The sequence below is a fragment of the Candidatus Hydrogenedentota bacterium genome, from assembly GCA_019695095.1.
Classification (GTDB): Bacteria; Hydrogenedentota; Hydrogenedentia; order Hydrogenedentales; family SLHB01; genus JAIBAQ01.
The window spans coordinates 1-41,333 of record JAIBAQ010000032.1 but is presented as its reverse complement, the minus strand read 5'-3'; the positions used below and the strand labels follow the sequence as shown (position 1 = coordinate 41,333).

Annotated in this window: 30 protein-coding genes and 1 tRNA gene; 14 read left to right on the top strand and 17 right to left on the bottom strand. The window is 57.7% G+C overall.

The window, feature by feature from the left end:
* Both K1Y02_07840 and K1Y02_07835 read right to left on the bottom strand, forming a co-directional pair.
* The coding region (locus K1Y02_07840) for a hypothetical protein (GenBank protein ID MBX7256259.1) at window positions 1–1,325 on the bottom strand (1,325 nt) is incomplete at its 3' end.
* Window positions 1,326–1,486: 161 nt separating this feature from the next.
* Window positions 1,487–3,853 (bottom strand): hypothetical protein, encoded by a 2,367-nt coding sequence (locus K1Y02_07835; GenBank protein ID MBX7256258.1) that lies wholly within the window; start codon window positions 3,851–3,853, stop codon window positions 1,487–1,489.
* A 228-nt stretch (window positions 3,854–4,081) separates the two neighbouring features.
* Here K1Y02_07835 and K1Y02_07830 point away from each other — a divergent pair, with 228 nt between their 5' ends.
* The 6 genes from K1Y02_07830 to K1Y02_07805 all read left to right on the top strand — a co-directional run bounded on the left by K1Y02_07830 (window position 4,082) and on the right by K1Y02_07805 (window position 11,814).
* On the top strand, window positions 4,082–5,017 hold the full coding sequence (locus tag K1Y02_07830) for a MoxR family ATPase (GenBank protein ID MBX7256257.1): 936 nt from the start codon (window positions 4,082–4,084) through the stop codon (window positions 5,015–5,017).
* Window positions 5,018–5,044: 27 nt separating this feature from the next.
* A complete protein-coding gene (locus tag K1Y02_07825; GenBank protein ID MBX7256256.1) occupies window positions 5,045–6,340 on the top strand; it encodes a DUF58 domain-containing protein in 1,296 nt (431 codons plus the stop codon).
* Window positions 6,337–8,367 carry a DUF3488 and transglutaminase-like domain-containing protein gene (locus K1Y02_07820; GenBank protein MBX7256255.1) on the top strand — a complete coding sequence of 677 codons (2,031 nt, stop codon included), beginning with the start codon at window positions 6,337–6,339 and terminating at the stop codon, window positions 8,365–8,367. Before K1Y02_07825 ends, K1Y02_07820 begins: the two co-directional genes overlap by 4 nt.
* Window positions 8,368–8,437: 70 nt before the next feature.
* On the top strand, window positions 8,438–9,154 hold the full coding sequence (locus K1Y02_07815; GenBank protein MBX7256254.1) for a glycosyltransferase family 2 protein: 717 nt from the start codon (window positions 8,438–8,440) through the stop codon (window positions 9,152–9,154).
* Window positions 9,155–9,156: 2 nt separating this feature from the next.
* Complete coding sequence (locus K1Y02_07810; protein MBX7256253.1) at window positions 9,157–9,858, top strand: lipid-A-disaccharide synthase N-terminal domain-containing protein; 702 nt, start codon at window positions 9,157–9,159, stop codon at window positions 9,856–9,858.
* Between the two features lie 3 nt (window positions 9,859–9,861).
* Window positions 9,862–11,814 carry a glycosyltransferase family 39 protein gene (locus tag K1Y02_07805; protein ID MBX7256252.1) on the top strand — a complete coding sequence of 651 codons (1,953 nt, stop codon included), beginning with the start codon at window positions 9,862–9,864 and terminating at the stop codon, window positions 11,812–11,814.
* On the opposite strand, the gene K1Y02_07800 is transcribed toward K1Y02_07805, so the two are convergent.
* The 14 genes from K1Y02_07800 to K1Y02_07735 form a co-directional block, all read right to left on the bottom strand.
* On the bottom strand, window positions 11,798–12,565 hold the full coding sequence (locus K1Y02_07800; protein ID MBX7256251.1) for a rod shape-determining protein: 768 nt from the start codon (window positions 12,563–12,565) through the stop codon (window positions 11,798–11,800). The genes K1Y02_07805 and K1Y02_07800 overlap by 17 nt on opposite strands.
* Complete coding sequence (locus K1Y02_07795; GenBank protein ID MBX7256250.1) at window positions 12,547–13,941, bottom strand: 2-hydroxyacyl-CoA dehydratase family protein; 1,395 nt, start codon at window positions 13,939–13,941, stop codon at window positions 12,547–12,549. The genes K1Y02_07800 and K1Y02_07795 overlap by 19 nt, the downstream gene beginning before the upstream one ends.
* The gene (locus K1Y02_07790; GenBank protein ID MBX7256249.1) at window positions 13,938–14,861 is read right to left on the bottom strand and encodes a 2-hydroxyacyl-CoA dehydratase family protein; all 924 of its coding nucleotides are present in this window, start codon (window positions 14,859–14,861) and stop codon (window positions 13,938–13,940) included. Before K1Y02_07790 ends, K1Y02_07795 begins: the two co-directional genes overlap by 4 nt.
* A 1-nt stretch (window position 14,862) precedes the next feature.
* Window positions 14,863–16,074: a 2-hydroxyacyl-CoA dehydratase family protein gene (locus K1Y02_07785; GenBank protein ID MBX7256248.1), complete on the bottom strand. Its 1,212-nt coding sequence runs from the start codon at window positions 16,072–16,074 to the stop codon at window positions 14,863–14,865.
* Between the two features lie 13 nt (window positions 16,075–16,087).
* Complete coding sequence (locus K1Y02_07780) at window positions 16,088–16,960, bottom strand: class I SAM-dependent methyltransferase (GenBank protein MBX7256247.1); 873 nt, start codon at window positions 16,958–16,960, stop codon at window positions 16,088–16,090.
* 156 nt (window positions 16,961–17,116) lie between these two features.
* The gene (locus K1Y02_07775) at window positions 17,117–18,436 is read right to left on the bottom strand and encodes a hypothetical protein (GenBank protein MBX7256246.1); all 1,320 of its coding nucleotides are present in this window, start codon (window positions 18,434–18,436) and stop codon (window positions 17,117–17,119) included.
* Window positions 18,437–18,667: 231 nt separating this feature from the next.
* Window positions 18,668–19,996: a hypothetical protein gene (locus K1Y02_07770; protein MBX7256245.1), complete on the bottom strand. Its 1,329-nt coding sequence runs from the start codon at window positions 19,994–19,996 to the stop codon at window positions 18,668–18,670.
* A gap of 532 nt (window positions 19,997–20,528) precedes the next feature.
* Complete coding sequence (locus K1Y02_07765; protein ID MBX7256244.1) at window positions 20,529–21,857, bottom strand: hypothetical protein; 1,329 nt, start codon at window positions 21,855–21,857, stop codon at window positions 20,529–20,531.
* Window positions 21,854–22,681, bottom strand: a complete 828-nt coding sequence (locus K1Y02_07760; GenBank protein ID MBX7256243.1) for a 4Fe-4S binding protein — start codon at window positions 22,679–22,681, stop codon at window positions 21,854–21,856. The genes K1Y02_07765 and K1Y02_07760 overlap by 4 nt, the downstream gene beginning before the upstream one ends.
* A gap of 45 nt (window positions 22,682–22,726) precedes the next feature.
* A complete protein-coding gene (locus tag K1Y02_07755) occupies window positions 22,727–22,987 on the bottom strand; it encodes a hypothetical protein (GenBank protein ID MBX7256242.1) in 261 nt (86 codons plus the stop codon).
* The gene (selB, locus tag K1Y02_07750) at window positions 22,984–25,017 is read right to left on the bottom strand and encodes a selenocysteine-specific translation elongation factor (GenBank protein ID MBX7256241.1); all 2,034 of its coding nucleotides are present in this window, start codon (window positions 25,015–25,017) and stop codon (window positions 22,984–22,986) included. Before selB ends, K1Y02_07755 begins: the two co-directional genes overlap by 4 nt.
* A 4-nt stretch (window positions 25,018–25,021) precedes the next feature.
* Window positions 25,022–26,662, bottom strand: a complete 1,641-nt coding sequence (selD, locus tag K1Y02_07745) for a selenide, water dikinase SelD (protein MBX7256240.1) — start codon at window positions 26,660–26,662, stop codon at window positions 25,022–25,024.
* A 25-nt stretch (window positions 26,663–26,687) separates the two neighbouring features.
* Window positions 26,688–28,082 carry an L-seryl-tRNA(Sec) selenium transferase gene (gene selA / locus K1Y02_07740; GenBank protein MBX7256239.1) on the bottom strand — a complete coding sequence of 465 codons (1,395 nt, stop codon included), beginning with the start codon at window positions 28,080–28,082 and terminating at the stop codon, window positions 26,688–26,690.
* A gap of 22 nt (window positions 28,083–28,104) precedes the next feature.
* Window positions 28,105–28,198: transfer RNA gene (locus K1Y02_07735), tRNA-Sec, on the bottom strand.
* A 744-nt stretch (window positions 28,199–28,942) separates the two neighbouring features.
* Between K1Y02_07735 and K1Y02_07730 the strand changes: the two genes are divergently transcribed.
* The 3 genes from K1Y02_07730 to der all read left to right on the top strand — a co-directional run bounded on the left by K1Y02_07730 (window position 28,943) and on the right by der (window position 33,437).
* Window positions 28,943–31,369, top strand: a complete 2,427-nt coding sequence (locus K1Y02_07730; GenBank protein ID MBX7256238.1) for a DNA internalization-related competence protein ComEC/Rec2 — start codon at window positions 28,943–28,945, stop codon at window positions 31,367–31,369.
* Window positions 31,370–31,533: 164 nt separating this feature from the next.
* Entirely contained in the window at window positions 31,534–32,091 is a 558-nt protein-coding gene (locus K1Y02_07725) for a CDP-alcohol phosphatidyltransferase family protein (protein ID MBX7256237.1), read from the top strand.
* The gene (gene der, locus K1Y02_07720; protein MBX7256236.1) at window positions 32,091–33,437 is read left to right on the top strand and encodes a ribosome biogenesis GTPase Der; all 1,347 of its coding nucleotides are present in this window, start codon (window positions 32,091–32,093) and stop codon (window positions 33,435–33,437) included. Before K1Y02_07725 ends, der begins: the two co-directional genes overlap by 1 nt.
* Window positions 33,438–33,492: 55 nt before the next feature.
* Here der and K1Y02_07715 read toward each other — a convergent pair whose 3' ends face one another.
* On the bottom strand, window positions 33,493–36,489 hold the full coding sequence (locus tag K1Y02_07715; protein MBX7256235.1) for a M4 family metallopeptidase: 2,997 nt from the start codon (window positions 36,487–36,489) through the stop codon (window positions 33,493–33,495).
* Between the two features lie 547 nt (window positions 36,490–37,036).
* On the opposite strand from K1Y02_07715, the gene rpmH reads away from it, so the two are divergent.
* The 5 genes from rpmH to K1Y02_07690 all read left to right on the top strand — a co-directional run bounded on the left by rpmH (window position 37,037) and on the right by K1Y02_07690 (window position 41,263).
* A complete protein-coding gene (rpmH, locus tag K1Y02_07710) occupies window positions 37,037–37,171 on the top strand; it encodes a 50S ribosomal protein L34 (GenBank protein ID MBX7256234.1) in 135 nt (44 codons plus the stop codon).
* Between the two features lie 21 nt (window positions 37,172–37,192).
* A complete protein-coding gene (gene rnpA, locus K1Y02_07705) occupies window positions 37,193–37,552 on the top strand; it encodes a ribonuclease P protein component (GenBank protein MBX7256233.1) in 360 nt (119 codons plus the stop codon).
* Complete coding sequence (gene yidD, locus K1Y02_07700; protein MBX7256232.1) at window positions 37,545–37,763, top strand: membrane protein insertion efficiency factor YidD; 219 nt, start codon at window positions 37,545–37,547, stop codon at window positions 37,761–37,763. The genes rnpA and yidD overlap by 8 nt, the downstream gene beginning before the upstream one ends.
* A 142-nt stretch (window positions 37,764–37,905) precedes the next feature.
* Window positions 37,906–39,786 (top strand): membrane protein insertase YidC, encoded by a 1,881-nt coding sequence (gene yidC / locus K1Y02_07695; GenBank protein MBX7256231.1) that lies wholly within the window; start codon window positions 37,906–37,908, stop codon window positions 39,784–39,786.
* Between the two features lie 109 nt (window positions 39,787–39,895).
* Window positions 39,896–41,263 (top strand): Jag N-terminal domain-containing protein, encoded by a 1,368-nt coding sequence (locus K1Y02_07690; protein MBX7256230.1) that lies wholly within the window; start codon window positions 39,896–39,898, stop codon window positions 41,261–41,263.
* Window positions 41,264–41,333 lie beyond the last annotated feature (70 nt).

Genomic DNA, 41,333 nt, shown 5'->3' with positions numbered 1-41,333 from the left:
TCCAGCAAACACGAATCGACGAGACACGCCATCGACAACGAATGATGAAATTCACAATACGCGGGAAGGCCCACGGGAATGTCTTTAGACACCATATTGGTGCTGCCCGCGCTACGGCAGCGCAGCCACACGCAACCCGTCGTGCCGAAATCCCAGTTCTGAATGAAGTTGTGGCGGCCCGCCAATCCCACGCAGTCGCGGGTCAACACCTCGTTACTCGTTCCCACCTGGAACAGATAGCCGTTTCCGCCGCCGCCTCGGTTCTGGGACCGCTCCAGATGACAGTCCTCAACGGTGACACGCTTGCTCTGCTCGACTAAGAGACCGTTACTCTGTAAATGATATCCGTCCGCATCGGGATGCGGCGAAGCAAAGCTGCCGATGTTCTTCATCCAGCAGTCTTTCACATTGAGCATCGAAATGGCGTCCACCTGATTCAGAGACCATGCCGTGTCCCAATCGACCGCATTGGCGACGGACAGCGACTCGATACCGCACTCCGAGAGATAGCCGGATTCCTCGCGCAAGCTGGCGCTATCGCGCATCTTGGCGGCATAGCGCAAGGGAACGTCGAACGTAACCTTGTCTGGCGTACCAGACGTATCCACGGCAACCACTGTCCGGCGGAAAATGGGCTTCCACTGCCCGACAAACACAACCCACGTGCCGGTCATGTTATGTTCCGCGATGAACTCATCCGTTATGACCCAGCCAAGGCTTACCTCGTCACCCACGTTCAGACTCGACGCGTCATTCACGTATACGTCGAAGGAGCGGCTTTCGGCGTCTTGTGCTAAGAGGATGTCTGTACCACGACTAACGTTCCCGTGAAATGAGATGTGCGCGTTGTAGGCCATCCCGTCGGTTTTTGTGAAATACAACTTCGTCTTGTCTTGTCCTTCGCCTTGAATGACGACACCCGGCGAGGTCACGGAAAGCACGCCGTCGCATCGATACAGACCTTCGGGCAGAAAGACAACGCCGCCGGCCACAGAAGCAGCAGCAATAGCGGATTGGATCGCCGCAGTTGTATCGCTGGCGCCGGTGTTGTCGGCTCCGTAACCGGTAACGGCATTGAACACCGCCCCCGGCGCGGGGTTGGGAGGATCGTCTTCTCCGTAATGGTATCCCGCATAGGAAAAGTCATGCAGGTAACGTCCCGCGTTGTCCTCGAAAGAAGGAGTCCAATTCACAGGATAAAGGACGCTGCGCCATGCGCCCGTGGAGGGAGGACAACCCACGGCAGCAATCAATACCCCTGCAGAAAGCAGAGATACCATGAGTCTCGAATTGCGGCACAGAACATCCCTGATTGCGTTTATCACGACTAGCCACTCCTGTGAGTTTAGACTCCGCGATACAGACAGCTTAACACACAGAGATTTGTGAGAGGAGAAAACAGAAAGACATGCCAACGAGGCCGCCTGCCAACGGGCAGCGTTGGCATTGGCACTGGTGGTCCAAACGGCAACCGTTCAGGACGATGTTATTTGGAGGGCGCTATTGTCCCGAAGTTTGTAGAGATCCACTCTTGCCACTGAGCAATGGCCGCTTGCTGCACGCGGACCGGCTTCAATGGATCGTACTCGAACTTCTGATGCGTTACGTACTCGAGCACGCGCACCGCCTCACGCCGCGCGGAAATATCCCGTCGGCCAAGGTTCTCCACGAGAGCATGGAGTACCAATGGCTTGTTCGCTTCCATAAACCTGGAGTAGGCCAACACGTCCTGGTCGCTGCTATCGAAGCCGTATGTCAGGCGTTTCTCCAAGACGGCGTCTGTCTCGGGGTCTTCCAGGTATCGCGCAGCCTCATAAAACGTAGTGGATGGGGTGACTTGATAGACTTGTGCAAGCTCAGGGTTCTCAAGTTCGCGACGTTCGGCAAATAATCGAACAAGTTCTTGGCCGGTTGCGTCTCCCAATGCACAAAGTGCCATGGAAACGGTTACTCTTGTGGACGTGTCCCCTTCTTCATAGATCTCACGCAGACGAGGAATCGCGTCACCGCCACCCGCTCGCGCCAACGCGAGAATCGCGCTTCTCTCAAGAGTTCCCACGCTGTCGTGCAAGGGGGGCTGCTTGTCGGCGCGTTCTGCCGCGTCGAAAGCGAGGCGGTATTTCTTAAGAAGGGATGCACGCGTGAAAGGCTCTATCATTCGCGCGGCTTTGGGATCGCCGAGCCAACCGAGAAATCGCAGCGCACCCGACTTCGCGGACGCCGCCTCCATGAGTGCGCGCAGATCACCTTCGGACAGTCTCCTCTTGATGATGTCGGTCGCCAGAGAACGCGCAAGGTCTCTCTCGCCGCAAGTATGAAGGGCTACCAGAGTGTTCTCGTGCACCGACGTTTCGGCTAGGCCACGCAATTGCGGCAGGAATGCAGGGTCAGGGACTCGCGCCGCCATCGTGCAGAATGCATCCGCCAGTCTATAGTGCACACCTTGAAGATGCGCCAAGGGAATCGCCGCGAGCTCGGGGACAAGGTCCTCATCTTCCATGGTCATTGACTCGAATACATGCGCTAACGCGTCGATTTGACCCCGCTTGTATAACCGAATGGACTCTCTCATCCCCTCGGCACGAGGCAATGCCAACGCGTACTGCTTCGCACTTTCCCTTGCAGAGGCAAGGGTCATCTCGCGCGACTCTTCCCGCTCAATTCCGAGTTGAAACGCAGTCGGTTCTGTGAACAGGCAGTCAAGATAGTCTTTGAACTCTGGGTTGCCTCGCAAAGCAAGGGTCTGCCACACACCCGCCAAAGCAAGGCTGTCATTAATGCCGAATTCGGCGGGACGATGCAGCATGTCAACCAAGAGCGAATCGATGTCTTGCCCTCTGAACTCGCCTATAGTGGTTATGATGCCGTAGTCTGAACGGAGGGGGCGTCGTTCGCCCATACTCTTTCCATCCGCCTCGAAATGCTCGTACTCCTTGTTAAGAAGTCCGGTGAGTTGGGCAACTCTCTCATCGCCACCGCAGGCACAGACCACACGGACAATTTGGCGACAGATGTCAGTATCGTCAAAGACACTCTTTGTGGAAGCGAAGTCGCGTTCGCAAAGGTCAATGAGCCGCTTGGTAGTCGAGGGAGTACCCACGCGCTGCAATAGACCAAGTGTGACTGGCAGAACAGATTTGATGTCGAGATATCGACGAAGCGCGGCTTCCTGTCCGTCTGCACATTGCTTCTCCAATCCCGAAATAAGCGTATCCGCAAGTCCGTTGCCCCCTGGTATTGCATCGAAAAGGAGTTGCGCCGCGGCGAACTCATGGAGGTCTCCCGACTGGAGCCGTGACATCCACGTCGCGATCACCGCCGAATCGAGCCCTGCCGGCGCATCCAGTCCTGACCTCACGGCTGTAACCAACTCCCACATGAGGTCTGAAGAGATGCTATCGCCAATTCGGTCCAGGCGACGGCACGTTCCCGTAGCTGGATCAAGACGAATCCAGCCACCGACGCCTCCACTCCAGAATACTCCGAACGTACCATCCGAATGCCGCTTCAAGGCCGCAATATAGTCGCCTTGTCCGACGCCGCCCGTGCCGCCCGGATAATCGCGTGGGCACGCCCAGCGGACAGTAACGTCTGACGGCTCCATCTCGGGATCAGAGTCGATTACATGAAATAGAGCCGTGATCTCGAGGTCGCCCTGCCGTCCATTCTCCGGCTTCACCTCGCCTGTAAGCACTTTCGACTGCACCGACACAAGTTGCCCGCGCACCCAAAAATCCGTTTGCTCGGAAACAAGATCCAACGGCGCATCAACCGGTACTGTTGGCAACGCAGATGGGGTCAGGAGAACGGTCAACAGCATGAACGGCATATACAGGCGCTTGGACAGGACCACGGCAGAAGTCTCCGATTCAGATGCCGATGAAGTTACATGCGCGTACCCGGTTGGATAGTAGCGCATCTGTGTGAAATCGGCAATTACTGAAGAACGCTGCAGTTCCGTTGAGTCATTGGTCTCAGGCGCACGCGCATACCTTTGTGCTACCCCTGAGCGGCTGCTATGATGCCCGCACGATTTGCGCTAAAGTTCGTACCGGAAAGGGGACATCGATCGGGTATGGCAATGGAGCAGTATCAACCGAAATTGCGCGGTCTGAAGGACAACCTGGGAAAAGTGATCCTAGGAAAACCCGATGCGATTGACGTTCTGGTGACAACGCTGGTCGCGGGCGGCTCCGTCTTGATCGAAGATGTGCCGGGTGTGGGCAAAACGACGCTGGCGAAAGCGCTGGCAAAGTCGGTTGGAGTCGCATTTAGCCGCATTCAATTCACCCCAGACTTGCTGCCCGCGGACATTCTCGGCTCATCCATCTACAACCCCGTCACCGGTGAGTTCGCATTTCATCCGGGACCGATCTTCTGCAACGTGCTGCTCACCGATGAGATCAACCGCGCTTCGCCGCGCACACAGTCCGCGCTGCTGGAGGCCATGAGCGAAATGCAGGCGACGATCGAGGGGCATCTTCGTCCGCTGCCCGAGCCTTTTATGGTATTGGCAACGCAAAATCCGGTCGAGTTCCACGGCACCTATCCGTTGCCGGAAGCGCAGCTAGATCGCTTCCTCGTGCAATTGGATGTCGGTTATCCGGACGCGGACGCCGAGGTGAGCATTCTGAAGTCGCAGGCGCTGGCGCATCCGCTGGACACTTTGCAGCAGGTACTGACGGGCGACGAAGTCATCGAGATGCAGAAGGCGGCGCGGGCCGTGCACGTTGAAGATAGTGTCTCACGTTACATTGTGGACATCGTGGCAAAGACACGCCGCGACGCGTCGTTGAAACTGGGAGTCAGTCCGCGCGGGTCGTTGATGCTCTTTCGCGCCAGCCAGTCGGCGGCGTTCTGCGCGGGACGCGACTACGTGATGCCAGACGATGTGCAGCGGTTGGCTCCGCACGTCTTGCCGCACCGGTTGGTGTTGACGCCCAAAGCGAAGTACGGCGGTCTGTCGAAACGCGATGTGATCGCGCGTTGCATGGAGGAAACGGCGGTTCCCACGTAACGGCCCGGTCATACGAGATTCCAGCACATGAAACAGAGTCTTCTGGGCACACTGACGCGGTTCGCGGAGTACTTGTGGCGCTTCAAGCTGACGCCATGTGGAAAGACGTTGGTGCTGGGCGGTGTTGTGCTGGGGTCGTTCGCGAGCACGTCGATCGACATCCCGTTGTTTCACCTCCTCTTCGCCCTGTTCTTCCTGGGATTGCTGGCGTTGTGCGCTGGCGCCGTCTATCGCCCTCGTCTTCGAATAACGGGCGCCTTTCCCAAGACCGCTACCACGGCCCACGAAGTAGCGGGAACATTCACTGTATCCAATACTTCGCCTCTTCCCTGCTTTGACGTCGGAGTCGACTACTTCGACTTGCCCGACCACGTAATGATCGCAAGACAAGCGGAGGTTGTCCGCGAGATACCCGCGCGGGATTCGTGTTCATTCACCATTTCATTGCGCGCCTCGCGCCGGGGCGTCTATGAAATGCCGCGCCTACGCGCGTTCACCATGTTTCCGTTCGGCATTTGCCGCGCGGGTTCGTCGTACGCGGAGGGCCGGCCCTTGCTCGTCCTGCCGGACTTTCATCCCATTTCGGCCCTCGATGTTCCGATTGGAGCGCGCTATCAACCTGGAGGCATCGCCCTGACTTCGAACGTGGGGGAATCGGCAGAGTACATCGGAAACCGCGAGTACCGCTATGGCGATCCCGTCCGGCACATCGATTTTAGGGCATGGGGACGCATCGCCCGGCCGGTGGTCAAGGAATTTCAAGAAGAGTATCTTTGCCGCGTCGCGCTAGTGCTCGACACCTTCCTGCCAGGGTCGGGCTACACCTTGGATGCGCTGATGCGGCGAGCAATCCAGTCGCTCGCAAACCGTCGGCATCCGAAACCGGACAATCCTCTCGAAGCCGCAATCAGCCTTACGGCGGCCATTGCGGACGTATTGGCGCGTGGAGAGCACGTTATTGATCTGTTCGCAGCCGGCCCGAGATTGCACGTATTCCGCGCAGGCCGCCATATCAGCCACCTCGACAATGTACTCGAAATCCTCGCGTGCGTGGAACCGTGCGCGGACAATCCATTCGATTCCCTCGTACCCTCGCTTAATGAGGAGTTGACTACCATCTCAACCGTAATCTGCGTGTTTCTCCATTGGGACGAAGCGCGCAGAGATCTACTTCGGGCAGCGGTGGAGAATGGATGCGGACTCAAGGTGATTCTGATCGAGGAAGACACCAATGCCGCACATGATGGCATCGAGGAGTGGTCCGAGGTTCTTGTTCGCCTGACGCCAAAAGCCATCTTCGATGGCGGAGTGGATACGCTGTGAACGCCCGGCGTATGGCCACACTGGCGCTGATCGCCGTTCAATGTGCGGCAATGGCCTCCTTGACTAAGTCCTATTCCTATCCTCTTGCGATGCTGGCGCTGGCGGTGCTCGCGCCCCTTACACCGAAGCGCCTCATTCCGGACGGACGCGCAACGGCATTTTTGTCCGTTGTCGTGGGGGCAATCCTGCTTACGTATGCACAACGCGCCGAGCAACAGGGCGGTTTTACGATGTGGTTTCCGACCTACGCGATGGCCGTCGCGTTTGGACGCTTCTTCCTGTTTCTTCAAATCATGATCGTCATACGCAATTCCCGGCAGACTCCCTCGCCCGTGATCGTTGCCTTGCTGCCGTTTCTGGCGATCCTTGTCATGACGTGCATCGGCAATGTCTCTTCCCTGAGTGTCCCCGTCGACATGTTTCGCCTCTTGTCGCTCTTCTTCGCGGTGCTGATTGCGGCATACTTCGCCTCTTCGCTGCGCGATTCCGCACAAGGCAAGACCCGCGCCCACGTGCTCCGTTGGGCTCTTAACATCGGATTCATGGGGGTTGCATTATCGGTCGCCATCTCGGTCAGTGCGGCGGTGCAACACTATGGAAACGAATTGGACCGCTTACTTGGAATCGCTGCTGGCTCGTCCATGCCTTCCACCACCGCATTCACGGCGCGCGCGCGATTGGACTCCATGACGAGGCTGCGAGGCTCCGGCGGGACGAAGATTGCGTTGCGCATCGTCTCTGACGACCCGCCCGGATACATGCGCGGCATCGCCTACGATACCTATGCCCCGCCGGAATGGCGCGTTACCGGAGAAGTGGATGCCCTAAGCCCGGCGACGTCTCCACCTGCCCGCCTAAAGGACTTCACATCGAGTGAACCGTGGTATTCGATTCGCGATGACGGATCGACAACATGGAAGCCTCAAGTCGTTTGGCGCGTTGGCAGACAGGAAGGCGCCCTGTTTGCCCCGCTCGACACCGCCTGGATGGCCACCCGCTCCACCGGTGTCGCAATGGACCCGCAAAGCATTGTCCGCGCCGAGACGATTCTTGCGGAATTCACAAATGCGCTGTCCGGAAAGCCCGATACGCGCCCGCTCTCGGTGGAGATGCGGGAATCGCTAACGAAGCTGCCCGACGATATCGATCCGCGCATAACTGCCTTGGCCCTGCAATTGACGCGAGACGCAAACAGCGACGGCGAGAAAATCGCCGCCGTGTTGCATTATTTTCACGACTACCGCTACTCGACCGACATTCGCATTCCCGCCGCGGACGATCCATTGGTGTATTTCTTAATGGAAAAGCCCCCCGCGCATTGCGAGTTCTTTGCGGCGGGAACAACCGTATTGCTGAGAGCCGCGGGGGTTCCTGCGCGCTATGTCGTCGGTTTCTTAGTCACCGAGCGCAATGCCCTTGGCGGCTATTGGTACGCGCGAAACCGAGACGCCCACGCGTGGTGCGAGGCATTCGACAGCGAGCACGGATGGACCACCGTCGATGCAACGCCGCCTTCGGGCCGCCCGTCCGTGGAAGCTGCCTCCCCCATGGCAAGTCTATGGGATGGCCTGAAGTTCTATGGAGGGCGAGTCCTCGCCGCAACCACGGATGCTCTGCAAAAGGCCATTGACCGCTTCCCGCAATATATGCAAGCTGCGGCGGCGCGCCTCGCATCACCGCGCTGGATAATCTCGCTTTTGGCCGTGGCGTTGGTCCTTGCGTCTGCAATCCTCCACCGAAGGAACAGGCGTCGCCGAATGGCGAGAGCGCGCGATGCATTCGCGGAATTCCACTGCCTACTTGGCATGATGGACCGTCGCGTTGCCAAGGCGGGCCTCCGGCGCGAAGCGCACGAGACGCTCGAACAGTTCTGCGCGCGAATTCTCAACTCCCCCACACCCGATACCGCAGCCATTGTCGCGTGGTACCGGGCCTATATGCGAGCACGGTACGGACCCGATCTCGCGGTCGATGGAGTAGAAACCTTGCGGCGCACGCTGCCCGCCGAAAGCCCTGCGCCGCAATAGAAAATGTCAAATTGGCTCGGCCTGACTCGGGACAGCTATAATAGCCCCCTTTGGCAAACGGGGGTATCCCATGCAAGTCTTGGTTTCGGTGGTCGTGCCGTTCTACAACGAGGAAGAGAACGTTGCGCCGCTGGTGAAGAAAATAGAGGCCGTATTCGCGAGATTGCCGGAATACGACTATGAATGCGTGTTCGTAAACGATGGAAGCAAGGACGGAACACGGAAGCAACTCGAAGAAGCGAATGCGCAGAATCCGCGTGTGCGGCCCATTCACTTGGTGCAAAACCGCGGCCAGTCGGCAGCGCTCGTGGCGGGTATGCGCCGTGCGCGCGGGGAGTACATCCTTACACTCGACGGCGATCTTCAGAACGATCCGTGTGACTTCCCGAAGTTTCTCGATCTGCTCAAAGAATTCGATTGCGTGTGCGGATATCGCGAAAAGCGGCAGGACACGTGGGTGCGCAAGATGTCGAGCAAGATTGCGAATGCCGTACGGCGCAAGATTATCGATGACGGTATTCGCGACGCGGGTTGCGGCAGCAAAGGTTTCCGCAAGGTATGCGTGGAGCACATCATCCCCTTTAACGGCGTGCACCGCTACTTCGCCGTAATGGTCCGTAACGGCGGGTTAACCATCGCCGAATCCCCGGTGACCCATCACCCACGCATCCACGGAGTATCGAAGTACGGAATCGGGAATCGTCTGTGGCGAGGCATTCATGACCTGATTGGAGTCCGCTGGCTGTCCATGCGATACGTGACATTCCGAGTGGAAGGTGAAGAGTAGCCATGGATTCTCAGCCGCTGACGTTGTCGTACGTGTTGTGGACCGCCCTGGGCGTGACCGGTGGATTGATCTTCTTCAGCCGCTTCTACCTGCAGTGGTGGGCTTCGGAACGCGCGGGGCGCAGCGTGATGCCGGTGTCGTTCTGGTATATGAGCAGCGTGGGCGCCATCATGCTGCTTTTATACGCCGTCCACGAGCAGTCGCCCGTTGGTGCGCTCAGTTTCAGTCTTAACAGCGTCATCTACTCCCGCAATCTTATTCACATTTGGCGGGAGAAAGGAACGCTGACCCGAACCAAAGGACTCGCGTTTCAAGGTGTCATTGGCCTCATCACGGTTGTGGCGTTGGTGCTTCTGGCCCTTATCTGGCGTCGCGAATACGAGATCACGCAGGCGGCATCGGGCAAAGAAGCCACCGAAACGTGGTTCTGGATCGCGATTGGCTCCGTGGGTGCCCTGCTATTTGGCAGCCGCTTCCTTATCCAATGGATTGCTACGGAGTTGAAACGCAAGAGCGTTGTGCCGCATATCTTCTGGCATATCTCCGTGGTCGCTACGTTACTTCAGTTCGCCTGTTACTGGCATCGCAGCGAATGGGTGTATGCTGTAGGGATGGTGACCAATCTCTTTGTTTACATACGGAACATCTACTTCAATCACCGGGGCAAACAAATGGGTGAGAGTGACGCGGAGATGGCTGAGTAAACCATGTCCTACCGGCACATTGTACTCATCGCGCTTCTAGCGTTTGGCGCGCTGCTCTTTGCAGCCAACCTCGGCGGATACGAACTGTGGCCGGCCGATGAGCCGCGTTTTGGCCAGGTGGCGCGCGAGGCTCTGCAGGACGGAAACTGGATCGTCCTGCATGTCAACGGCCAGCCCTACAAAGAGAAACCGCCGCTCTTCTTCTGGATGATCGCCGCGCTTTCCGCGCCCTTTGGCGACGTGACGGAGACGACTGCGCGCATTCCGTCCGTGCTGGGCGCTCTGACAACGTTGTTGTGTACGTTCCTGCTCGCCGAAAGGCTATACGGCCTGCGCACCGCACTGCTTGCCAGCATCGTGCTGATGACCTCGGCCCGGTTCTGGTGGCAGGCGCGCACAGCACAGATAGACATGGTCCTGACGGGATGCCTCGCAATTGCTTTATACGCATTCTGGATGTTCCATGAATCGAAGAAGCGATCCTGGCTCATTACCTTCTACGCGGCCATTGCTGCCGCCGTTTACGCAAAAGGCCCTCCTGGAATTGTCTTCCCTATTCTCCTAATCGTCTTTTTCTATTGGGGACGCAAAGCAGAGCGTAGGCAAGTTCGGCTGGGCATGGGACTTTTGTTTGTCGTGGTGGCTATCGCGTTGTGGTACATACCGGCACGCTTGATGGCAGCGCCCGAAGTTGCCAGCGCTGTCCAAGAGGGCATCGGCGCGAATCTGTTCCGCCAGACCATTGGGCGGTTCTTCCTCGGAGTGAGCAAAGCGGAGCCGTTTTGGTTCTATCTCGTGAACGTGCCCGCGGATCTGTTTCCGTGGACGCTGTTTCTCCCTTGGACTGTCTTTGCGATTTGGCAGCGGCGCAAGGAAGGCGATGGCATGCGCCTTCTTCTGTATTGGACCCTGCCCGCGCTCGTGTTCTTCACCATCAGCGCAGGCAAGCGCGCGATATACATTTTGCCGTTGGCGCCGGCCTTCGCAATCCTGCTAGCCACCACGATCATTCAATTGGCCGATCGCCAGAACCTTACCGCCTTGCGGCGAACCATCGGTTCGGTGTGGACTCTGCTGTTGCTCGTCTTCGCCATTGGGATCTTTGCCGCGCCGCATTACGCAGTCTCACATCCTGATATCGAGATCGAAACGGCGACATTGCAGCAAATCGTGCAAAGCGACGACTGGAAACGAATTGTTGCGCTTGCCGTTTGCGCCCTATTGTTTGGGGTCCATGCGCTCATTGCCACAATTCGAAAGCAAGGCCGCGCGGTTCATTTCGCGATGGCCGGGCACGTCGCAGGGCTCTATCTGGTCATGGCCGTGCTGCTCTTTCCTTTCATTAACACCTTCAAAGGGGCAGCCGAATTCTGTGCGCCGCTGCGCCAGCTCACCGACGCAGGCACAGAGTACCGGTTCTACTCCGTGCGATTTTCTTCGGAGGCCTACATCTTCTACACGAAGCATTTCCAGACGGATTTCCTCGTCGACGAGTGGCCAATTGAGCCACCGCCGGGTGTCGATGCGTTGGAGGGTTTGGAAGACACCAAGTATCTTGGGTCCATATTGCTGCGCGCGTTCGATAACGTTCCGGTCGCGGACTTGGCTCACGTAACCGATGCCGAAAAGTCTGCCCTTCAAGCGCGCCGCGACGAAGCTTTCGCATTCATGGCCGGGAAATCCAAGTACGCGGATCACTTCAAGATGGAATTGACGCGCATCACAGAAGAATTCGCCGCGCAATTCGAGACTGGTGGCCCTGCGTTCATGGTGGTACAAGAGAAAGACTGGAAGTGGCTGCTGTCCTTCGCGCCGCGCATGTGCGCATTCCCCCTGGTAGGCCGCGAGTCGGTAGGTAGCCGCTTCGTCCTGCTACTCGCCAACACCGCAGGCGCAAAGCTTCTCGAAGCACAAAAGCACCAACCCCCCGCCCCGTCCGCTACTGCAATGCGTTAAGCGCGGCGCCCAATGCGCCGGTCATTTGCGGTTCCGGAGCAACGATAACCGGCCGTTCCAAAGCCTCTTCCAGGGCATCTACCAATCCCGAAATCTGAGCGGCTCCTCCAGTGAAGACAACTGGGCCGTCTTTGACGCGGCCCATCATGCCGGCCACGCGCCGCGCCAGCGATTGCAACACGCCTGCGACGATGTCTTCGGAAGGTGTGCCGGTGGCAAGCAGGCCGACAATCTCCGTTTCCGCGAAGACGACACACATGCTGCTGATAGCAGCAGGCGACGCGCTTCGATTCGAGAGTTCGGCCAAGTGGTTCAGACTGACGTCCAGCCGCGACGCCACCATCTCCAAGAAGCGCCCGCTTCCCGCCGCGCAGCGGTCGTTCATGGAGAAGTCGTAGACGTTTCCGCGGTCGTCCAGATGAATCACTTTGCAGTCTTGTCCGCCGATATCAATGATGGTGCGCGCTTCGGGCATCACGTGGCGGACGCCGTGTGCATGACACGTAATCTCCGTGATGGTTCTGTCCGCGAAACTGACTATGTTTCGCCCATAGCCCGTTGCGACGACACCACGCAAATCGTCTCGGCTGCAACCCGCCTCGGCCAACAAACGCTCCAGCAAGTCGTTGGCCAGAGCATCCTGCTGCACACCCTGATCCAGCATGCCCGCTGCCAGAGATCGGCCTTCGGCACGGTCCCACAGGACCAGCTTCACGGCACGCGATCCCGCGTCTACGCCTGCGACAAGCATGAGTCTCTCTTCTCCAGGACCGTCTCGATGAGGGCCTCCAGTCTCGTTCGCAACGAGGGCAACAGAGAATCGCACACGGGAGGAACCTCAATTTCCACAACCGGCAACGCCAAACGATCTTGAACAATGGTCCGTATCGCGCGACCTTCATACGTGCAATGACTCGCGCCCGGAATTCGCGAGATGACCACGGCTTCCGCCTTCAGCCGCTCCGCTTCCTGACAAATCGCGAGGGCGCGATCTGCAGTGGTCCCAACCATGGGATCGGAAAGTGCCATTCGCGCCAACGCTTCCATGGGAGAAGTGTCTTGCGGGATTGGCTCTATGGCATGACCAAACATGAAGTCGGTGCCGCATAGCCGTCCTCCGCTCTCTTCCAGCACATTCAGTACGCGAAGGTCCGCTACGGGGTTCACCCAAAACACGCGAACCGCACCTTCAGGCAAGACTCCTTGCTTGGAAGCGGCGCGCGACTTTACCGTCGTAAGCAAGTCATCCAAGATCGATTCGGACTGTGCGGGGTCGGAACAAAAATGAATGGCTAACATCTCCGCAAGCATCACCTCAAGGGCCGGCAACGGGCAAGGATCTGCGGTGAAGGCAAGCTCGCGCAATTCCCGGAGCACCGCGCGAATGCGGTTAGCCTTGCGGATACTCTGCATCAAGGCTTCGTCATTGATGCTGTAGCCGGACAAATCGCTCAGGAGTTCGCGGATGCGTTCCAACTCCTTTATCACATACTGCATCAACCGCACGGGCGCGCGATGAGGCGCGGCCAATTCAACGGATTCTTCCCCGTTCAAAGGCCGGCGGCGGTGAGGCATTTCCCACCACACGATGGGGTACCCTAACCCTTCAAGGCGTTGCGCAATCGCGGAAAAATCGTCGCAGGTGGCTCCCACACTGCACACAAGCATATCCGGCAACGGGAAATGCGCGCGCGTGACGAATGCTCCCACCATCGCCCGAACCGGGCAGAAGGAATCTCCCAAGCCTAGCGAATCCGCGACAGGCAGAAGACCGGTGCTGTCCTCCATTATGCAGGGCGTCCACCATGCGCCGTCGGGATAAAACGCGACGAGATTTGGCGCGGCATATGCAATCAAGGGGATCGTGCCCAGGTCCTTCATGGTTCCCACGATCTTCTTGCCTGCTACGCGCGCCTCGTGAAGACGGTCTTCCTCGCCGAGAACCAAGTTCCATAGTCGCAACGCCGCGACGGAATTGTCGTACTGTAGCTTCGGCAGACGCGCATCGCCCTCGCGAAGGTGGCGGCTCAAGGGGACAAGCCCATCCGTATCCGGGGCGGACCCGGAACACGATTCAAACCGCGTTTCCCATTCGGCAAACGATATCTTTGCAGGAGGCACACTCATCGCAGGGTCTCCATAAACGCATGAATTCGCCCCTTTGCGCGCTCGCTGATATCAGGGCATTCGTCGTAGTCAAGCACAAGACATGGTATGTCCAATCGTTCCTTAAGCCGGTGGCTCTCCGCATGCCAGGGGTCGCACGACACATAGTGCCCAACGATTGCCCCGCAGATGCCCCGCGTCTTCACAACCTGCTCCACCCACGTGTATAGCGCGTCGTTCGGCCTGCGGAATGCCCCTGGAATCTGATCGAAGTACGCATCGACCATCGCCTCGATGGGGTCTTGTTCCGCGAGCACCTTGTCGATGGACAACGGGTACGTGCGTTCTACGCCCTCCCGCCCATCGACCTCGACGTGACCTCCCGCTTGGCGAATACACTCGACAAGCTCTTCATGCTCCCGCAAGTCAGGACTTCCCAAAAGAAGAATTGGAATCGAGTCTCCCCTGGATTCGGCGGAATTGAAATTGCCTCCGCGCGAGTACAATAGATCGTCGGCGCGTTGACCGCATGCGTTCGCCGCGGCGACGAACTCGTCTACCGATGGGCGGCGCCCTCCGAGTTCCACCAAGAAGTCGCCCAAGCGCCGCAATTCGTCGCGATAGATCGTGCGCGCAGTCTCAGTTCGCCACGTCGCGGGAACATTCATGAGAAAGACCGGCTTCGAGAGTTCGGTGGATAGGCGTTCCGCCATGCGGCGCATCTGATCGCACGTGGTCGCCATCACCACAGCCGCCGCTTCCTCCACTTGCATCATGGATTCTGCCAAGGAATGGCAAAAGTAGCAGACGCCTTGACCATCGAATGTGGTTCCGCGCGCGGCACGTGCCGTTACGCGGATGGGCGTGCAACCGTGTGCCGCGACCCACTCGCGAGGTATAAAGGGCGACACGTAGGCGATGGGGATGTTTGTCGTCGGCATATCAAACTCGCTGTTTACGTCCTTTGGCCGTTTCAAGCAGAGCTTCGACGCGCACTTGAATGCGCGCCGAGTCCGCCGGAGCATAATCGGTCTCGATACGAAGATACGGAATCTGAAGCTCCTCCTCCGCGAGACGTTTCACGTAGAAGGACTCAACATCATACGTTAAACACGCCTGCCAAATAAGCTCGACGACACAATCGGGCCGGTACTCGACCGCAAGGTTGCGCAAAAGATCCAGACGGTCCGTATTTCGCGACATGACGGAACACGGTAAATGGAAGTACTTGGTCGCGAGAGCGCGCATGAGATCCGGCGCGTCAATGTCGACGTCTTCATAGATCGGCTTCAGTCCCGTACAGCTCTCCGTACAAACGACAAGCCCCCCAGAGCCTTCGATTATGTCGAGCACACGTTCGGCCCCGAACGCCATTGGAACACCGGTCAGCAGTACACGCACCTTCTTCGCCGTTTTGGGGCACGCCTCACGTCCTTCCAGCATGGCCAAGGCCCGCTCGTATTGCCGGAGGTCCTCGGGGATTCCGGAAGTATTCGAGCGCAGTTGCGCGAGTTGCCTCCCCGTCAAAGGCGGCGCGTCGCGCTTCATCAACTGAGCCAGTCTTCGACGTAACGAACGCTCACGATTCATCGTGTGTATGGACTCGCGCAGTCTGGTCTCGTCAATCTCTATCTTGAATCTCCGCTCAAGCGCCTCCTTCAGGCAATACAGCTCGTTAACCCAGTATTCGAGGGCGTCTTTCCCATTTTGCTCATGTGGAAGTTGAACCACATGCATCGCTCTCGATTCGGCCATCAACTCATACATCTTCTTCTTGCCGTCGCAGGTTGTCTCCGCAACGATCAGGTCCGACATTTCGAGAAACGGATTCGACCGTTCCACATGGTAGCCGTATGCGGATTTGATCATGGGACAGAGATTCGCGGGCAGATGCCGTTCCGCCGCGGGAATCGTGGCCGCGGACCCCGCGCACAGGCACACCGGTATGGCGCCCGCCGCCATAATAAGTTCACGCGGGGTGAACTCGCACATCATCCCCACAATCGGCCGGCCTTGCGCGCGCTGGATTTGGGCGTAGGTCAGGCTGTGCGAAATCGTATTCGCAAACCACCCCAGGGGGTCGCCCGAATCCGCAACGGCCCCGTTATTGCTGCCGCAGGAAGGTTTCGTGGATACCGAATCACACGTGTTCACGATGCGCTCTCCCTTATCCGCCACTCTTGCGCGCGACGAATAGGCCTTGTGCTATCTTCCCCGCTTGCGCCAATTCGACGACAAACGCCATCTCGCCTTCGATGGCCCGCATGACCGTTTCATCGAAGCCAATTATCTTCAATGCATCCAGCCGAAACTGCGACGACAGAAGCGTCGAATACAGTTGCGCAAATGGGCCAAAGCGCCCTGTATCCGCCGCAATTTGCGGGATGCATCCGCTCGCCTCCAACGCCTCCAAATACGTCTCGCGGTCCCACAGCGACGGAAACTTCATGAAGGACAGGAATCGCTCCGATTCTTCTTGTGAAAGTCCCGCTTCTCCTTCAATCCAATCCGTGAATGCAACAACGCCGCCCGGCCTCACCAGTCGCGCCGCTTCGGCGACCAGCGCTTGCTTGTCCTCGACGTAACACCAGGCATCCTCCCCCCACACGAAATCGAACTTCCCCTCTTGCAGTCCGGTATCTGTCGCCAAGCCGGGGACGAAGTCAATCCTGTCTGCCAATCCTTCTGCCTCGCAACGGGACCGCCCAAGCGTCACAACGCGCTCGGTGGCATCGACGCCAGTCATGTGGTCAACGCCGCACACGCGACACAGAAACCGCATCCCCGCTCCGGTGCAGCAACAAAGGTCCACTCCATGCATTCCGGGTGCTATCCCAGCGTTTTGCGCAAGATCCAGAGATGATTCGAATCCACCGATGTGGATTTGTTCTCCCATCAGCAATTCCCACAACGTACCCTCGGCCCCGCCATAAACGGCCTGAACATCCTCCAAGCGAACTGCCGACAATGTCTTCACGCGCAAATCCTTTCCCTCGCGGACTTCGCCCCCGCACCAATCAAAAAGAGGCGACGCAAGCATCGCCCCTCCTCAACGAAACACTGTGATCTTGCGCGTCTACTTTTCGATAGGCTGCGCCTCGACCGAAGTCTTGAACGGGCCGATATCAACTGTGCACAAGGCACGATAGTCCGAATCGGGTTTGTAGCCACGCCATGTGGCCCTGCAACTAAATCCTCACCCATACTCAAATTGGCCCTGCGCAACGATCTGACCGTCGCTGGTCATGATTTTGTAGGTGGGAGACTTGGGGGGCCGGGTCCATTGCAGGGATGAAAGCGGATCCGTTGGGGTCTTGCCCCCGCAATATAAGCCAACGACCTCCTCTCCAGCAGCCCCTCTTAATTGGAAGTCAAACGATGCGCTTCCTTCCCAATCCAGGAATCCAGGTTCTCTGTAATACGCCAGCTTCATGCGCGGCTGAAAAGGATCGCAGGCTACCAGCGTAGTCTCCTTTCCTTCGACCACCCGGCTCGCAATTCCTTTGGCAGAGCCTCGCGCCTCGAGTCTCCAGTACTTCCCGGAGGCGTCTTTGCGCGCAACGCTGTACGAATAGACGCGATATTCTCCGGCGGGCAAGGCGATCGATGGCCCCGAGTCGATCACTGTAACGGCGCTTTTGGTGTCTGTTCGAGCGAGCACCAGGCGCACAACGCCTTGCGGAAGGTTGAGCTTTCCAAGACTCTCGGTGACCGGTATCAACGTCATCTTGTTCGCAACGCGATCCACCTGAACTTGAAAGAGGGTATCCTTAATTCCGAGATAGCCGCCCATCCCCACCTCGTCCCCGTACTCGACTTGACGGCCGGTGGTAATGAACATCGCGTCGCCGGAATTGAAGTAATAGTCCGCAACTCCATTTTGTGGCCGCGCCGCCGGGTCGTCAAAGCGGCCGTTGCAGTTTTGATCGCAAAGGCTTACGAGATAGTGTTCTCCTGCGTAATCGAACTCACCCGCGAGCAAGCAACTGGGCTGGACGTAAAAACTCAGCCGTTCCCAATTTCCATTTTGCTTTAGGCTCGTCGAAAAACCTGAAAAGCCGCAGCTTACATGAATCGAAAAGGCATACGGCACAAGTTGACCGTTCACCGGAAACGTGACATTGACTGCCGAGGTCGTACTCAGCCTGGCACTGCCAAACCACCAACTATAGTCGCCGGCCGTGGCAACTTCCGGGTCGTCTGTCAAGTCGCGGTTCGCATTTGCATCGAAGTAAAGGCGGGTATAGAAGGGATCTTTTGGCGACTTGTTGTCCAGAACGATTAGAAACTCCGTATCCGCCAGTTTCAGTAGTGCAAATGCGGGAACGCTGCTCTTCAGACTCGGCAGCTTCCACTCGCCGGCGGGCGGCTGTTTTGAAAGAACCACCTGCGACGGACTCCAAGACAACAAGGAGTCTATCCCATCCTTATACGCCTTAAACTGCAAAGGCGCCTCAATCGGCGCGGCATTCGCCCCCACCGCAAAAAGGAATACGAGTATCGAAAAGACTCTCATCGCACGTAATCCTGCTCAGGCCCCCTCGGTCGCCCGGACGCGGACTTGTCGCCTTCAAATGGGAGAGGGCAACGCCTGCGTTACCCTCTCCCCATTCAGACTCTCTCTTCTTCAGAACTCCAGTGGCTGAGCCTTTATCTTGGTATCGAAAGGTCCTGCCACAAACGTGCACAAAACGTTGTACTTCTCGTCTTTCTTGTAGCCACTCCATGTGGCCGAGCAACTGAATCCTCACCCATACTCGAACTGGCCTTGTTTGGCCACTTCGCCGTCCTGTTTGACAATCTTATAGGTGGGTTCTTTGGGGCGGGAACCGTCTTTTGCGGACATCGGCAGTTTGGTCTTGTTACCGCGAATACGGCTCAGGTCCGCCACCATCTCGTCGCCTTTACCGCGAATGACGAATGACAGGTTCACCTCGTTGCTTCCGCCGCGCATATTGCTTCGCGCCCATTCCGGCACTTCGACAATCGGACGGAAGGGCTCGCCCATTTCCAGCGCGACGTGCCCGCCCTTCTTCGCCGTGAATGCGTTGGCCTTTCTGGAACCCATTGCAATCAAGCGCCACAGATCGCCTTCCTTGTCTTCCCTGAGTATTTGGTAATACAGAAGTCGATAGTTGCCTTCAGGCACGGTCACCGTCTTTTCGGGACGAAACACCATGACGCCGTTCTTGAGTGAGTCTTCCAGCAACACCAGCCGCTCAAGTTTCTCCGGAAGCTTGACAGCGGAGAGGTTCTCCGTGATCGGCGTCAATACCATTTTCGATTCGGGGGTATTGATCTCGACTTTGAAAACCTTATCTCCCAGCACAAGCTTGTCGCCAAGGCTCATCTCATTGTAGTAATCGTTCTTCGCGTCGATGTTGATGTAGAAGCTGTCGCCTTGAGCATACAGACGATCGTCGCCTCTCATCTCGGCCGGCACTTCGGCAATGTCGTTGAACCGTCCGTTTGCGTTGCGATCGCCCAACTCAACTCCGTAGTGAACTCCATCCAGATCGAATTCGCCCGAGTACGAACAGTTTGTCCGCAGATAAACGGTGATGTTCTGCAGGTTCTCCGGCTTGGATAGGTCAACCGACGAATTGGGGAACCATGCATTGGCCTGCGGACGAAAACTGTACTTCACTTTCGCGCCGCCAAGAGTGAACTCGACATCAACCGCCTGCCTCATCTCAATAAAGGCATACTGATTGTTGTCAGCCCAATTGCATTTACCATCCACCACGGGATCGTCCGTGAGGTCCCGGTTGGCATTGGCGTCGAACAAAATGCGCGAGTAAAACTTGTCGTTCGCATTGGCGAAGTCCAGCACCATGAGGTACTTGCTGTCTCCGAACTCAACCAGTCCGTACAGCGGTACCTTGGCCACCAAGGGAGGTAATTTCCAGTCCCCCTCAGGCACGGTAGTCACCGTCCGAACATGCTGATTTCCATACGGTCGAAATTCACGCAAGTCCTGGGGATAGGCGGAATACCTCAGCGGGACTTCCAGCGCAAAGGCTGGCGCAACAAGCGCCACCCCCAAAACCAGCACCGCGAGTCGTGTATATCTCATACTGCGGCCCCCTGTCGTTTTCCGGCTATCGCGAGTCACTTCCAACCGATCCACCGTGTTAGAATCGAGTCGGAACTACACCGCGAATCGCCGATGCTTAAACTAGGTTCGATGGTTCCCCCCATGCAATGTGTTAACGTCTGAAAAACGATCAACAGAGACAGCATTAACCGCTCTCACATTGCACAGTCTGGTCGAGTAAACACCGGGCAGAGATGGGTTCCCCCTTGGAGACTCAGAACTCTCGCGCATCCGCATAGGCCGCCCCCTCAACGCGACTCTGCGCCTTCTACTACTTGCTCGCATAGTACCATAGCAATAGAATTCTGACAAGGCCATTGTATTCACATGCTCCAAATGGGCAACTCCGCAACTCATCGCATTCCCTCAACGAAAGCCGTTACCTAATGAACGTGATCTCCAGTGGTTGCGCCTTCACTTCTGTTTCGAACGGGCCCGCAACATAAGTGCAAAGGACCGTGTACTCTTCATTGATTTTGTAGCCAACCCATGTGGCTGAGCAACTGAATCCTCACCCATACTCGAATTGGCCTTGAGCCACCACTTCGCCATCTTTGCTGACTACCTTATACGTTGGCTCCTTGGGACGGTGGTTGATTGTGGTGGACATCGCGATTGCGGAACTGTTGCCGCGAATGCGAGACAGGTCCGTTACCATCTCGTTCCCTTTGCCGCATACTCCAAATGCCAAACGCGATTCAGGTTGCCCCGTGTAACTTGCGTCGCGCGATAGTATCCGTCCCTTCACAACGGGCCTGAATGGCTCTCCCATGGCGAGTACAGCCTCGGCGCCGGTCGTGGCGGTGACGGTTTGGTCGTAGGCGATGCCGTTCGCATTCAAGCGCCAGAGGTCACCCTCCTTGTCTTTGCGCAGAAGCTGATAGAACTGCAACCGATATTCACCCGCAGGCACGCGCAAGACCTTTCCGGGACGAAATGCCGCGATGCCGGTTGAACCGTTCGCGTCCAGAACAACCAGTCGCTCAACGCCTTCCGGGATCTTGATAGCGGAGAGATTCTCGGTTATTGGGGTCAGGATAAGTCTCAATCCGGCGGTATCGACTTGCACCTTAAAGAGCTTATCGCCCAAGGCAAGCTTGTCGGTGAGGTTCATCTCGTTGTAGTAGTCGTAACCGCCCTCGTCGCTGATGTGAATGCGGTCTCCTTCACAAATCAACCTATTTCCGCGCACGAGGTCAGGCGGAATTCTTGCCGTATCGCCAAAACGGCCGTTCATATTCCTATCATCAATCTCGATGCCGTAGCGCGTGCCGTCTATATCGAGAGCTGTCACGTACCAGTTTCGCGAGTATAAGTAGATCCTGATATCGTGGAGATTGCTCGAATCGCCTATGTCCGGAAACCTCGTTGAGAATCCCCCTTGGACCTCAAAGTCGAATTCGTAGTGAGTCTTGCCCTCACCGGTCAATACGTCCAGTTCGATACCTTGCCTGGATCTCATGCTGACGCGATGGCCATCTGACTCCCAATGGCATCGTCCCGTGACGACTGGGTCGTCGGTCAGATCGCGGTTAGCATTCGCATCGAAAAGAAAGCGCGTGTAGAACTGATCGCTCGGATTCGCGCAGTCCAAGACAATGAGGTGCTTCGCATCACCTAGCTTAGCCAATCCAAATAGTGGAATGCGGGCAACCATCGGCGGCAGCTTCCATTCGCCGGGAGGCGGAGTCTGGGAAACCGTAACACACTGCGTCCCGCTACGTCGCGCGTTCTCGAGACCCATGGGAGGGGAGAAGTATCTCAGAGGCACCTCAAGCGCAAGCACTTGAGCCATCGCTGCCATTGCCAGCACAAGCACTCGCACGTGGGGGATTCTCATGATTGGCCTTCCTCCGCGCGCGCCTGCGCCTCAAGCAACGGCATCGGGCAGGTGGTCTGACACTCGTAGCAAAACACGCATTCCGCCGTGCGGCTGGCAGAGACACCTTGCGCTACACGCAGTTGCGGCAACCCGTCTTGCGGACACGCATGGTTGCACTTCTGACATCCCGAGCAGTTCTGGGTCGGCACCTTAATCTTCCAGAACGACAACAGATTGAGCGGTGCAAGAATTGCCCCGATCGGGCAGATGACTTTGCAGAAGGACCGGCTGCTCAGCACTGCCGCGACAAGAACCACGACAAGGATGGCCAGCTTAACTATCGACGCCACGCTCAGCGTGGATACGCCACCGATTATGATGTTGGGAATGGTGACTTGAAGCGCCGAAGCCGGGCATACTCGGCAGAATGACAGCCACGTCTGCTCACCGAAAACGAACGGCAACGCGATCACGGTTAGCGCCAGTACGACGTATTTAAGTTTTGCCGTCCAGGCCGGGAGATGGAACTTCGGGCTGGGGATCTTGTACAGCAGGTCCTGCAGGAAGCCAAACGGACAGACCCACCCGCAGAGAAGCCTGCCCACGGTAACGCCGAGCAGCAGCACCATTCCCAGGGCAAGGAACGGAATCGTGTGAAAACCCGAGTAGTGAACAAAAACGCCCACCGGGCACGCGAACCACGCCAAAACGCACGAATGACAACTCAACACGGGGTTGCAGAGCCATTTGAACTCCGGCCCCCATGAACTGTGCAGAGCTATCAGCGATAGGACTTGTGTGACCCTTCGCTCAATGGTACGTACTCTCAGATTCTCAAGCATAGACGATTCCTGAGGCGGCGCCCATGGCCGCCAAGTGGATCATTGTCAAGTGGGGCAGGCGCGTTTGCCGCGCGACTCCGCCCGGTCATAGGTGCTGTACAGCTTCCCGTCTTTTCGGGTTACGCCGCCAAACGTGGAATCGATGACCATCTGCCAATCGGGCAGCTTCATGAAGGCAACCATGCCGAATTCTTCAACGGTCGGGTCGAACACCTGATGCGTGTGCACCGTCCCGAAAACGAGCAGAGCCAAGGCCAACACCACCACGGCCCACGCGGCTAACCGCTCTCTGGAAAAACGTTTCATGGTGTCAGCACGTTCCGCTGGTAGTTGGGCGCCAGCTTTCGGTCATTTCCCTGCCGAACCGTCACGTGGCGCGCATCGAAAAAGTCGAGAATAGAAAGCGCATACTTGCGCGACGAGTCGATGGCGTACTTGAAATCGGCGCTGTCAAGCACCCCCTTCTCTTGAATGATGCTGATAACTAACTCCTGCGCCTTCAGGCAGTGTTCTCTGCTCAGAACGACGTTCTTAGCCAGCCGGACGAGACGTCCGTCGTGGCAGAGAAACTCGAGAAGGCGCTCCGTTTGCGCCGGCGTGCCACCGGTCAACTCGGGTAATTCCTCGGGTCTGGGCGAATGAAACCCCTGTTCGCGATAGATTCCGAGAATCTTCCCTAATAATAGACGCTCATCTGCCCTGAGTGAGGACTCGGCCCCCTGAAGCACAATCTGGTTGCCACGGAATTCCGCGAGTTTGCGGTCCTCCAACTCGCGGCGAACCCGCTTCCAAAGCGCATCTGGCCAGTCGAGACTCTGCCGCAACGCGCTCAACGTCACGGTCATCGCCCCTTCTACGTCGCGCGCGTGATTCAGGCGCGCTACCACTTCGTCCAGGCTCTCTCGATAGGTTTGGCTATCGATGAAAGCGCCTTCACCCATCGCGGACACGCTCCCTTCCTTGACAAGCGCGTCGAGCGACCGTTCCACCATGGCGGGCGTCATGACTGTGGCGTGAGCCAAGGCATCCGCCGTGGCCCCGTGGCGAAACACGGTCTTCAGACGATGTTGAATCAGTCGCATTGCGAACGTCTCGTCTCCGGTGTCGAGCGCAAACAACGTCTTGGAATCTATCCCCAGAAAGGCCTCTTGGGTTCGCAGAATCTCCAAGGCGTGTTTTTTGGGCGGTCGGTGCGGCTCGTAAACAATGTCAAGAATGCGGCCACCTGCAATAGTCGCATGAGGAGATGCGCGTCGGAGAATAAAACGATCATAGGCGACGGCCGCTACGGGACGATTCAACTGAATGGTCGCCAACGCGGAAGCGGACGCCCCGAGTTCCGCATCCTCCAGCAGGTAGACTTTGCCCACCTCTTCCGCTGTGCCGATGTGGAACTTGATTGCCTCGGCGTTGCGTAAAGGCGGCGATACCTCCGAGACTGTCTGGATACGCACATGAAAGATGGCGGATTCCCGCAGGTAGCCGGGCAGCGAAACGATCTGTCCCCTCTCGAAGGCTTCCTTTCCAGGTTCCGCGATGTTCAACGCCAGGCATTGGGCGTACTCCGCCTCTCCGGTGCTGCGAAGAAAACGCTGCATTCCCCGGACTTTTCCAATGCGGTGACCCGGTACAATTTCCACGGCGTCGCCCACGGAGATTCGCCCGGCGATAGCGACGCCCGTCACAATGGCCCCGAATCCCGGTTGCAGGAAGCTCCGCTCGATGGGCATGCGAAACACGCCTTCGCGGCGCTGTTTCTGAAGGGAGCGAATAGCTTTCACGAGCACGTCGTAGAATTCGAAGAAACCGGCTCCGGTTTCCGACGATACGGGGCATATGGACGACCCGGCCAGAAACGTAGTCTGAAGATACGCCGCGATTTCCTCGACACGTTGCGCCACCATTTCCTCGGGTACAAGGTCGATCTTCGTAAGCGCGACAATCCCACGTCGCACGCCCAATAGTTCCATTATCTGCACGTGTTCGACGGTCTGCGGCATGATTCCGTCGTCCGCGGCAATCACGAGAACGCACAGATCGATTCCCGACACGCCCGCCACCATGTTGCGGATGAAACTCTCGTGACCCGGCACGTCCACAATGCCGACGCACTCGTTGCCGCCCAGGAAGCACGGGGCAAACCCCAGCTCGATGGTCATGCCCCGATCTTGTTCGGCTTTGAGCTTGTCGGTATTGCAGCCCGTCAGCAGCTTGACCAAACTCGTCTTCCCGTGGTCGACGTGCCCCGCCGTGCACACCATCATCACGACATCCGGATCCTGCTCTTTCGTGAGCAGGCCAGGCGGCCGGCGAACGGTGCTGGGTAACGGCGACACGCGTCTACTCCTTTCCCCCCCGGTTCTTTGCTCGTTGCGCAGCGAGCTCGTCGACGGCTTCCTTGTAGAACACCATCGCCGTGCATCCGCCGAACGCGATAGCGAGGTTGGCGGCCTCGTCGATCTCGGCCTGGGAGATGCCCATGGCCAACGCGCCCTTGAGGTGAATGGCCAGGCACGGCTTGCACTTGTGCGCAATCGAAAGAATGACGGCCATCAACTTCTTCGCACGCCGGTCAATACGCCCTGGCTCATTGGCCTTCTTCATGAAGTCCTGGAATACGGCTAGGACTTCGGCCTCGTTGGTCCCTTGCTCTTCGAAGAGATCGCCGCAGCACGACGTGCCGTCCTCAACCGAATCCGTCACGTGACTTTCCTCCGTAGTTGCCGTCTTGAGGGATGGCAATGCTCCCACAAAGTTGCTCAGTTGGGTGTTTGTTACGGCCACGCGTCCCTCGCCGTCTTCCGATGCTCGTATGCGGCCGATGACTGCCACGCCCTTGTGGCCGCGGGCATTCAAGTCCGCCACCAACTGCGCGGCCCTGTCTTCCGGTAAAGCGATCAACAATCCTCCCGACGTTTGCGGGTCGAACAGGATCGGCAGATTCTCAGGGTGCCCATCATCCGTTATCCGCATCCACGCCATCGCATAAGCACGGTTCCGATCGACGGCTCCAGGTAATATCTCTTCCCGCAAACACGCGGCCGCGATTCCGAAAACGGGAAGCCGCGTCATATCCACCTCGGCAACGACGCCGCTTCCGCGTGCCATCGAGACCAAGTGGCCCGCGAGACCGAATCCGGTGATGTCCGTGCACGCATGCGCCTGATACCGGCACATCAGTTCGGCGGCATCCTTGTTGAGGGTCGCCATCGCCATGCCTGCATCTGTTAACGCGTCCGGTTCACAACGCCCCAACTGGGCCGCATACGCCGCCAGCCCGGTACCCAGCGGTTTGGTCAATACGAGCACGTCGCCGGGCAACGCCCGATCGCGCGCAACGACCCGTTCGGTGTCGATCAGACCGGTAACTGCGAATCCGCACTTGATCTCGGGATCGTTAATGCTGTGCCCGCCGAGCAAGGCGCAGTTCGCCTCGGCCAGCTTGTCCATACCGCCACGCAACATCGCCTCCATGATGGACCCATCAAGTTCATCGATTGGGAATCCGACAATGGACAGGGCCGTCAGCGGTTGCCCTCCCATTGCATAGACGTCGCTCAACGAATTTGCCGCAGCGATCTGGCCGAACAAATAGGGATCGTCGACGCAAGGCGTGAATACGTCCACGGTTTGGACAAGCGAACGGTGTTCATCAAGGCGATACACCCCGGCGTCATCACCCGCTGCAGCACCCAGAAGTACGCGTGGGTCCGTCACCGAAGGAAGATTCTTGATAATCTGAAGGAGATCGGCTTGGCCGATCTTGGATGCGCACCCCGCCTTGCGCACATGCTTGGTCAGGGCAATGTTTTTCGGCTTATTGGCGGGCCGCTCGCCCGCGCAGTGACAGATATTCTGCTCCACGAGTTCCGGGCACGGACACGGTTGCTTGAGGTTGCACACACAGTGACCCAGCTTCTGCGAGCGAGACATAACGGTTTCGCGCCGGATAGGATCGACCGCTATCCCCTGTTCAGGCATCACCCTCCCCTTCTCTCAAGAATCGTCACGCGCTGAGCCGCTTGAGGGCCTCAAGCACGATGGCGGCCTCGCCTTCCAACAAGGTCCGCATATCGAATACGACCTTGTCGTCCGCGATACGGGCAATAATGGGCGGCTCGTTGCGCCGCAACAACGCACTCAATCGTTCGGCTGACATGCCACCGTCACGTACCGTCAACAGACAGGTCGGAATCGGAGTCGCCGGAAGCGATCCGCCCCCCATGGCACTCTCCCCTGCTTCCACCGAAACGGTGAACGAGGTCCCGGCGGCGTCCAACTGCTCCTTCAGTAAGACGGCGGCCGACTTCAATTCGTTGACCGGAGCCGCCAACATTCTGAGCGTGGGATTGTTCGCGACGAGCGTTTCGGGAGTAAGGAACAACCGCAGCGTGTGCTCCAGCGCCACGTCGGTCAGCTTGCACACGCGCAGCATTCGTGTCAGCGGGTGCTTGCGAATCCGCTGTACCAATGCCTTCTTGCCCACGATGATCCCGCATTGAGGACCCCCAATGAGCTTGTCTCCGCTGAAACACACAAGGTCGGCTCCTGCCGCCACGCTCTCTTGCACGGTAGGCTCGTGCGGCAAACCGAACTGAGTCAGATCGACGAGCGCACCGCACCCCAAGTCGTCTATGACAAGCGCCGGCGTCTTTTCCTTCAAACTAACCAACTCGCCTATGGAGACTTCCTTGGAGAATCCAACAATGCGGTAGTTGCTGGGATTGACCCGGAGAATCGCTCCCGTCTCTTCCGTTAGCGCGGCCTCGTAATCGCGTAGATGCGTTTTATTGGTCGTTCCCACTTCGACGAGGTGCGCTCCGCTCTGATGCACGCAGTCGGGCAGACGGTAGGAGCCGCCTATCTCGATAAGCTGCCCCCGGGATACGATTACGTCTTTGCCCGCGCACAATGAGGCCAGGATTAGCAGGGTCGCGGCGGCGTTATTGTTGACGAGAAGCGCGTCCTCCGCGCCGGTCAGCGCGCAAAGCAGCCGCTGGCACTCGTAATTGCGCTTGCCTCGCAAACCGGACGCGAGGTCAATCTGTATGTTGCAGCACCGGTCTTGCTGCCCAAGCGCCTGCGCGGCCTGACGCGGCAGCACGGCCCGGCCCAAGCCCGTGTGAAGGATGATTCCCGTCGCGTTGACGACCGGACGAAGACGGTCAAGAGAATCCTCTTCCAGGCGCAGGCGGGTCTGCTCAAGCACTACCTCGACGCCAGGAACGGCCTCGATTTTGTCAAGAGTGTTTCTATACCCATCGAGAACAGAACGGACCGCATCCAAGACGATTGGCCGGGAATACCGGGCGACATACGACTGGCATTCCGGTGTATCCAGCAGTTTAGAGACTGATGGGAGCCGTGTACGCGGATCGTTGGGAGCGTTCGTGTCGTTCATCGTGTCGCAGTGGGTTGAGAATTGGCGGAGGTGAATGGGAGTCGAACCCACCCATCGCCGTTAAGCGATACAACGGTTTTGAAGACCGCGGGAACCACCGGATCCCCCTCACCTCCAAATCGGCAAATCTGGAGCTTGGCCCCCCTTCTCCGTTTGAAGTATCGCACGACAAGGGGCGCATGTCAAAGCGTGACGAATTAGTAATGTGCTAATTGGGTGTGCTGCGATCAAAACGGCGTGTTGTCCCGAAAAGGGCGCGAGGGACAGGCATCGTAATGGGATGGGAAAGCGCAAGAAAAGGACGCAAATCGATTCGCTCGCGGGATGTAGCTCCTTTTTGCCGATCTCCCGGACACATGACCACCCTAGGGAGGAAATGCTTGACTTAATGGGCAAAATCCAGTAAAGTTCTAGCATTGGAATAGCGTATCGCCAGCGATCTATCCAGAATGTGCAACAAATGCCGTTTGTACTTGTATGGATAGCACGAGGTATCTGTAGGGGAATTTCTGTACAGCGATTCAGGGTAGGGATACTGCCCTTTCTTGACAAAGCCTTTTTGGGTAGCGTAGTATGGTGTTGCGTTGGAACCTGAGCATATGGCTCAGAGCAAGAAGGAGGAAAGCATGGACATCGTGTTGGATTTCTGGTATACCGTACTTCTGTGGATCATCCACCTTATCTTCGGGTTCACCACCCCGACCGTATAAGCTCCGTATTCGTACGGGCTTAGATCTAGTTTTTGAAGAAGAGCCCCTACTTGCCGTGGGCGAGCAGGTGCTCTTTTTCTTTTTCTCGTCCTCCTCGGATCACGGCCGACCCAATCGGCCCGGGATACCCTGCCATAACGGATTAATCGCGTGAACCGACCGGTGGCGGTCGCCGCTTCCTTCTTCCTCTTTGGGCTTCTGTTTGCCAGTTTCGCCCATGTCGTCCACGTCTGGTTGCCGTGCTTGGTTCTCTTCAGCGGGCTCACATGCTCCATTTTGGCGCAAAAACGGCGAGCATTGCGGCTGTTGACTGTTGCTCTGGTCTTCTCGGGTTCGGGCGGGTTCATCTGGGTCCTGCACCATGCCGACGGCCCTGGCGATCCGTTCAGTCGCATAGCCGAGACGTATCACGATGTCCCGGTGGAAATCGAGGGCCACGTACTTCAGGCGGGGCTGGTAAATCCCAAACATGAGTCCATAACCCTGATCGTCGCCGTTGACCGTTACCAGCTATCCGACGGCGTAGTGCGCCAGACAGAAGGCAACGTGCTTGTCCGCTGGATCCACCCGGACAAACAGCCCTACTGCGGTGAACGGGTGCGTGTCCGTGGCCAGCTCTCTGTCACCATCGCGCAGGTAAACCCCGGCATCGGCGGCGTGGAGACCTACTATCGGCTGCAAAACGTGCACAGCATGATCACCGCCGCTGATCTGGGAAGCGTGGAGCGAATTTCAGAAGCACCTCTCCTGTCACCAGCCTACTGGGCGTCGCGCTTGAGAGCAGCGCTCGCCACGCGCCTCGCAGCCGTGATGCCCAAGCAGATACTCCCCTTTGTCTACGCAGTCTGGTTAGGTGAACGCTCCAGTCTCTCGGAAGGCGAGTTCCAGTCCTACGTGGAATCGGGAACGGCGCATATTCTCTCGGTGTCGGGCGTCCACGTAAGCATCATCTTCCTGAGCGCCGATTTTGTGCTCGGACTGTTCATCCGGTCGCGAAGAACGCGGGCGACTCTCAGCGTCTTGATTGTTTTGCTGTATGCATTGATGACAGGCGCGAGTACACCCAGCGTGCGGGCAGCCTTGATGGTCTGTATCTACCTCGCCGCCGAATTCGTCGACCGGGACCCCGATACGCCAACCGCCCTGAGTATCGCCGCACTCGTATTCCTCGTATGGAATCCGGACCTCGTATTCGATGTCGGGTTTCAATTGTCGTTTCTTAGCCTTGCATCAATTCTTGTTTTCAGCGCACCGCTCCAGAACGGACTCGACGCCCTCCGTAGTCGAATTGTGCGCACCATCAGAAAAAAAAGAGTACCGGACGCTGAATCTCGCGCGTGGCAATTCCTTCGCGCGCCTGTTGCCACAACGCTATCGGTTCAGATACTGCCTGTGCCTATGGCCGTTCGAGCATTCCACGTGTTTTCCGTTTCAGCGCCGTTTTCGAATCTGTTGATAATTCCGCTGCTGACCGCCGTTCTGTGGTTATGCTTTGCAGCGTCCATCTTCTGCTGGTTTTCGCCGGCCCTCGCGCAAATCTTCGGCCACGCGGCAGGTCCCGCAATCATCTTGATTCAGCGTGTCGCGGATTGGTCGCGTGTCTCGTACGCAGTGACGACACCCACCCCCACGGCCGTTGCGTTGCTGTGGTCGGGCGCTTTTGCCTGGTTAACCGTGGGTAGCGCTCTCGGCGCATCGAGGAAGTGGTTTCGTGGAACGCTCGCTACCGGTCTACTTGTGTTGTCGCTGGTCTTCTGGAGGCCACTGTTTCCCGAGCCCGAGATTGTCTTCTTGGATGTGGGTCACGGCGATTCAGCCTTCCTATGCTTTCCCGGCGGAGGAACCGCACTGATTGACGCAGGAGACAAGGTCAAGAACGTCGACTACGGAAAGCGCATCGTCACTCCGTTTCTGTTGTCACGAGGACTCACGCACTTGGACCTCCTCTTCGTGAGCCACTCCGACAGCGACCATATCGGCGGAGCGCTGACCATCGTCGATCGATTCTCCGTGGGCGCCGTTATTCTCGGCCCGCATCCCTCCGATAATCCGATGGAACAAGACCTAATCGGGCGCTGCAACCGGCGAGGCATCCCGGTTCGGCGCACAACGCAAGGCGACACATGGAAACTCGGTTCCGGCACGTTTGACGTGTTGTATCCCTCCGCTGGGCAGGCGCCGGAAAAGGGTACTAATGAGAATAGTCTGGTGTTGCGTGTTCATTTCGGAAATCTGTCCATACTCTTCCCCGGAGACGTGGAAGATACCGCGGAATCCAAACTGGCGGATATCGATTGCCGCTGCGATATCCTCAAGGTTCCCCATCACGGTTCGGCCACCTCAAGTACTCCAGCCTTTCTAAATCGCGCCGCCCCAAAAGCGGCGGTTGTATCCACGGGTGGACGCCAGGGAAGTGAGCCGGTGGATGACACCGTCATGTTGCGTTACCGCGAGCGAGAGATTCCGGTTTGGCGCACGGACTACGAGGGAGCGATTCGCGTGCGGTATCGGCGGAATTCACTTGTCATAGAAGGGGAACGTGAGATTCGGGAGTACCCAATGCCTCGGACAAATTGAGTGGCAATGCCGATTGGCATTGCTTGTAAGAGCATGGGGTCGCTATACTTCTGCTCTGGTAGTAGCTAATTCCTTTCGTCATTTGCCGTAAAAATGGCGAGTTCCTGTGTCATCGCAGGGCATCGAAAGGAATGTAGTGTGTTCATTTCACAGAGAGCCTTGGCATGACTCTGGCAAATCGAATCACCATCGGAAGACTTGTCCTGATTCCGGTGTTCATCGTCCTCATCATGAGCTATACACGCGAAGAGCCGTTCTTCCGAATTGCCGCGCTCGTCACATTCATTGTCGCGGCTGTCAGCGACGGCATAGACGGCTTTGTGGCGCGCGCCTATAACCAAAAATCGAAGCTGGGGGCCGTACTCGATCCGCTGGCAGACAAACTGCTCGTGAATCTGGCTTTCGTATTTCTCGCCGTCAACGACCAGTTGCGCACGCCAATTCCAGCTTGGTTTCCCGTGGTCATCCTGAGTCGCGATGCGATCATCGTTATTGGCGCCTACCTCATCAACGAGTATTTCGGCCCCGTGCGCGTACGCCCGCAAATCAGCGGCAAACTAACGACAACCTTCCAGATGGCGCTGATCATTTCCGTATTGCTTGAACTGAATCCGCGCTTTGTTTGGGGATTTCTGATTGCTACCCTGGTCGTGTCTGTGTTTTCGTTTGTGGACTATTTACGAGCCGGCGTCAAGCAGGTCGGCAATGAGGACCAAGCCTGATGTCTCGCCGCGCGAAGTTGCCCCTTATCGCCATCTGTGGCCGCCCCAATGTCGGCAAATCCACCCTCTTTAACCGGCTGGTCGGGCGGCAACGCGCGATCGTGCATTTGGAAGAGGGCGTCACGCGGGATCGAACCTACGCCACGGCGGACTGGGATGGGAGAAAAGTCCGAGTAGTCGATACCGGTGGCATCGTCGAAAACCCCACCGATCCAATCACGCACCGAATCCAGGAGCAAGTCCGTGTCGCCTTCGAAGAAGCGAGCGTGGTGGTTTTCGTTGTAGATGGTCAACAGGAACTAACCCGGGTTGACTATGAAGTTCGCGACGAGTTGCTCAAGCTCGGAAAGCCCGTCGTGCTGGCCGTTAACAAGCTGGACAACCATAGACTGCAGCAGCAACGGACGGACTTCTACGAATTGGGACTGGGAGAACCGTATGCTATTTCGTCCTCCCACAACCTGGGTATCGAAGACCTCACGGACGCCATTGTCGCGCACCTACCCGAATGCGCGCCCGCGGAAGAAGAATCGGAAACCGAGCCCGCCATAACTCGGGTGGCCGTCGTCGGCAAGCCCAATGTCGGCAAGTCCTCGTTCGTTAACGCAATCCTCAACGAAGAGCGAAGCATCGTTGATTCGACTCCGGGTACGACGCGCGACGCTATCGACATCGACTTCCGCTGGAAAGACAAAGACTATCTGCTTATCGATACCGCGGGCATGCGCCGCAGGTCGGGGATTAAGAAGGAAGTCGAACTCTTCAGCGTGTCGCGCAGCCTGCGCGCCGTGCGAAGGGCCGACGTCTGCCTCGTAATGATCGATGCTACCGACGGAATCAGCGAACAAGACAAACGCATCGTCAACTACGTCAAGGAACAAGGCCGAGGCATGGTCCTGGTTTGGACCAAGTGGGACCTCGTAGAAAACAAAGAACAGCGTTTCAAGGCGCTCGCCGAAGAAATCGATCTCAAAGCCCCGTTTTTGCGGTACGTGCCGTACGTCACCATCTCGAATATGTCGCGACAGCGGTTGTTCACAACCTTCGAGTTCATCGACCGCGTCGCGGCAGAAACTGAGAAGCGAGTTTCGACCAGCGCGCTCAACGCCTTTCTCGACGAACTGCGCGCCACCCAGCCGCCTTCAACACACAAGGGTGGAACGCCCAAGATCAAATACGCGACTCAGGCAAGCGTCAAACCCACGACCTTCGTGTTCTTTGTCAACAAGAAGAGCCTGTTCCACTTCAGCTATCTGCGTTTCATCGAGAACCGCATTCGAGAGAAATTCGGTTTTGAAGGCGTGCCCGTGACAGTCGAGTTACGCGAAAGCGCCCCCAAAGAATAGCGAAAGGGGACGCCCTCGGGGGCATCCCCTGCTATACCTGCCGTGAGCGGGTCTCTTATACCTCGCGTCGCCGACGGACGTGGACACGAATCGTCAGCACCCCCGTAACCAGCAATGCCAAAGCCAGCCCTGCGTACGGCAAAGGCACGTCCGGCACGTCATTGGCATTGTACGGATCGGTATTAAAAGCCACTTCGACAAAATCGTCAATTCCATCGCCATCCGAATCGGTGTCTATGTAATTCGGTATGGAGTCCCCGTCGACATCTGCTGGCGCGAGGCTCTCATCTTCGTCGGACAGACCGTCTCCATCCGAATCCAGATCCAGGTAGTTGGGAGTACCGTCGTGATCGGTGTCGGTGGCCGACTCGACCGAGTCATTGATGCCATCCCCATCCGAGTCCGAATCCTCAAAGTTGCCGATTGAATCGTTGTCCGAATCGCCGTTGCCTTCAATGTAATCAGGAATGCCATCGGAGTCATGGTCCACGCTGCAGCCAGCGCTATCGGTCATGTCCGTTTCTTCGAATGTATAAGCATCCCAATCTCCGCTCGACAGACCGACCACTCCGAAAATCGCGTCGACACCCAGATACGTGAACCGGATCTTCCCATCGAAGAACATCTCGATCTGGAAAGTCGTATAGCCTCCCATCCAAAAATCGGGCACCCACAAGTAGGTCACCACAAGGCGATCGGCCATCTGCCGGTAGCCAACATTGCCGTAGAGGTCGGGCATGAAGTCATTGAAGAGCCCGGAAACGCGCGGCTGGCTGAAATGGTTGTCAAGATTGTCAATGTACCCGATATCCGGTCCAAGGAACGTCAAATTGCCATTGCTGCCGATGTACACGGATGAATACGCTTGTCCGTATAACGACACTGTCTTCCCTCCGGTGAGTGCGACCAACCGGTAGTCGTCATCTGCCATAGACGTCCATGTCATCGTGGACGCATCGACTGGGAACACAGATGCGGACTGCGAACAGGTCGCGTAGAAATCGCCTGTGCCAATCGGCGTAAACGTGATCATCGTATTGTCGAGATCGTTGTCCCCATATTCGAAAAACTCCGCGAAATACGTGTCCGGCTTTTGTATGCCCGTGGTCGCGCGACTCCGCGAGGGCGGCGAATACGACTCTTCGCTGAATTCATCCAGGCCATAGTATGCGTAGGCCGTGTAGTAATACGTGGTTCCTTGCGCGTAGGGACCATCAACGCAACTCGTTCCCGTTCCTGAGTAGATTACCGTCCCGTCAGACGGACTCGACGAATACGAGCCGGACTTCCGCACGACCTTAATCGTCGCGGGCGAGGACGGATTGGTCCACGTTATCGTGATGTTGGGATTGCCGGAAGAACTGTTCGCTTTAAAATCGCTCACACCTTCGGGCAGTCCGCCGATTTCGACCGCGCGGCAGGCCCGCTCCACCGAGTTCCTTTCCGATAACGTCAGACCGATATTGATTGCGGCCTGCGTCAATTGCGTGTACAAGTCGGCGTAATCCGAAGAACTCGTGAGGAGGTTCGCCTGCGCCTCGTAGAAAAGGTCCGCTGTCTTGGATATTCCCAGGGGAATAACGGTGCGACCGTTGAAATCATCGCCGTCCGTCAGCAGGTAGCACAGCTTGTTTCCAACACCGCTATTGATATGCACGTCCGCGCCGGCATGGAACAAAGGGCTGTAGTAACGATCCGGATCGCCGTACACGGTCGGATTGGCCATATCGCGAATGGGGCCTCCGGAGATGTCTTCGCCCATTAGCCAACGCACCGACGCGCTGTCATTGCCCGCGCCATTGGTAAGGTCAATGAACTCTCCCCAGATGTCCGAAAACGACTCGTTAATCGCACCGGACTCATCGAAGTAGTCCAGGTTCGACTCGTACTGCGTCACGCCGTGCGTCAACTCATGAGCCGTCACGTCGTCTGTCGCGAATCCGTCGCCGAAGTGCATCGTCTCCCCATTCCAGAATGCGTTACTGTAAGGACAAAACTCTGCAGATTCACAGTATCGAACCGTGGCGATGAGCGCCATACCCAAACCGTTGATACTGTCGCGTCCATGTTCGGTGCTATAGAAATCATACGTGTCGCCCAGGAATTCATAAGCATTGTCGACTTCTGTAATGCCGCTCGCCCCCTGCCCTTCCGACCGCCGGAGCGTGCCCGGGTCGGCCGTCGTGTTGTTGGAGTCGTAGACCTGACGGTTCTTCGCCTCGTGAATAAGCGAAAAGTGATACACAATACGGCCGGAGTGCGCATCCACAATTACGCGTTCCTTGAACACCGCCTCCGTCTTCGAGGCAATCTCCATCTGCCACGCCAACACCGGTTTGCCAGTCCGCCCGACAACTACTGGCGCGAAGATGACGAGAACCGGTTCCGACTGTACTTCCAGTTCGTCCGGTTTCAGTTCCTTCTTCTGGCCCAGCTTGAAAGCAACCGCTTTGGCCGCATCGGTAGTAAGCGTGGGCTTGAGAAGACCTTTGTCGGTATCAAAAGGCGTGCTGCCGCGCAGGATATCGCTCAAAACACTTCGCACTCCCCCATTGGGATCGACCTGAACCACCATGCGTCCGTTATACACAGGGACGCCTCCAATCACTTGCTGAAGATGGACAACGGTGTCAGCCGACGACATCCCTTTCGAATGGAGCGTAAACTGCGTGTCCGCCCCGATTGCTCCAAACAACCCCGCGTGCTTGCTGACAAACGCGACAGCTACCGATTCCGCATCCGCTTTCTGTTTCAACGGAGAAACGAACGCGCCTTCCGGTCCGCTGCTCAACGAGCGGACATAGCCGTCAGCGCTCAGCGTATGTCTTGGCGTAGCAACCGTTTTCGCCCCCGAAACGCTTCCCAGCAGCGCATTCAACTCCTCGGGATTGGCCTGCGCGAATCCCGGATACGCGAGCACCAGTCCCAACATCAGCGCCGCGAACACCTTCAGCACGCGCTTCGTGCCCTTGTAGCCTGCACGGCCAATTTTTCGTGAGGAACTACCCGTAAGCCCCCTGCTGCAATCGTGACGATTACCGTACGGATTCATTGCGCCTCCCTCATATGCGATCGAGTTCGAACCTACGAACCCAAACTGCTCTCGCAACCCCAAAACCTGCGTCAATGCCTCTTCATTCTGCCTGTTCAGCCGCTATCCGTCAATAGGACAGTCAATTTAAAGTGCGGGCGTCCGTTGGTCCAAGTGCCCCACACGCTCAACGCGACTTACCTCTTGTCTCTTCTCCATAGATGCGAATGAACGCGGAATCGTTGATATTCCAGAACGGCACTTGATACGGGAAAATGGCGGAATCCTGGCGCAACGTGCTGCCCTACATGCATTTGACTCTTTTTGTGGGAATAGACTATAGTACCGCGTTACCTTGAGATGCACAGACTGGATGTATCTGCGCCAATTGGCAAGAGGTAAGCGGTGCGGCTTGGCCTCGCGGGCAATGTATCTGCCTTTGGCAAGCGTTCCGAAAAGCCCGGCCACTGGGCCGGTAACCCATAGAGAGCCCCGGAGCGGGCGAACGCGACGTCACTGCGTCTACAGGTGGGGACGTGGTGAATGTACAAGGAAAAAGGAGAATCCGGTGAAGCGTACTTTTCAACCATCGATTGTGAAACGCAAACGAACGCACGGATTTCGTGCTCGTATGGCGACCCCCGGCGGACGGACGGTGCTGAGCCGTCGTCGTGCTAAGGGCCGCAAGCGGCTGGCGTTGTAACAGGGAGGCGGCGAGTCTGTTGTGCCGGGGCCACAAGGCTTTCCACGGCGTGAGCGGCTTACCCGAAAACGCGAATATGAACTCGTGTTTCGGAACGGGCGTAAACGGGTGGGACCTGCCTTCATTTGCTACGTGGCCCGGCAGGAAGGTGAAGGTCGAAAATTCGGGTTGGCTGTCTCGCGAAAAGTGGGCTCGGCAGTGGTTCGAAATCGCGTCAAGCGGTTTCTTCGCGAGTTCTATCGCACCCACCGCGCCCAATTGGCCCACGACGTGCACATTGTGGTCGTCGCGCGCCCGCAAGCGGCCGAGTTGAGCTTTCACCAATGTACGGAAGCGATGCGGCGGCTCCTGAAGCCTGGAGAGTCTTCGGGCAATGAGTAGGGTCCTGGTAGCGATTGTCCGCCTGTACCAATTGACCCTTTCGCCTTTGCTGAATCTGTTCGGACCGTGTTGCCGGTTCACTCCGAGCTGTTCCCAGTATGCAATTGACGCCCTTCGAAAATACGGGGCATTGCGCGGCACGGGGTTTGCCATTCGACGCATCGCTCGCTGTCATCCCTTCCACGCAGGCGGCTATGACCCTGTCCCTTGATGAATCACCGATCATGAACGATGGGCGCGGATTCTCACCGTGCCGCTCGTGACTGGCTTGCCACCGATAGGCGCAGACTTCGGCAGTTCGAAACAGTTGGAGCACGTTAAGGTTGTTGGACGACGAACAAGATAAATCCGCCATGCGCAACCAGATGGTTGCGATGATGCTTGTGATGTTGCTGGTGGTCATCTGGGTGAATTTCTTCATGCCCGCTCCCCAGCCACGTCCACAGACCGCCCCCGTGGAACAAAAGACCGAATCCGAAAAGCCCTCCGGGATCCTCGAAGCGGAACCTCCCGTGGCTGGCGTAGCCTCTGGCTGGCCGAATTTGCCTCCGGTACCCGCTGCCGATACTGCGGTCACCGATGTTTCGCTCAAAAACGAAGACCTGGAATTGGTGTTCACGCCAGTCGGCGCGCGGCTGAAGCAAGCGCGCGTCTACTTCCACCGCGGCAAAGACGACATGATCAACCTCGTCCCCGAATCACCGGACAAGGTGGATGCGGAATCCGTATATCCGATGGGGATTCGCTTCACGGAACCGTCTCTGCGCGATGAATTGGATCGACGCATCTGGGAAGTGTCGAAAACGGATCTCTCCGTGGCCTTCTCCATTGTGCTCCCAAACGCGGCGAAAATAACCAAAACCTTCACGTTAACGGACTCGCCTCACGTCGTCGATGTACACGTAAGTTACGAAAACCTGGAGACTGCTCCTCGCCGACTCGGCATGGACGATATCCCGGCGTACGTGCTGAACTGGGGTCCAAATGTCCATTCGCTGGACCTGCAGAAGGGCGTACAGCAGCAGTTTATATGGCACACCATGGGCGCCACGGACTGGGTGACCACCGCCAAGTTCACTCCCACAAAGGAAGGCGCCCCGTATAAGAAGACGATTTCGAATCCCGATTGGGTCGGCCTGAAAAGCGCCTACTTCCTCGTTGCATTCAAACCGGAGTCCGACCCCGCAAACGGGTGGGTGGAAGGGACTCACGAACAATTCCGTTTTGGCGTGGCCGCGCCGAGATTCGAACTCGCCGCGGGTGAAACGAAAACCAATACCTTCAAGCTGTACGTCGGCCCCAATGAAACCCGGCAGCTCAAGGAAGCCTGGGCAACCCTCGACACTGCGCTCCGCTTCTTTGATTGGGGGTTCATGGACTGGTTCGCGAAAATCCTCTTGGCCTTGCTGAACTTCTTCCATTCGCTCATTCCCAACTACGGGGTCGCCATCATCATCCTGACCGTCCTCGTGCGCAGCGCAATGTATCCGCTCACGCTCAAGCAGATGAAGTCCATGAAGCGGATGCAGCTACTCGCGCCCGAAATGGAAAAGCTCAAAGAGAAATACAAGGACAATCCACAGGAACTTCAGCAGCAAATCATGCTGATGTACAAGGAACGAGGCGTGAATCCCCTGGGCGGGTGTCTGCCGATGCTCCTCCAATTGCCTGTGTTTATCGCGCTGTACCGGATGCTGTGGAGCGCATACGAACTGCGCGGCGCGCCGTTCATACTGTGGATGACGGACCTTTCCGAACCGGACAAGCTCCTGCACATTCCCGCGCTGGCAAACCTGCCGCTGGGCAATCACATTCAGTTCTTGAACGTGTTGCCGCTGCTCTGCGCAGTCGCCATGGTCATCAGCACCCGCATTATGCCTTCGGCGCCGATACAAGACCCGACCCAAAAAACGATGATGACGATCATGCCGGTCTTCTTCAGCCTGATCTGCTACTCGTTCGCGTCGGGGTTGAACCTATATATCTTGGTCAGCACCGTCCTCGGAATCGCGCAAAACAAACTCGTTCACGTTTCCGCGGGGGACGTTCCAGAGAAGGTGCAGCCGAAACGAAAACAGAACTGGTATGCCGCTGCCATGGCACGTCGCCGTCAGGCAGCCAAGGATACTAAGAAGCAGGTCCCGCAGACGGGTAGGGATCTCAAGGAAAACGGGAAGCGCAAAGAGCCCACGAAGTCGGGAGACGCGACGCCCAAAGACAGACGATCCAAGTAGGGTGTAGGGCCCTATTCCGGATGGCCAGTGTCCGTTGACGTACCGGGGGATACGGACGGCCGGGCGTCATACCGTGCGCGTGCTCAGGCACCCAAGGAGGAAGAAGCAGATGCGATCGGTGGAAGTAACGGCAAAGACCCGGGAGGAGGCCATCAAATTGGCCTTGAAGCAGTTGCGGGCGGAGCGCCACGAAGTCAACGTCGAAATCGTGGACGAGGGGAGTCCAGGATTCTTTGGATTTGGCGCGCGCCCAGTCAAACTGCGGGTTACACACGAATCGGACGAACCGGAAGCTCCGGCTCCCCACGAACCAGAGCGCAGGGAAACTCCCCGGCGCGACGGGCCGCGCCGCGGCGGCGAACAGCGGCGTGATGCAAGCCGGCGGGAAGCCCCTCGGAGCGATGCGCCCCGAAGCGAATCGCCCCGGAGCGAATCGCCCCGCCGCGAAGGCAATCGCCACGAGCAGCCTCGCAGAGAAGGCCCACGCCCCGAGCAACCACGCCGCGAACGAGACGGAAATCGCGCCGAGCAGCCTCGCCGGGAGCGAGACGGAAATCGCGCCGAACAGCCACGCAAAGAAACGCCGCGTCAGGAACAGCCCCGGCGCGAGAGTCCCCGCCCTCCGGCCGAACCATTGACTCCGCCGAGCGAGCGATTCATCGCGGAAGCAGAAGCCTTGCTGCGTGAATTGATCCAGAAGATGGGAATCGAAGCCACGGTCGCCAGCGAGGTCACGGAAAACGGAAGCCTGCGCCTGAAGGTCGAATCGCCGGATTCCGCGATCCTCATCGGCCGGAAAGGCCGCACCCTGCAGTCGCTTCAGTACCTTATCAATCGCATTGCCCATAGCGGTGAAGGCAACGAAGACACCGAGCGGATTGTCGTGGATGTCGAGGGATACGTGGACCGCCGTCGCGAAGCCTTGGAAGATTTGGCTCGCAAGCTTGCCCAACGCGTCAAAGAAACGGGACGCCGCGTCCGCGTGAAGCCCATGAGCCCGGACGAACGACGCATCATACATTTGACCCTGGAAGACGATCCCGAAGTGCGCACGTACAGTGTCGGCGAAGCCTCCGTGCGAAGTGTGATTATCGGCCTCAAGGACGATGCCCCCAATAACGACCGTTCGCCGCGCCGGCGGCCGGACGGCCAACAACGCGATGGTAGAGGCCGCCGCGACAACGGCGGACGACGCCATCCACAGGGCCGTCGCGATTCAGGTCATTCGCGCAACCAACGGGACGGTCGCTCCGTGCGTCCTGACAACGGCAACCGGGCCGATGACAATCAGGAACCCGTGGATGGCAACCGGATCGACTACGAACCGGAATCCCGCGAAGGCAATCGCCCCTCGCGGCGGCGGCGGCCGCGCAGACGGCGTGGCGGCGGACAGCGGGCAGGCGTCGAACAGCAGACCCAGCCTTCGCAGGGCACGGCGGACTTCGATGCGGGATCGAGCGATTCCCAGGACGAGTGAAGACACCATTGCAGCGATCTCGACGCCTCCCGGTGAGGGCGGCATTGGGATCGTGCGGCTAAGCGGGCCC

Bases quoted from the DNA above. Each gene is read 5' to 3' on its own strand.
- K1Y02_07830 (MBX7256257.1), top strand. From the start codon at position 4,082: ATGGAGCAGTATCAACCGAAATTGCGCGGTCTGAAGGACAACCTGGGA.
- K1Y02_07825 (MBX7256256.1), top strand. From the start codon at position 5,045: ATGAAACAGAGTCTTCTGGGCACACTGACGCGGTTCGCGGAGTACTTG.
- K1Y02_07815 (MBX7256254.1), top strand. From the start codon at position 8,438: ATGCAAGTCTTGGTTTCGGTGGTCGTGCCGTTCTACAACGAGGAAGAG.
- K1Y02_07810 (MBX7256253.1), top strand. From the start codon at position 9,157: ATGGATTCTCAGCCGCTGACGTTGTCGTACGTGTTGTGGACCGCCCTG.
- K1Y02_07805 (MBX7256252.1), top strand. From the start codon at position 9,862: ATGTCCTACCGGCACATTGTACTCATCGCGCTTCTAGCGTTTGGCGCG.
- K1Y02_07800 (MBX7256251.1), bottom strand. From the start codon at position 12,565: ATGCTTGTCGCAGGCGTAGACGCGGGATCGCGTGCCGTGAAGCTGGTC.
- K1Y02_07795 (MBX7256250.1), bottom strand. From the start codon at position 13,941: ATGAGTGTGCCTCCTGCAAAGATATCGTTTGCCGAATGGGAAACGCGG.
- K1Y02_07790 (MBX7256249.1), bottom strand. From the start codon at position 14,861: ATGCCGACGACAAACATCCCCATCGCCTACGTGTCGCCCTTTATACCT.
- K1Y02_07780 (MBX7256247.1), bottom strand. From the start codon at position 16,960: ATGCTTGCGTCGCCTCTTTTTGATTGGTGCGGGGGCGAAGTCCGCGAG.
- K1Y02_07775 (MBX7256246.1), bottom strand. From the start codon at position 18,436: ATGAGAGTCTTTTCGATACTCGTATTCCTTTTTGCGGTGGGGGCGAAT.
- K1Y02_07770 (MBX7256245.1), bottom strand. From the start codon at position 19,996: ATGAGATATACACGACTCGCGGTGCTGGTTTTGGGGGTGGCGCTTGTT.
- K1Y02_07765 (MBX7256244.1), bottom strand. From the start codon at position 21,857: ATGAGAATCCCCCACGTGCGAGTGCTTGTGCTGGCAATGGCAGCGATG.
- K1Y02_07760 (MBX7256243.1), bottom strand. From the start codon at position 22,681: ATGCTTGAGAATCTGAGAGTACGTACCATTGAGCGAAGGGTCACACAA.
- K1Y02_07755 (MBX7256242.1), bottom strand. From the start codon at position 22,987: ATGAAACGTTTTTCCAGAGAGCGGTTAGCCGCGTGGGCCGTGGTGGTG.
- selD (MBX7256240.1), bottom strand. From the start codon at position 26,662: ATGCCTGAACAGGGGATAGCGGTCGATCCTATCCGGCGCGAAACCGTT.
- selA (MBX7256239.1), bottom strand. From the start codon at position 28,082: ATGAACGACACGAACGCTCCCAACGATCCGCGTACACGGCTCCCATCA.
- K1Y02_07725 (MBX7256237.1), top strand. From the start codon at position 31,534: ATGACTCTGGCAAATCGAATCACCATCGGAAGACTTGTCCTGATTCCG.
- der (MBX7256236.1), top strand. From the start codon at position 32,091: ATGTCTCGCCGCGCGAAGTTGCCCCTTATCGCCATCTGTGGCCGCCCC.
- K1Y02_07715 (MBX7256235.1), bottom strand. From the start codon at position 36,489: ATGAATCCGTACGGTAATCGTCACGATTGCAGCAGGGGGCTTACGGGT.
- yidD (MBX7256232.1), top strand. From the start codon at position 37,545: ATGAGTAGGGTCCTGGTAGCGATTGTCCGCCTGTACCAATTGACCCTT.
- yidC (MBX7256231.1), top strand. From the start codon at position 37,906: ATGCGCAACCAGATGGTTGCGATGATGCTTGTGATGTTGCTGGTGGTC.
- K1Y02_07690 (MBX7256230.1), top strand. From the start codon at position 39,896: ATGCGATCGGTGGAAGTAACGGCAAAGACCCGGGAGGAGGCCATCAAA.